Below are 57,671 nucleotides of genomic sequence, written 5' to 3'. Positions count from 1 at the left end.
CTGATTGTCACATATTGCGCGATGATGCCGAACAGTGGCGGCATGAGCAGTGAGCCCACATAGGCGCAGGCCATCTGCACGCCGACGATGGCCTGCGATTTGTCTTCGCCGAAGTAGGCCGGAGTCGAGTGGATGACGCACGGATAAATCGGCGCGCACCCGAAGCCGATGACCACCAGCCCAACGACCACGCCAAGGTGGTGAGGCAATGGCACGAACATGGTGAGTATGCCGGCGAGCACCAGCACTTGGCCGAGGCGAATCATGACCGGGTCCTTGAATCGCATGGTCAGGAAACCGGAAAGCGCACGACCCACAGTGATGCCTACGTAGAATAGACCGGCCCAGCTGGCGGCGGTGATCTTGTCGATGCCACCGTGCATCACCATATAGCTGGAGGCCCACAGGCCCGCCGTGGATTCGATGGCGCAGTAGCAGAAGAACATCACAAGGATTTCCTTGGCACCGCGAATGGCGAGCACGCCGGCCACGCCGAGCGGTTTGCGTTCGGCAACAGACACCCCTTCAGCATTACCAGATCCCTCGGCATTGCCATCAGATGATGCGGCACCATCGGTCGATTCGCCGGCCGCAGTTGCGCCACGCTTCTTCCACAGCGGCAGGCTCAGCACCAGAATGACGGTCAGCATCACCTGCAGAATCGCGATGTACCGATAGCCCCACGGCCAGCCTTGGCCTCGAGAGAGCGCATAGCCCATGATATAGGGGCCGACCGATGCGCCGACGCCCCACATGCAGTGCAGCCAGCTCATATGCCGGCTTTCGTAGTGAATGGCTACGTAGTTATTGAGCGCCGCATCCACACCGCCCGCGCCAAGGCCGTACGGTATGGCGATGGCCAACAGCACCCAGTAATTCGGGGCAATGGAGAAACCGGCCAAGGCCGCCGCAGTCAACGCCACCGAAACGGCGGTGACCTTACCGGCCCCGAATTTCAATGTCATTCGGTCCGAAAGCAGCGCCGAAACAATCGTGAACATGGAAATCACTGCGGAGATGCCGCCAGCCCACGCCACCGGCACGTTCAGATTCTGGCTCATGGTGGGCCATGCGGACCCGAGTAGCGAATCCGGCAACCCCAGACTGATAAACGCCACATAGATGACGGCAAGCAACAGACTGGCCATGTTCCACCTCCCATTCACAGTGCGGCACCGGTTGTGATAACGATGTCATCAGTCTATCGAATAACTCATGGGCAACACGCATAAAACATATGACAACGTGCTCACCTCAAACGCCAATTACGGAAATTCTCGGTAAGCACGATGTCATTATCAGCGACGTCTTCGATCAGGTATCGATCTTGGAGCGATCGAAATCGTCGGCGTTGTCGACGATGAACTGCTTGCGCGGCGGCACATCGTCGCCCATCAGCAGGCTGAAAATCTCGGATGCCTGGGCGGCGTCCTCCATACGGATGCGGCGCAGCATGCGCGTGCGCGGGTCCATGGTGGTGTCCGCCAGCTGGTCGGCGTCCATCTCGCCCAGACCCTTGTATCGCTGGATGTCGTCGTTGTATCCGATGTGCTTCTTGTCGAGGTCGGCCAGTTTGCCGGCCAGCTCGTCATCGGAATACGTGTAGATGTATTCGCCCTTGTGCGAGCCGGTCAACGCGATGCGGTGCAGCGGCGGCACTGCGGCATACACGTAGCCGTGTTCAATGAGCGGACGCATGTATCGGTAGAACAGCGTCAGCAACAGGATACGGATATGAGCACCATCCACATCGGCATCGGTCATCATGATGATCTTGTGGTAGCGCGACTGTTCGATGTCAAAGCTCTGGCCGGAGCCGGCGCCCACCACCTGGATGATGGCTGCGCACTCCTTATTGGAGAGCATCTGCGTGATCGACGCCTTCTGCACGTTCAGGATCTTGCCTCGAATCGGCAGCAGTGCCTGGAAACCGGCGTTGCGTGCGGCCTTGGCGGTACCGAGTGCGGAATCACCCTCGACGATGAACAGTTCGGCCACGTCGTCATTGCCCGGCTGGCAGTCGGAGAGTTTGGCCGGCATCGAGGCGGATTCGAGCGCGTTCTTGCGGCGCGTGACCTCCTTGGCCTTGCGCGACTGGATGCGTGCGTGCATTTCGCCGACGATCTTCTCCAGCACGCGGCCGGATTGTTCCTTGTACCCGCGCTTGGAGCCGGTGATCATCTCACCGAATTGCTTGTCGGTGAGCCGGGTGACGATCGGCTTGACCTGCGCGGTGCCGAGTACATCCTTGGTCTGGCCTTGGAACTGAGGTTCGGCCACGCGTGCGGTGACCACGGCCACGAGTCCGGCTTGGATATCGTCGCGCTCCACCTTCATGGCGGAGTCCTTCATGTTCACCTTGAGCTTGCGGGCGTTGTCTTCCACCGCCTTGCGAATCTGCTTGGTGATGGCGTTCATGAAACCGTCCACGTGAGTACCGCCGCCGGGCGTCTCCACGATGTTCACGAAGCTCATGATTGTGGTGTCATAGCCGTTGACCCATCGCAGGGCGATGTCCACGCCGCAGGTGCGTTCGATTTCCTGGGCGTGCAGTTCACCGCCCTCACCCACGGCCTGGGTCTCCTCCTTATAGGTGCCCTCGCCTTGGATGCGCCAGATGTCGGAGATCGGCTCGCCTTTGGATAGGAAGTCGACGAAATCCTTGACGCCGCCGGTGTGCAGGAATTCCACGACGCGCGGGTGCGCGGGCTGCTCGCCGAACGCGCCATCGACGTCCTGGTCGCCGGCCGTCAGCGAGAAGTCCTCCTCGGACAGGCTCTCGGTACTGTCGGCTTGAGCCTCGGTGGAGTCGTCGAAGAGTTCGGCATCGTTGGACGAGACGTCCAAAGCCGGGGCCTGGTCTTGCGCAGGTTCGACTGCGTCGGCATCAATGGCTTCGGCGGTGTCAGTCGCCGTTTCCGGTACGTTTTCGTCAACAATGGTGATTTTGAGGCCGGGCACCAGGAAGCTGGTCTGGCGCACGCGGTCGATGAGCTGTTCGTATGAGAATTCGGCGGTTTTGTTGAAGATCTCCGGATCATACCAGTAGCGAATACGGGTACCAGTGGTTTTGGGAGATACCTTGCCGATGATTTCCAGCTCGGTGGGTCGGTTCTTGCGAGTGCGCTTGAACGGGGAATCGGGAGACGGATTGGCCGGGTCGGCATCCGTGTATACGCCAGGGTGACCTTGGTGGAAGGTCATGTGGTGCGTCTTGCCGTCACGATCCACTTCGACGTCCAGTCGGGAGCTCAGGGCATTGACCACGGAGGAGCCCACGCCGTGCAGGCCACCGACGGCGTTATAAGACGAATTGCCGAACTTGGCACCGGCGTGCAGTTTGGTCAGTACGACCTCCACGCCGGACAGGCCGGTTTTCGGTTCCTTATCCACCGGAATGCCTCGGCCATTGTCCGCAACTTCCACGGAACCGTCGGTGTGCAAGGTGACTACGATATCGTTGCAGAAGCCGGCCAAGGCCTCATCCACGGAGTTGTCGATGATCTCCCACAAGCAGTGCATAAGCCCCTGCGAGTCGGTGGTGCCGATGTACATGCCCGGACGCTTGCGTACCGCATCCAAGCCCTCAAGAACAGCTAGGTCCTTGGCGCCGTATTCTTCTTTGGGCATACAGTCCTATTTTTCTCTTCAAATGCTTGGCTCCCCTCACAGAGGGGAGCCAGATGATCATTGATCCAGGAAGTCGCGCAGGGTCTGCGAACGGGACGGGTGGCGCAGCTTGGACATGGTCTTGGACTCGATCTGACGGATTCGTTCACGGGTCACGCCATACACACGGCCGATGTCGTCCAGCGTCTTCGGCTGGCCGTCTTCCAGGCCATAGCGCATCTTGATGACGCCGGCCTCACGCGGAGACAGGGTTTCCAGCACCTGCTTGAACTGTTCCTGCAGCAGGGAGAAGGCCACGGCGTCGGACGGAGCGATGGCGTCGGTATCCTCAATGAGGTCACCGAACTCGGAATCGCCATCCTCGCCAAGCGGGGTGTGCAGGGAAATCGGCTCGCGCCCGTACTTCTGCACTTCCTGCACCTTCTCAACCGGCATGTCCAGTTCGCGGGCCAGCTCGTCCGGCGTAGGTTCACGCCCCAGATCCTGCAGCATCTGGCGCTGTACACGGGACAGCTTGTTGATCACTTCAACCATGTGCACAGGCACGCGAATGGTGCGGGCTTGATCGGCCATGGCACGGGTGATGGCCTGACGAATCCACCACGTGGCGTAGGTGGAGAACTTGAAGCCCTTCTTCCAGTCGAACTTCTCGACGGCACGAATCAGACCAAGGTTGCCTTCCTGGATCAAATCAAGGAAGAGCATGCCGCGACCCGTGTAGCGCTTGGCGAGCGAGACCACAAGTCGTAGGTTGGCTTCCAGCAGATGGTCCTTAGCCTTCTTGCCGTCGGCGGCGGCCCACTTGAGTTCACGCTTGCGCTTGAACTCCATGCCTTCGCTTTCGGTGTCGAGCAGGTGCTGGGCGTACAGGCCGGCCTCGATGCGCTCGGACAGGTCGACTTCCTGCTCGGCGTTCAGCAGGCTCACGCGGCCGATCTGCTTCAGGTAGTCCTTGACCGGGTCGGCGGTTGCGCCGGCCGCAATCACACGACGCTTCGGATTGCCCGAAGGGATGATGTTCTCTTCCTCATCATCCGTGTCGGAGACCACGTAGGCACCCTTTTCCTTGGGCTGCTCGGGTGCCGTGGACTTGGCTTCTTCCTCGTCCTCGTCCTCGTCGTCTTCCACATCGTCGTCGTCGGCATCGTCTTCGTCAACGTCGTCAAGATCCTCGTCGAGATCCTCAACGTCCAAATCGTCGTCGTTGACCTCGGCATCGTCATCAAGCCCGTCATCGACCTGAGTGTCCTCGTCTTTGACGAGTTCATCGTCCTTGGCCTTCTTCGCGGTTTTCTTCGCGGCGGACTTGCGCGTGGTCTTTTCCGAGGGCTCTGCGGACTTGGACTTCTTGGCGGAAGTCTTGCGTGCGGTGGTCGTAGAGCTGGCCTTCTTCTCGGTCTCCTCGCTGGACTCGGCTGTCTGCTTGGTTGCCGTCGTTTCCTTCGTGGCCAAAACTGCTCCTTCTGATCTCTCGCCGTGAAGCGCATATACCACATGGGCCCACTTCTGGCAAGGGCAAATCGTCAACTATGTGAGTAAACCACCCTCCACGGACGATTATTCCCACATCGTTGCCCGACGTGTTGCCGATCACCACACGCTTTCCTTCCGCGCATCGCGCGTAAAACCTCGGAGATCCGCCGTTTCTGTTCACTCAGCCCGAGCACCATGCCGGCGCCACGGCTCGATCGGCGGCTGAGAATATCATCGCCGCCAGCGAACAATCCTCATCGAGCAGCAGGCATCGCAAGGCGAACACCATTGCTCGTGGATCGCCCAGCCACCATAAGGTGTAAGCGATCACGGCCAATGGCTGTATGCAGTACGGTACCGGTGAGGCTTCCGCGATATCGAGCAACATACCGATGCCGGCATGGCAACGCTCCTTATCCGGCATCATGCCTTCATCCTCGAATGCGCAGGTCAGCAGCTCGCCCATTCGTGTTCTCGTACGTGCCAGATGCGGTCGCGCCGCGAATTCCATGAGCCATGACTTGGGGCAACGGCTTTCATCAATAACCAACGAGAGAATCAGCGCATCACGAATCGATAAGGTCTCGCGCATGCCCACCGCAAACGCGGCCATCGTCTCTCGGCCTAGGTCGGTGTTCCCGGCATCGAGACAAGACAGCCATTCGTCCAATGGTTCGGCCACCCAGTCGGCATTAGCCTGTTGCGCGCCTCGAAGTCGGCGATCATTGCGAAATTCCTGTGATCTCGTCTCCAACTCGTCAAAGCCAAAGGGCTCCGTCTGCTCGGCGGCGTGCCGTTTGGCGTGTCGGCTCTTACGCGGCTTGTGCGGCGTGTTGTTGTTCATCATGTCCTCCTTGACTAATGGTGTGCAATCTATTGGTGTTGTGGTGCGCGCCGAGCCGGATAGCTCATGCGCCGAGGGGGTGTGTGCCCACTATGGCTGAAAACGCCGTATGGCGCAGGAAAAAACGACCATTGTGGTTCTAGCTTCAAAACCCTTGATTCCCAACGTTCTTGTGTTCTTCAAACCCTGTGGATAAGTTATTAGGCATGTGCACAACTGCTAACAACCGCGAAATCATCGCGCCACGCATCATTCAGTTGGTGCGGGAACTGACTGCCGCCCCCGCCACCGACGAGGTTGCCGACGCCCTGAAACCGGTGATGGAACAGGTTGTGGGCCAAGCCGCCTCCTCCAGCCAAGGAGGCAAACGACTGCGTGCGCTGCTCGCATTGGACGCCTTCGATATTCTTGCCGGCGACGTGACGCCTGATCGGCGTGACGCCATGATCGACCTGGCCTGCGCCATTGAAGTGTTTCAGACGGCCGCATTGGTGCATGACGACATCATTGACGAATCCGATCTGCGCCGGGGCAGGCCTTCCGCACATCGTGCCTTGGAACAGGCCGTACACAGCGGTGCCATAGGCCGTGGCTTGGGCCTGATGCTCGGCGACATTCTGGCCACTGCCTGCATTGAAATCACACGCCGATCCGCCAGCCGTCTTCCCAACACCGATGCCCTGAACGAGGCGTTTCTTACCATGCAGCGTGAGGTGGAAATCGGCCAGGTACTGGACTTGGCCGTCGAGATGACCCCACTGTCCAATCCCGAAGCTCTGGCGAACGCCTCATTGAACGTATTCCGCTGGAAGACAGCCAGTTACACCACCATCGCTCCACTGCTGCTTGCACTGCTGGCCGCAGGAGAGAGCCCGGATCAGGCCAGGCATTGCGCGTTGGCCGTCGGCCGGCCGCTCGGACTGGCGTTCCAACTGGCGGATGACCTGTTGGATGTCGTCGGATCAAGCCGCAATACCGGAAAACCAGTTGGCGGAGACATCCGAGAAGGCAAACGCACAGTGCTGTTGGCTGATGCTCTGTCTGCGGCAGATACGGCGGATAAGGCCGATCTGATTGCCATCTTCGAAGAAGATTGTCGCAATGACAACCAGGTGGCCCGCACCATTGAACTGTTCACGTCGACCGGTGCTCTTGATCGATCCCGCGAGCGCATCGCTGCCCTATGGGGTGAGTCCCGTAAGGCGATTGCCGGTCTTGAGCTGAATTCCGAAGCGCAACGCCGTCTGACCGAGGCTTGTGCGCGATTCGTCCCCGAATCCTTGCGATAGTCCACAATGCGAGCCGCCGGACCATGAGACCATAAACACCGGTGAAAACCCGTGAAAGCTATGCGCTGATGCTCCGGCCGCGTAACCGGGGCCATGTACACTGAACATGTTCAGTCGTGATTAAAGGAACCGTACGATACAACATGAGTGAGAACGAGCCCGCACAGATGATTGAGGGACGCTACCGCATCGTGCGCAATATCGCCGAGGGTGGTATGGCCACCGTGTATGAGGCCATCGATGAGCGTCTGGGGCGCACCGTGGCGATTAAGGTCATGCACACACAACTCGCCAAAGGCCCGCATCGGGAGCAGTTCGTCGAACGGTTCCGCCGCGAAGCCAATTCGGCCGCGTCCATCGCCAACCCGCACATCGTTCAGGTGTATGACACCGGCGAGTTCAATGGACTTGATTTTCTGGTCATGGAATATGTGCATGGCGTCAATCTGCGGCATGAGATGAACGCCCAAGGCACATTCTCCGTGCGTGAGACACTGCGCGTGGTCGCGGAAACGCTGGATGGTCTGGCTTCCGCGCATCGCGCCGGCGTGGTCCACCGTGACATCAAGCCCGAGAACATTTTGATCAATGATCGCGGCCATGTGCAGATCACTGATTTCGGTCTGGCCAAGGCCGCCAGCCAAGCCACATTGAGCTCCACCGGCATGCTATTGGGCACCGCCGCTTATCTGGCTCCCGAAATGATCGAGAACAATCAGGCCACCGCGCAAGGCGACCTGTATTCCGTGGGCATCATGGCATGGGAGATGCTGACCGGCAAAGTGCCGTTCGATTCGGATAATCCGGTGACGCTTGTCTTCAAGCATGTTCATGAGGACGTGCCGTCCGTGGCCACGGTCTGTCAGGGCATTGATCCGTCCGTGGCGGCGTTCATCGCCCATCTGACCGCGCGTCAGGTGGATGTCCGCCCCACCGATGGCGCGGCAGCAGCTGAGGAATTGAGCCAGTTGGCCGCCAAATTGCCGCTGGAGGCGTGGCAATACCGTTTGCATGCCGAACCCATTGGAGGTGATCATACCGATGCCACCGCTGCAGCGCTGGTAGGCAATATCGCCGAGCAGGCCCCGCTGACCGGCGTACCTGCTGGTGCAGCAACGTTCGAGCCGTCCGTACCGGCGTTTTTGGCCGATGATGTCGCAAGCAATACCGCCGATACCGGTGGCGCCGCAGACGTCAATCCTCCGGCTCCTCCGGTCGCCCCCACCACGGCACTTGATTCGTCGACGCCAGCCGATGCTTCGGCTCCCCATAAGACGCAAATCATGGCACAGTCCGGCAGCGAGACACAAGTGCTGCCTCAGGCCGGCGATGCCTTCACCCGAGCGCCTGCCCTTTCCGATGAGCCGGACGTCGCTTCCAATGGCACCGGGCCAAAGAAGCAGCGCAGCAAAAACCGCTTCATCGTACTGGTGATCGTGCTGGTACTGGCTGCAATCGGCGGAACCGCCGGCTGGTGGTGGTTTGCCGGACCGGGCAGCTATTGGAGTGTGCCCAAGCCGGATGACGTGACCTGCGATGCGAATGCAGGCACCGAATGTTCGCTGACCGGCGCGGATTGGGCCACGTATGAAAGCACGTTGAAGGCTTTCGGCATCCCCTACAAGACGCACGAGGAATACAGCGACGACGTGGCGGAAGGCAAGATCATCTCTTCTTCCGTGAACAAGACCAAGGCCGTTGTGAACAGCCACATAAGCAAGCGAGCCAATCAGGAGCTTACGGTGGTGGTGTCCAAGGGCGTACGGATGGCCACCATCCCGAAGGATATTCTCGACGCGAATTCGGCCAATGGCAAGAATCCGTTGAACGCGCTCAAGAAAGCTGGCTTCGATAATGTCAAGCATGACGAGTCGAAGGATGAGTATTCGATGGACACGCCGCAGGGTGTGGCGTTGACGATTTCCCCTGATCCCGGTACCACGGCCAAGCACAACGATGAGGTGACGATTACTTTGAGCAAGGGACCGATGCCGGTGACCATGCCTGACATCGTCGGTAAGACCCAGTATGAGATGCAAGCCGCGCTCGGCGAGTTGAAGCTCACGGCCAATGTCACCGAACAGTACGATGACAAGGTCGAGGCTGGTCAAGTCATTTCCGCGTCTCAGGAAGCCGGAGCCCAGCTGAAGTGGGGAGATAGCGTGGACGTGGTGATTTCCAAGGGTCCGGAGATGGCGACGATACCGTCCGGCCTTGTCGGCAAACAGGAAAGCGCCGTGACCAAGACGCTTGAGGGTCTCGGGTTCAAGGTGAAAGCCGACAAGGTGCTCGGTGGCCTGTTCGGCACGGTACGTACCGTGAAAAGCGGCGATACGGACCTCTCCAACGGCGGCAAGACTCGCTTGCGCGACGCCAACGGCAACCCCACCGTCATCACCCTCACCATCGTGTGAGAGCAATCGACTGGCTCCCCTCGCTGAGGGGAGCCAGCACACATTATTCGGCTTCTTCGGCGGCCTGCTGGGCCTTGAGCTCGGCCTTGACCTTCTGGGCGTATTCGTTCACGAATTCCTGACCGCTCATTTTCTGGATTGCGGCGGAAACACGATCGGTCAGCGAGCGCAAATCATCATGTGTAATCTCATCGACCGGCTTCTTGGCAACCTCAATCGGCTTGCCATACAGCACCTTGGTCTTGCCCTTCTTGGGAATCGACGTGCCAATCGGCTGCAGCTTGTCCGAGCCGATGATGGCGGTCGGCACGATCGGGCAACCGGTCTCGAGCGCAAGTCGTGCGGCACCGGTGTGTCCCTTGTACAGTCGACCGTCCGGGCTGCGCGTGCCTTCAATGTGGATACCGAACAGGTGCCCATCCTCGATAATCTCTCGTGCGTGCTCGAGTGCGCCAAGCGACTTGCTGCCACCGGAACGATCAACCGGGAACACGCCCACGGACGTGAACCACCACTTCTTGAACTTGCCCTTCAATCCCTTGCCCTCGAAGTATTCGGCTTTGCCCATGAAGTGCACCATGCGCGGGCAGGTAATCGGAATCAAAGCATCATCGATCACCGCCAGATGGTTGGCTGCGATAATTGCGCCACCCTCTCGAGGCACGTTATTCAGTCCGCTGACAGCAGGGCTCAAACGATGACGAGCAATAGGGCCGAGACCTTTGACGAAGAACCAGTAGAGCACTTGGCATTCCTCCCGCAGACGAACTAGCCATTGGCCGGTCGCCTGATTAGAGTGACAGTTATGACTGAGAACCAGAATAGCAATGCCGACGGAAAGCGGCCAACCCCCACGCCGGGCAACGGACAGGATTACGGCATTTCGCCCCGGACGCCCGGAGACGGCGACGACGGGTCGCATGGCACGAACGATCTGGATTCGGCGTGGGCCGCATTCGAAGCCGAACATCAGGCCGACCTGCACGACGTGGCTTCCTCGCGCCAGGCCAGAAAGTTCGAGAAGCAGGCCAAAAAACGCGAGAAGGAGGCCCTGCTTTCCGTGAACGATCTGGACATCGGATCGTTCACCGATGACGTCCGTCCCGGCCGCGGTGGCAGACGTTCTGGCCCGCACGATTTCACCGGCTCCAGCTGGCTGGACGTCGACAACGTCATGGACGCGCATGACGATGGCGGCTTCACTCCCCCGAACCCCGACCTCGGGCCGGTCAGGACGTCCACGATGCTGCTGGTGACGCTGCTCGTCGTCGGTCTCGTGGGCGAGATGGTGATGGTGCTCGTTCCCGGTTTGAATTCGATTCCGCTATTGGGCCCGTTGCTCAACATCCTCTTCGGATTGGGCGTCCTTCTCGGCTTGGGTGGTCTGGTGACGGGAATCCTCAACCGCAAAGACCGCCCAGGGGACCGGGGCGGATACTACGACGACGGCGCGCGGGTCTAACGCTTGGACTGGGCGGTTTCGATCCACTTGTTGAACAGCGCCTCGGCTTTGCCTGAGTCGACGGCCTCCTCGGCCAACCGGTATGCGTCGGCGAAGCGCGACGCCAGAGTGCCGGCACCGACCAGATGGCCGTCGGCCACGATCGCGGAGGCGGCGTTCAGAAGCGCGGTGGTGCGGGAAGGAACGTCCTTGGCAGCCAGGAATTCCCTGAATGCGTTGGCGTTCGTATCCGGCGTCCCACCTTTGAGTTGCCCGACGGTGATGGCTTCCAAACCCAGATCCACGGTGGGGTCGAACTCGGATTCGTCGACCCTGCCGTCACGAATCTCCCATACGCTCACCGGGCCGGTGGGAGCGAGCTCATCCATACCCTCATGCGAGGTGTAGACCAGACCTGACTGGCCGCGGCTGGCATACACGGCGGCCATGATCGGACTCATCGACCGGTCGGCGCATCCGACGGCCACATGTGCGGGATTGGCCGGATTGGTCAGCGGCCCCAAAACGTTGAACACGCACGGGATGCCCAACGCGGAGCGGATCGGGCCCACGAAACGCATGGCCGGGTGGAAGGTGCGGGCGAATGCGAAGGTAATGCCCACCTCGTCGCCGACTTCCGCGACCGCCTCGGGCTTCAGATCCAACGGCAGTCCGAGGTCCTCGAGCACGTCGGCGGCACCGCACTTCGAAGACGCCGCGCGGTTGCCGTGCTTGACGATTGTCACGCCGGCGGCTGCAGCGGCCACGGAACCCATGGTGGACAGGTTCACGGTGGCGAATCCGTCTCCGCCGGTGCCCACGATGTCGGTGATCTCACCGGACACGTGCAGCGGCACGGCATGGCGAACCATGGCTTTGGCGGCACCGCGAACCTCCTCGGCGGTCAGACCCAGCTGCTCCTGCATGGCGAGCGCGGCACCGACGGCGGCGTGGTCCGCGTTGCCCTGCATCAGATCGTCCACAAACCACTCCGATTCCCCGGCTGTGAGATGGTCTCCCCCGACCAGCTTGGTGAGAATCGACTTCCATGTGATATCGGCCATGATGCCCTCCTCGACGCTTCCGGGCGCCCGTGTCATTGTCATTGTGCCGCCAATTGTAACGGCTCGGCGCTCCCTCATGTGTTCCCGTCCGTATCACGAACATCCATCGGCCGGCACCTCGCACCGTGTGCGCCCGGGCGGGCTACGGCAAACGTCGGGAACGCTTGGCGCCGATCGATGTATGATGTGTGCGTTGCTGCCCGTCTTCAAGAAGGATTCATCTATGAAGAACGTATTATGTTTCGGCGACTCCAACACCTTCGGCACCGATCCCGCAGATCCCGGAACCAGGCACCCTCTCGACGTGCGATGGCCGGGGCGTCTGGCCTCGCTGTTGGGGGATGGATGGCACGTCATCGAAGAGGGTATGAGCGGTCGCACCTCCGTGTTCGATAATCCTTTGGAACCGCATCGTTCCGGTGTGGAGGCGCTTCCGATCGTATTGCAATCGCACTGTCCGCTCGATTACGCGATTGTGATGCTGGGTACCAATGACCTCAAAGAGATGTTCAATGCATCATCGCGCATCGTCGCGGCAGGCGCCGAAATGGTCGCACGCACGATTCGCGATTACGACTATGCGGGTTGCGGGCCGGCGCCGAGAATCCTTCTCGTCTCCCCCATCCACATCAAACCCGGAGTTCCCTATGCCAGTTTCGCGCAGAGCGCCGTCGAACGCTCGCACGAACTGTCTCGCTGGTACCGCAAGGCCGCCGAACGTAATGGGTGGCTGTTCCTCGACGCCGCGACGGTCGCCGAACCCAGCGATCTCGATAAACTGCACATGAATCCGGAAGGCCACGCGAGACTCGCCGATGCAATCGCCGGGATACTGTTGGCGGACGCCGCCAGATAATGCAGGACCATCATACCGATCGTGAATAACGCCGGGGCCGGCACCCATATCATTGGGCGCCGGCCCCGGCGTATATCCGTTCGGTCGTCGAACCATCGGATGGTCAATGCCGATTCATCGTCACCGTCACGCTTCGTTCTGGCCGTGGCACATCTTGTACTTGCGGCCGGAACCGCACGGGCACGGGGCGTTCTTGCCGGTGCCAGGGAAGGTGCGGCCGTCGGCCCATGGCGTCTTGAGCTCTTCGCTCTTCGGACGCTTGGAAACCGGAACCTTGCCTTCGGCGTGGCTGACCGGAGCCGGGCCGGCAACAGGCAGCGTGGACTCGCCGGCCTCGGAAGCGGCTGCGGATTCGGCAATCGCCTGCTTGGCGTCCGTATCCTCGTCCTCTTCTTCGACTTTGCCCTCGGTGGCCTCGACCACGGATTCGCCGTTCTCGTCGGGGCCGGAGGCCACGGCGATGGTGTCGGCGCTTTCGGCGGTCTCCTCGACCTCGTCAACGGCATCGTCGGTGGTGGCGACCTGCTTGATGTCGATGTGGAACAGCAGCTGGACGGTCTCCTCCTTGATGGCCTCGATCATGGAGTTGTACATCTGGTAGCCTTCGCGCTGGTATTCGACCAGCGGGTCGCGCTGGCCCATGCCACGCAGGCCGATGCCGTCCTTGAGGTAATCCATCTCGTAAAGGTGCTCGCGCCACTTGCGGTCGAGCACGGCGAGCACCACGCGACGTTCGAGATCGCGCAAGCCGGTCTCGCCGATGGTCTCCTCCATTTCGCCGTACTGCTGCCTGGCGTCCTCGACGATCAGGTCGCGCACGGCCTCGACGGCCTTCGAACCCTTGAGGCCGCCGACGATCTTCCTGACCTCGTCTTCGTCGACCTTGGTGGGAATCACGGTGTTGAGCGCCTTGAACAGGCCCTCCCAATCCCAGTCCTTCGGTTTCTCGGATCCCTTGTTGGCACCCTTGATGTAGGACTCGACGGTGTCGGAAATGAAACGCAGGATGTCCTTGTGGATGTCTTCGCCCTTGAGCACGGCCTGGCGCTCGGAGTAGATGACCGTGCGCTGCTTGTTCATCACGTCGTCATACTTCAACACGTTCTTGCGAATCTCATAGTTACGGGATTCGACGGCCTTCTGCGCGGTGCGCACGCCCTTGGTGACGGACTTGGCCTCGATCGGCTGGCCTTCCTCCATGCCCCTGGCCATGACCTGGGCCACCAGCTGGGTGTTGAACAGACGCATCAGGTCATCTTCCAGCGACAGGTAGAAGCGGGATTCACCCGGGTCGCCCTGGCGGCCGGAACGACCGCGCAACTGGTTGTCGATTCGACGGGACTCGTGGCGTTCGGTGCCGAGCACATACAGGCCGCCCAGCTCCTTGACCTCCTCATGCTCGTCCTTGACCTGGGCCTTGATCTCGTTCAGGGTGCCCGGCCAACGCTTCTCATACTCCTCCGGGGTGTCCTCCGGAGAGTACCCCTCGGACTTCAGTTTGGCGTCGGCAAGGAACTCGACGTTGCCGCCGAGCATGATGTCGGTACCACGGCCGGCCATGTTGGTGGCCACGGTGACGGCGCCCTTGCGGCCGGCGACGGCGACCACGGCGGCTTCCTTCTCGTGCTGCTTGGCGTTCAGGACCTGGTGTGGGATCTTCGCCACGTCGAGCAGGGCGGAGACCACTTCGGAGCTTTCCACGGAGGCGGTACCGAGCAGCACCGGCTGGCCCTTGGCGTGACGCTTGGCCACGTCCTTGACGATGGCGGCCAGCTTCTCCTTCTTGGTGCGGTAGATGAGGTCGTCCTGGTCCTTGCGGATCATCGGCTTGTTGGTCTTGATCGGCAGCACGCCCAGCTTGTAGGTGTTCATGAACTCGGCGGCCTCGGTTTCGGCCGTACCGGTCATGCCCGCGAGCTTGTCGTACATACGGAAGTAGTTCTGCAGGGTGATGGTGGCGAAGGTCTGGTTCTCGGCCTTGACCTCCACGCCTTCCTTGGCTTCGATGGCCTGGTGCAGGCCCTCGTTGTAGCGGCGGCCCGGCAGGATACGACCGGTGTGCTCGTCGACGATGAGCACCTCGCCCTGGGTGACGACGTAGTCCTTGTCACGCAGGAACAGTTCCTTGGCCTTGATGGCGTTGTTGAGGTAGCCGATCAGGGCGGTGTTGGCCGGCTCGTACAGGTTGTCGATGCCGAGGAAATCCTCGACCTTGGTGATGCCCGGGTCCAGGATGCCGACGACCTTCTTCTTCTCGTCGACGTCGTAGTCCTCGTCGCGGGTGAGCTTCAGCACCAGCTTGGCGAACTGACGGTACCAGCGGGTCACGTCGCCTTCGGCCGGGCCGGAGATGATAAGCGGGGTACGGGCCTCATCGATGAGGATGGAGTCGACCTCATCGACGATGGCGTAGTGGTGGCCGCGTTGCACGAGGTCGGCCTTCTCCCAGGCCATGTTGTCACGCAGGTAGTCGAAGCCGAACTCGTTGTTGGTGCCATAGGTGATGTCGGCGTTGTACTGCTTGCGGCGCTCCGGCGGCTTCTGCTCGGTGATGATGCAGCCGACGTTCATGCCGAGGAAACGGTAGATACGGCCCATCAGCTCGCTCTGGTAGCTGGCGAGGTAGTCGTTGACGGTGACCACGTGCACGCCCTTGCCTTCGAGAGCGTTCAGATAGGTGGGCAGGGTGGCGACCAGGGTCTTGCCTTCACCGGTCTTCATTTCGGCGATGTTGCCCCAGTGCAGGGCGGCACCGCCCATGAGCTGCACGTCGAAGTGACGCTGGCCGAGGGTGCGCTTGGAGACCTCGCGCACGGTGGCGAACGCCTCGGGCATGATCTCGTCCAGGCTCTTGCCGTTTTCGATTTCCTGCTTGAACTTCGGGGTTTGGGCCTTCAGATCCTCGTCAGAGAGGGCGGAGATCTCATCCTCCAGAGCGTTCACGGCCTTGGCCACGTTCTCCAGCTTCTTGAGCTGGTGGCCTTCACCCATTCGCAGGGCTTTGTCAACAATATCGACCACTGGGTTCTCCCTTGACTGATAAGTGGTGGTGTCCGCGTACCAGAATAGCGCCTCGCACCGTCAGCAGTCGAATTTTTCGACCTTCTTACGAAAAAATGGACCGCCTCCATATTGGAAGCGGTTCATGCGGTATCAGCTGATCGTGTCAGCAGGCCTTACCTTCAGGCCTTCTTGACGTTCTCCGGAGTATCGATTTCGAACACGCCGTAGCTCCAACCGTGACGGTGGTAGACGACGGACGGGCGTCCGGTCTCCTTGTTCACGAACAGGAAGAAGTCGTGTCCGATCAGTTCCATCTCGTACAGCGCCTCGTCGATGCTCATAGGCTCGGCGATGTGCAGCTTGCGACGGATGACAATCGGCGTATCCCCAACCTGGACCTCCACGGATTCGCCAGGGCCAAGATCGGAGGCGACCGCAGCCTGCGGGCTGTTGTTCGGCTCTTCCTCCGACACCTCCGGCTCGGGCTCCGGGGCGATAACACCCAGATCCACCGGGACCGGGCTCGCGTAACCACGACGGTGATCCTTGCGACGGTCACGAGTACGACGCAGACGCAGCGTCAACTTATCCAGCGCCATGTCCAGCGCACTGAATTCATCGGTGCTGGAAGCCTCCGCACGCACCACGGTACGTCCGGCGATAACGGTGATTTCCACGCGCTTGGCGGTATCGGCCTGACGCGGGTTGCCCTCATGGGTCAGCACAATCTGCGCGCGCTGAGCATCCGGGGCGATAGCGGTCACACGATTCATCTTGGTCTCGACCACATCACGGAACCTTTGCTTGACCTGCGTGTGGCGTCCGGTAACGACGATTTCCATGTTGACCTCCTCTAACTCAAGCGGTGTAACCCGCTATATGTGTTCCGAACGGCATCATCACCGACCGGGTATGTTTCATTGTAGACGAACAATGGGTGAACGGCCGGAAACTCGCCCAGAGAATATATGTTTATCTCCGGGCTTTTCTCTGCAATGAAACGATGTATATACTGGGGTTTTGGCAGCAGTCTCCTATAAGAAGATTTGATACCGGTTTATCAGGCTGGCTTGTTTGTTCGTCATGGTAAATACTGCAATGGATAGGCAGCGTTTTCTTGCTCTTTCTCGCACATACCAAGCTCTTACAGATTTGATTCGTCTCCATACGACACGCCCGACACGCCCCATCCGATATTCGGCGCGTCGTTCACGAATCGCCCAACTATGGAGAAAACAGGATAACCGGGCAACGTCATGGCCTCATCGCAGGGCGGGATGCCGCCTTTTCCGCACCTTATGTATAATTGCAAGCTTGAGACCTCTTGATGGCCGCGGCCGTGATCTTCATTGGGATCGGCTGAGGAACTTCCGGGCTCCATAGAGCACGATGGCGGATAACGTCCGCCCAGGGTGACCTGAGAGATAGCGCAACAGAGAACAGACCGCCCGTCCTCGACGGGTAAGGGTGAAACGGCGGTGTAAGAGACCACCGGGCCTCTGGTAACAGTAGGTCGCATGGCAAGCCTCATCGGGAGCAAGGCCAAGCAGATGGCGGTAAGGGCTGCTCGCCCGTGTCATCGGGTAGGCTGCTAGAGCCTGGCGGTAACGTCAGGTCGAGATGGATGGCCATCCGTGCTGCGCGTTCGCGCACGGCACGACAGAACCCGGGGTATGAGAGGTCTCATTTTTTTTCTTGGCTACGCCAACAATTCGGCGGCGACTCGGCGGAGGGTTTCGGGGCTGTGTCCTTTGCGGCCGCCTGCGGACCAAAACCGACGCTGACGGACCTGATGATCGAGGCCATGGGTTTTGCGGGCTATCTGGCGGCCCAATTCCCATGCGGCATCTTCAAAGATGCCATTTTGCTCAGCTTCGCCACACACCTGTTCAGCCAGTTTGCGGTCCACGCCTTTGCGAGCAAGTTCCAGGACCGCACCACGACGGCCCATCATGCGACCGGCACAATAGCGTACGGCCGATTCGGCATAAGCGCGGTCGTCAATCAGTTGCACGCGAATCAGCCGTTCGATGACCTCGTCCACGATCGCCTCGCCGTACCCTTTGGCAAGCAATCGTTCGCGTAACGCACCGGATGCACGCGGGGCCGCGTCCAGCAAACGCAATGCAGCCTCGCGGCAAGCGTCCAAATCATTGGGATCTTCGACAACGGCAGCGCCTCTCCCCCGTCGAGAAAAACGTCCCGACGGTTTCGACTGAACACGCTTCTCGGCAATGGGCATGTTTTGCGACGCAACAGGATTGCGCCGCAAGAATGCTTCGGCACTAATCATGTTCAGGCCTTAGCTGTGCCGGCCTTGGCACGGGTCGTTTTGGCAGCAGGCGCCGCTGCGGCCTTGCTGTCCTTGGCCACGTCGGCCGCAGCGGCCTCGCTGACGGCGGCCGCCGCTGCGGCTTCGCCATCTTCCGCGAACTGATCGGCGGAACCGATCAGACCGAACTCGGCCTTGACCTTGTTCTCAATCTCCTCGGTGATGGCCGGGTTGTCCTTAAGGAACTGACGGACCTTCTCTCGTCCCTGACCGAGCTGATCACCCTCATAGGTGAACCACGAACCGGACTTCTTGACCACGCCAACCTGCTGGGCCATGTCGATCACCGAGCCCTCACGGGAAATGCCTTCACCGTAGAGCATGTCGAATTCGGCGGACTTGAAAGGCGGGGCCATCTTGTTCTTGACCACCTTGACGCGCGTGCGGTTGCCCACCGCTTCGTCGCCGTTCTTCAAGGTCTGGATGCGGCGGATGTCGAGACGCACGGAGGCGTAGAACTTCAGAGCTTTACCACCGGTGGTGGTTTCAGGGTTGCCGAAGAACACGCCGATCTTCTCACGCAGCTGGTTGATGAAGATGGCGGTGGTGCCGGCCTGAGCCAACGCGCCGGTCATCTTGCGCAGCGCCTGACTCATGAGCCGGGCCTGCAAACCAACATGGCTGTCTCCCATTTCGCCTTCGATTTCGGCCTTCGGCACTAGGGCGGCGACCGAGTCGATGACGATGACGTCAAGTGCACCGGAGCGAATCAGCATGTCGGCGATTTCGAGGGCCTGCTCGCCGTTATCCGGCTGGGAGACGATGAGTGAGTCGGTGTCCACGCCGAGCTTGCGGGCGTAGGCCGGGTCGAGCGCGTGTTCGGCATCGATGTAGGCCGCCACGCCGCCCTTCTTCTGGGCATTGGCCACCACATGCAATGCGAGCGTGGTCTTACCGGATGATTCGGGGCCGTAGATCTCCACGATGCGACCCTTGGGCAGGCCGCCGATGCCGAGCGCCATATCGAGGGCCAACGAACCGGTGGGAATCACCTCGACGTTCTGCTCGGGCTGGTCGCCCAGTCGCATTGCGGAACCTTTGCCAAAGCTCTTCTCGACCTGCGCCAGCGCGGTGTCCAGCGCCGCCTTGCGCTTGGGATCGAGCTCGTGCTTGTCCTCGGCTGCCGGGTCCTTGGCCGGCTTGGTCTCAAGTGCCATGATCTTCTCCTTGTCGAAGTCGTGCGCGAATCGGATGCCTCCACCGTATGACGGACATGCCATGTGAGGCAATCCAAACCAACCATTGTGGTTCCAGCTTGCCCAAGCTCGGCCGCCTGGCCTCCTTAAGCCCTACTGCGGTAAGGCTTATGGCGGATGGCAAGCACCCTGTGCACACGTATGCGGCTTCTTGTCACTGTGGATAACTATAACCACACACACGAACATCTGTTCGAATTTGGCGTGCAACACGCCGAAATCGCCAATTTCACGATTCAGCGACTCCGTAATCCCGCAGTGTCAGACGGCGGGCATGGGCGGCGCGTTATGATCGCGGCCCCAACGCTTGGAGTCCGGAACCTCCATCTGGTCGCAGAACACATTCCAGACCACGCGTGGCTCCTCCCCCGCGTCCAACGCCTCGACCACAGTCATATTCGCCAGTTTGGGCATCCGTTGATCACGCGACAGCGAACGACCGTAGGTCCGACCGAACACCTCTTCAAGTAATTCCCAGAATTCCCGTTCACGCATACACGCCAGTGTGCCACCACCCGCAGGACAGCAAAAACCCGCATCGCCACAAGCGATACGGGTTCACAGCTAGACATAGATTACGGGACACGGTTTCACACCGCCAACCGATCAGCCCTCGACCGAGTCGAGATAATCAGCCACCATGCGCAGCATGCGCGAAGTGGAGACTCCGAGCGCATCGGCGATGGAGCTCAGCAGTTCGGAGCTGGCTTCCTTCTGCCCACGTTCGACTTCGGAAAGGTAGCCCAGCGAAACGCCTGCCTTCTCGGAGACCTCACGCAACGTACGGCGATCGCGTGTGCGCAGTTCGCGCAGCACATGACCGATAGCACCACGCAGCGAAACCTCGCGAGGCTCCTCCTCAACCACCACGGGCTCGGCAGCGGCAGTCGGCTTGTACGACGGCGAATCCTCATCCCACATACGTTCACGAACGGCTTGACGCTGATCCTTGGCCTTCTTGGCGGCCTGCGCCTTGAGCACCTGCTGCTGGGCGAACATCACCGCACGGCGCTGGGCCGGAGTCAGTTCACGCATACGGGCGACACCCGGCTGCACAGCCATCGGCTTCTTGGCGGCCACATCCATCTGTTCGTTCACTCGGGTCATCGTTTCCATCGCCATCGCCCCTTCCAAGGTCGGTTCAGTGTTTCCACTATGTACAACACGACGGTCCCGCGGTTTTATTCCTTAAAACTTGCTGTGAATAGACTCAAGTTTTGCAGAACGCGGAATACGGCGAGGCGACGAACCTCTTCGCGCATGCCATCAAGATGGAGTTCGACGGCTTTGAGCACTTCGGCATGGTCCGTGGTGAGGCTTGCGGGGATGCGCAGGCCCACATACACCAGTCCGGCCGGCTTGTCACCGTCCGGACCGGGGCCGGCCACGCCGGTGGTGGAAAGGCCGATGATTCGGTCGCCGTATTCCGGCTGGCTGTATAGGCGAGCGGCACCGATGGCCATCTGCCGGGCGACTTCGGGGTGTACGGCGCCTTCTCGATCCAATAGGGCCTTGTCCACGTGTAGGATCGAGGCCTTGGCATTGATGTCGTAGGTGACAGCGGAGCCCAGCAACACGTTGGAGGCACCGGGAATACGCACGAACGCATCGGCAAGCAGGCCACCGGTCAGGGATTCAGCGCAGGCGATTTTCGTATTGTTCGCCTCGCAGATCTTGAGGATGCCGGCCGCGAGACTGTCGCACAATTCCTGCATTGGAATATCCGTCACTTCCGCTTCGGGGCGACGAACGTGTTGTACAGGTACACGGCACCCGAGTAGAGGCACAGGACCAATGCCACGTAGATGATGGCGTAGGTCAGGAAGTAGTAAGCGGTCATCCAGAACGGCGTGGCTTGTCCGTTACCCAGAGACCAGAACGGCAGCAGCAGCATGGACAGACCCACGCACTGGAATACGGTCTTGAGCTTGCCGGGCCATGCGGCGGCGATGACCTTGCCGCCCGGACGCTCCATGACGAAGAAACGCATAACGGTGATACCAATTTCGCGAATCAGGAACAGGATGGTCACCCACCAGCCGAGCTCGCCGAACGCGGAGCATACAATCATTGCGCCGCAAGTGAGCAGCTTGTCCGCGATCGGATCCATGAGCTTGCCCATTTCGGTGACCTGATTGTATTTGCGGGCCATCCAACCGTCGATTTTATCGGTGGACGCGGCGACGATGAACAGCACCGCGGCGATCCAACGCAGGGTGAGGTCGTCGGCGCCCCAGGCCCCGGCGAGAATGTCGAGCACCAGGAAGATCACCACCAGCACTATGCGCGAGTAGGTGACCAGGTTCGGCGGCGCGTTCCATCCGTCGAACAGCGATGATTTGGGCGATGACTGCTTGTCCATTGTGTTCTCATCCATAGTGTTCACGTTACCCCCACACTTCTACCTTGAGTGAGTATTGGCTGGATATTGACTGCTATTATTCGGGAATCAGGTTGCGTGCTGATGGCCGCGTGGCCGCGCTTCTCTCCCTCCGCCCCTTCGGGGCCACCTCCCTCATCAGAGGAAGGTCGATGGGTGAATTATTCGCCGAGTTCGGGCTGTTGCGGGGCGGTGGCTTCGAGCGAGCTGGTTTCGCCTCGGATGAAGGCGAGCACCTGCGGCAGGTCCTGCGGCTGGACGAGCACTTCGCGGGCCTTCGAGCCTTCGGACGGCCCGACCACGCCACGCGATTCGAGCAGGTCCATGAGTCGGCCGGCCTTGGCGAAGCCGACCCTGAGCTTGCGCTGCAGCATCGAGGTGGAGCCGAATTGGCTGGTGACCACGAGTTCGGCGGCCTGCAGCAGCACGTCCATGTCGTCGCCGATCTCCTCGTCGGGCTCCATGCTGTCTTTCTTTTCGGCTTCCTTGGCCATCTGTTCGATGTCTTCGCGGTACTTCGGCTTGCGCTGGGTGCGCACGAACTCCACGGCCTTGCGAATCTCGGATTCGGACACCCACGAGCCCTGCACACGAATCGGCTTGGCGGAACCCATCGGCAGGAACAACGCATCGCCCTGGCCAATCAGGGTCTCGGCACCGACCGTGTCGAGAATGACTCGCGAATCGGTGGCGGACGAGGTGGCGAACGCCAGTCGGGATGGAATGTTGGCCTTGATCAGACCGGTGACCACGTCCACGGACGGACGCTGGGTGGCGAGCACCAGATGCACACCGGCGGCTCGTGCCAGCTGGGTGATGCGCTGGATAGAGCTTTCCACATCGTTCTTGGCCACCATCATAAGGTCGGCCATCTCGTCGACCACCACGAGGATGTACGGATAGGGGGCCACCTTGCGCTGGGAGCCGGCGGGCGCATGTACCTTGCCGGCGCGCACGGCCTCGTTGAAGTCCTTGACGTGGCGGAATCCGAAGAATTCGAGGTCGGAGTAGCGTGCATCCATCTCCTTGACCACCCATTCGAGGGCCTGTGCGGCTTTCTTCGGATCGGTGATGATCGGGGTCAGCAGGTGCGGGATGCCTGCGTAGGCGGACAGTTCCACGCGCTTGGGATCCACCATGATCAGACGCACCTGTTCGGGCGTGGCACGCATGATGATCGAAGTGAGCATCGAGTTGATAAAACTCGACTTACCGGAACCGGTGGCACCTGCCACCAGCAGGTGCGGCATCTTGGTCAGGTCGGCGGTCACGAAGTGGCCTTCGACGTCCTTGCCGATGCCGGAGAGCATCGGGTTCGGGTCGCCCACGGCCTTGTCGGAGCGCAATACGTCGCCCAAGTGCACGATTTCGCGATCCTCGTTCGGGATTTCGATGCCGATAGCGGACTTGCCGGGAATCGGTGAAAGGATGCGCACATCCGAACTGGCCACCGCGTAGGCGATGTTGCGCTGCAGGTTGGTGACTTTCTCCACCTTGACGCCGGGGCCAAGCTCGACCTCATATTGGGTGACCGAAGGGCCACGCAGGAAGCCGACGACTTTGGCGTCCACGTTGAACTGTTCGAAGGTGGAAGTCAGTGCCCGGATCACGCGATCGTTGGCCGGGGTGCGCATCGCATGGGGCTGACCTTTGGTCAGCAGGTTCAGGTCGGGCAACTGATACGGCCTATTGGCGTCGTCGTCTGTACCGTTGCCGGCGGCGGCATTCGGCTGTCCGTCCGTATTGGGCACGCCCTGGCCGACTCCGCTGCCATCCGCATCGGCGCCTGCGTAGGCTCCGGTCGCGGCTGCCGCGGCCGCGGCACCGGCGGCCCCGGCCGCTCCCATCGCCCCGGCTGCCCCCGCGAGCGCGACAGTACCGGCCTGGGCAGCACTGGGTGCCCACGGATCGTCTACCGCTCCCCCACCGGGCACGGCGACGGGCTGGCCACTGGTGATGACGCGGGTTCGGGAAGCGTCGCCATCATCCGCATCGGCAGCAGGCGCAGGGCTGGATAGGTGCGGACGGCCGTCGTACGAAGACGATGCAATGGTTCGCGCACCGGTAATCTCGCCGGTCATCGGATCGACCACCGGGGTTTCGGCGGTGGCACCATGCTGGCTGGCGGCACGGTCGAACGGATCGTCGGCAGCATACTTGTCAAGGGTTTTGTCGTCTTCGGTCTTGGACTTGCGGCCGAACAGTCGTGCGAACAGGCTGGGCCGTGCATCGCCGGCCTGATCGTTGTCGTTGCCGTCATCGTCGCCGTCATGCGAGGGAACACCGTCGGCAAAGGCGAGTGTGGTATCTCCCACACGGACCTCGTTGGGGAACTGGCTGGCGCTCCCATCCGTCTCCTGGCCCATCGGCACATACGGTTTGCGCTGGATCTTAGCGGCGATTTTGCGCGCATCCTCCGGCAAATCGGTGACGTGGGTGCCGGTAATCATCAGCAAGGAGAACAGGCCGACGACCACGAAAATGATGATGGCGAACACGTTGGAAAGGCCCCAGGCGAGCGGTGAACCGAGGAAGAAGCCGAACAGGCCGCCGGCGGATTGCAGAATCGTGACGTCGAATCCGGTGTGGTCGGCGGCGATCGCCACGTCGATAATCGAACAGATCGACCACATGAGCAGCACCCAACCGGTGACCACACGCGGGTTATTGGACCCTTTGCCGGAATTGCGCATGAGTCGGAAGGCCACGGCGGCGAGCAACACCGGCAGCACGACGCTCATCAGACCAAGCACACCGGCCGCGATGGCGTGAAGCAGCTGGCCGAATGGACCGCTGACACGGAACCATTCGGACGCGCAGAACAGTACGGCGAGCACGAGCAGCAGGAAGCACAAACCGTCACGACGGTAGGCTGGGTCGTATTCGCCGACGCCGGTGACGGCGCGTACGCCGGAGCCGAACGCGCGCGGAATCGCGAGCAGGATCTTCTTCCACAACGGCTCAGGTTCGAGGTCAAGCTCGGGCTGGACCTTGGTTTCGCCATCATGGGTAGACCCATTGTCTTTGGATTTACGGGGTTTGGTGCTGTTGGAGGATGCTGTTCGTGCCATATCGGGACTGATTCTACTAGTACGGGGGTGCATGGTTGGTGACGACACCGTGACGATATGGTCGATTGACGAATCCCGACAGCCGATTCGCCGCGGTTCGTCCGAGTCGATTCCCCGCTGGGGCGCGAATATGCCTTATCATGGGTTGCATGACACCCGCAGAGCGTGCGAGCGCAGTCGCATTTGCACTCAAGAACTGCGCACTGGAAGCGATGATGCCGGGCGAGGCAACGATGCGCGCCGCGGTTGCCTACGAACGCGGCTTGAAGCCCGTGACCCATCTCATCGACGTGGCGGACGAACAGACCGCCATGCGTCTGCGCGCCGCCGCCGACCCTGCCGGAAAGGATCGTCTGGCTGTCGGCAGTCTGGATGATCATGCCACGGATCGGGCGGATGCGGTGTTCGCACGTACCGTGTTGTTGGCGGAACGTCGATGGAATCCGTCTGGCGACTTGGATGAGTTGACCGCCATTCATAAGGGGCTGTTCGAAGGCGTGTTCGAGGATGCGGGCAAGTTGCGTACCTCAAACACCACACGCGAGGTGACGAACGACCGGGCTCGGGCCGCGAATCCGGAGGCGTTCTTCCCGGCTGGGCTCATTGAGACCGGCGCGCACAACATCGCGATGGAGTTGGCGGACAAGCGCAACTTGCATGCGTTGGATCGCGACGTGTTCGTTCACGCGTTTGCTTCTATTTATGATGAGCTCGGTTATCTGCATCCGTTCCGTGGCGGCAATGCGATGGTGCTGCGTATATTCGGTTCACGCTTGGCACATGACGCCGGCTGGGATCTCGACTGGGGCTCAGTGACGCGCGAAGAGTATCGCTCCGCCAAGCACTCGGCATATCGGGGCGACACGTCTGCACTGGAGACGATGTTCGACGCGATACTACGCCCGGCGAATCCGACGCGCGTGTTCTTGATCGCCGGCTGGAATCAGGGGCCTGCACACTGATTGCGGGTGATTGCATCGGCCTTTGGCTGATTCCTACGCCGTGATATCCCCCAGATGATGCTGGGTGTATTCGTCGGCTCGGGCGTCGATCGAGTCGTAGTCGCCGGCGTCGGCGTGCGCGATAATGGCCATCGCGTTGTCGACCAGTTTCGGGTTCAGGGCCTGCAGCCAGTGGATGCGCGGGTCACGGCCGAACCATCCCATCTGTTTGCGGGCGAGTCGCTTGGTTTTCTGTGCGATGTCCGCGAAGGCGTCGTTCACATCCCAGATGCCGTCCAGCAGGTCGATGATCTGCTGATAGCCGAGCGCGCGTACGGCGGTGGCACCCAGATGCGGGCGCAGCCGTTCGACTTCTTCGATGAACCCATCGTCATACATCTGCTTGGTGCGCAAATCGATGCGATGGTCCAAATCCGGGCGATCCAGGTCGAGTCCGATCTGCACGGACGGAATCACGTACCGGTAGCGCGGCAGACTGGCCGAATACGGTTTACCGGTAAGCTCGATGACTTCCAGCGCACGGATGGTGCGGCGTGGATTGCGCGGGTCCATGCGCGCGGCGGCCTCGGGGTCTTTGGCCCGCAGCTCGTCGAACAAAGCACCGGCACCCTCGGTTTTCTCGCGTTCCTCAAGACGTGTGCGCACGTCGGGATCGGTGCCGGGGAAGGTGATGTCATCGATGGCCGCTCTGGCGTACAAGCCGGAGCCGCCGACGAGAATCGGCCGGATGCCACGTGATTGCAGGTCGGCGATGGTCTCGCGCGCAAGCTGCTGGAATCGGGCCACGCTCATCGTGTCTTCGGGGTCGATGATGTCGATGAGATGGTGCGACACGACCGCCTGTTCTTCGGCGGTGGGTTTGGCGGTGCCGATATCCATGCCACGGTACATCTGGTAGGCGTCCGCGTTCACGATTTCGGCCCGCTCCCCCGCTTCGGCCAGACGCCGGGCGATGGCGATGCCCAACCCCGTCTTGCCTGACGCGGTGGGACCGACAATGGAGACGACTCGTTGCGTCATATACGCCCCCTCAGTGCCGCACGGAATAGGTCTGTCCAGCGGCCACATCGGGGTCGGCAAGCAGATTATGGCGGCCAGCGTGTGTGACGGTGACCGTGACGAAATCGCCGATTTCAGGTACCGGTTCGCCTTCAGGCACGCCGATGTGCACCAGCACGCCAGTTTTCTCGCGGCCGGTGACACGGTGGGTGTCGGTGTCCTTCTTGCCGAGTTTGCCGGTGATCATCACTTCGACGTCGCGGCCCTCGAATGTGGCGAGGTTCTCTTCGGTGATCTGCTCCTGCAACGCCACCAGTCGGTCGAACCGGTCCTGCACCACGTCGCGCGGAATCTGTTCCATTGCGGCGGCCGGCGTGCCGGGGCGTGGCGAGTAGATGAACGTGAACGCCGAGGAGAAGCGCGCCTGGCGCACCACGTCCATGGTCTGCTGGAAGTCCTCCTCGGTTTCGCCGGGGAATCCGACGATGATATCGGTGGAAATCTGTGCGTCGGGCATGGCCTCGCGGATACGACCGAGGATATCGAGGAACTTGGCGGACCTGTAGGAGCGGCGCATCGCGCGCAGGATGCGGTCGGAACCGGACTGCAGCGGGAAGTGCAGTTGATGCATGATATTCGGCGTTTCGGCCATGGCTGCAATCACATCATCGGTGAAGGCGGCCGGGTGCGGCGAAGTGAAGCGCACACGTTCGAGACCGTCGATGGTTCCGCAGGCGCGCAACAGCTTGCTGAAAGCGTATCGATCGCCGATGCCGTAGCCGAACGAGTTCACGTTCTGGCCGAGGAGCGTGACTTCCTTGGCACCGCCGGCCACGCATTGGCGGATCTCATCAAGAATGTCACCGGGGCGGCGGTCCTTTTCCTTGCCTCGCGTGGTGGGCACGATGCAGAACGTGCAGGTGTTATTGCAGCCCACGGAAATCGCCACCCACGAGCTGATGCGGGAGGCGCGGGCGGCGGGAAGCTGGCTCGGGAACTGCCGCAATTGTTCAGTGACCTGGACCTGCGCCTTGCCGGTCGCACGATTCTGATCCAACAGCTTGGGCAGATCTTCGATGTTCTTGGTACCGAACACCGCGGAAACCCATGGCGCAGTATCCGCGATCTTCTTGCGGTCAAGCTGGGCCATGCAGCCGCCAACGGCGATCTGCAGGTTCGGCCGAACCAGTTTGACGCGATTGAATCGGCCAATGGTGCCATACATGCGTTCGGCTGCGTTCTCGCGTACCGCACAGGTATTGAGCACCAGCAGATCGAGGTCATTGTCATCGATCTGGTCCTCGGTTGCAGGGACGTAGCCATTGGCCTCCAGCACGCCGGCGATGCGCTCGGAATCGTGCACGTTCATCTGGCAGCCGAGCGTGTGGATATGGAATACGCCCTTTCCACGCTCCCCCAGCAAGCTATCGGTTCCATCGGCTGCAATCGAGGCGCGCTCCGCCTCGGTCATCATGTCTTCATTCATAACGACCGATTCTATCGGCGGGGTTCGTCATGCTCCGGTCACGTATGCCATTGGTTGTCACGATGTCAAATTATGGGTTCTTGGAAAGATTCCCCGCTAACATCCAGATTGGCTGGAATCCACCGAGTATATTGGTGGACGTGATACTTGACCGACATAGCCGACTCAAAACCTCCGATCTGCAAGCCCGTCTCAAAGCGTTGGATCTTCCGGGAGGCACCTTTACTCCCGAACAGGTCGTTAAATTCGTTGACCTCATGCAGGTGTATGAAGGCGCGATGTACGAGATCAGCACCAAGCTGGAGATTCTCGACGACGAGTTCCAGGTGCGGTTCAGCCATGACCCTATACATCATATGGAACGCCGTTTGAAGTCGGTGAGTTCGATCATTGGCAAGCTGGAGCGCAAGAATCTGCCAATCAGTGTCAATTCCATTAAGGACAATCTGTTCGATGTGGCCGGCATCCGCGTGATCTGTAATTACCGCGACGACGTGTATTCCGTGTCCAACTATCTGTCGTCGCAGTCCGATATTCAGGTGCTGCGCGTCAAGGATTACATCAAGAACCCGAAACAGAACGGGTATCGTTCATTGCACGTAATCTACGCGGTGCCCGTGTTTCTCTCCTCGGGCGCGCATTACACGCCGGTGGAGGTGCAGTTCCGTACCATCGCCATGGATTATTGGGCGTCGCTGGAGCATGCGCTGCGCTACAAGACCGATTTGCCGGACAACAAGCTCGCCGAGCATTCACAGACGCTGCTCGACTGCGCCCGTTCGCTGCAGAACATTGAAGTGCAAATGCAGAACATCCACCGCGACATCAACGGCGCGCCGCAAGTGGGCGAAGCGCCTAAGACCTCGGACTGAGGTGCTATGGAATCGGCCTGCGGCCGATTCATTTAGCGTTTCAGCCACTTCGGCAGTCTGGCCGGCGCTTGGGCCAGCAGGGTGCCGAGGAAGATGAGGGCGCAGCCGAGGTAGCCGCGCGGGGTCATCACTTCACCGAGGAGTAGGGCACCGCCGACCGCCGAGAAGAACGATTCGAGGCTCATCAGCAGGCTGGCGCGCGTCGGCGGCACCCATTGCTGGCCGACCACCTGCAAGGTGTACGCGATACCCACCGAGCCGATGCCGGCGTACAGAATCGGAATCCAGGAATGAGCAGCGCCGGCCCAGTCGACCGAGCCTTCGATCAGCGAACCCGCCCAGCTCAGCACGGCGGTGGTGCAGAACTGGCCGAATGAAAGCTTGATGGCGTCCACGGTGCCGCCCAAAGTATCGATCACCAGAATATGCACGGCGAACAGCACGGCCGTGAACACGAGCAGGGTATCCGCCAGGCCGATCGAACCGAAACCATCGGTGATGCACAGCAGATAGAAGCCTGCGATGGACAGCACCACGGCCACGAACACCAGCATGCCGATGCGCCGGCGCAGGAACACGCAGGCCAGCAACGGCACCATCACGATGTACATGGCGGTCAGGAATCCCGCGCGGCCGGCCGATTTGCCGTACAGAATGCCATACTGCTGCAGGGTGCTGGCGGTGAACAGCACGATGCCGCAGATCACGGAAATGACCACCGGGTTGGCGAGCAATCGCGCCACGGCCGAATCGGGCTTGTTCGCATTCAGCTTGGCACCGGTGATGGTAACGACGTCGGATGCACCGTTCGATGCGGCATCTGTGGAGACGGCCCTGGATGCCTCGGTCCCAACGACATCGACCCCGGCTGTATCGCCCTTATCTGCGCTCCCCCGGCCACGCTGCCACAGCAGAATCGGCACCAAAGACAGCGCGCCCAGCGTGAAGCGGGTGGCGTTGAAGAACATCGGCGACATCAAATCCATGCCCTGGACCTGCGCCACGAACGCAAAACCCCAGATCAGCGCGGTCAACAACAGGCTCAGCATGCCTACGAGTTCTTGTCTTTTCACGGGGAGACAGCCTAACGTGCGAATGTGACAGACATGAAAAAGCCCGGCCACAATGTGGTCGGGCTGTGACGTTTGACGAGCAGGCTACATGCCGCCCACCAATCGGCTGGCGAGGCTAGTCCCTGTTGCCGAGCAGCTGCAGGATGTACAGGAACATGTTCACGAAGTCGAGGTACAGGTTCAGGGCACACAGGATGGAGATCTTCTTGACCATTTCCGGGCCCTGGGCCTCGTACTCGGTCAGCAGCGCGCGCGTGGACTGCGCGTCGTAGATGGCCATGCCGGCGAACAGGATCAGGCCGATGGCGCAGACGATCTTGGTCATGCCGTCGACCTGCACGAAGGCGAGCACGATCTGCGAGATGATGAGCACGATCAGGCCGATCATCAGGATCGGGCCGGCCTTGAGCATGTCGAACTTAGTAGTCATGCCGAACATGGTCAGCGCGAAGAAGAACGCGGCGGTGACACCGAGTGCCACGCCGATCGAGCCGAGGTCGTAGACCATGAAGATCGAGCTCAAGGTGAAGCCCATCAATGCGGCGTACACATAGAACATGACGCGCGCAGTGGCCGACTTCATCTTGGTGACGCGCATGCCGAGCACCACGGCCAGGGCAATCTGCACCACGCACAGGCCGATGAGGCCCACCATGCCGGTGGCCATGAGGAAGCTGTAGTAGGCTCCGGTGATCTGGCCGAGCACGGCGACCACGGCGGTGACGAGGATGCCGATGGTCATCTCGCCGTACACCTTGGTTACGGAGACGCGGCGGGCCTCCTCGTAGTTGTAGGTCATCGTCGTGTTGATGGTGGCGGCACCCGCGCCGGCACCGGCCGCATCCTGCGGCGCGTACTGGTAGGTGGGGGCGCCCTGCGGCTGGGCATAGTAGTTCTGGCCGTAACCGGACTGTGCGTATTGCTGTCCATATCCAGACTGTTGGGCGGCGTTGTAATCAGGCGTGTTGTATTGCGGGTTGTATTGCCCGTTGTTCTGGGGCTGCTGACCGAATGTCATAATCGCTCCTTTAGCGTTTGTTCCAGTACCAATCTTAGAGGAACAAAGCTGAACATTCCATGAATAGGATCGATCGGCTCGTTCTGCTCATCTCAAAGCGTAACGGGCGTTTCCACCATGCGCGTGGCATGCACCGTAATCGGCGAATCGTCTTGCAGCACATAGCCCAACGCCGAAATCGCCTCCCGTATGTTTATCTCGGAGCATACGGCCAAGGCGCATCTCTCCTCCGCGGCGGACAAGCTCAATATGGGCCGCGTACAGATGGCGAGGCTGGTGGAGCGGGCCGATTTGCCGGCGCGACTGTAACACGTCCGGTTATCGAGCCATATCAGTCATAATGGAGAACATGAGTGAAGCGATTATTCGAACGTTACGTAAAGACGATTATCCGGCGCTGATCGACCTGGTGCGTCGCACTTGGTACGCCGAATATGATGAGCGGACCGGCTTGCTGGCAGCCGAGGCCGATTGGGAAAACTGTCTGGCACGTGTGACCACGGCCTTTGTCGCGGAGCTGGAAGATAAACCCGTCGCATTGATTGTGGGGCGTATCGACGAGCTCGACCATCGCAGCCCGCTGAACATGCACCGGCGTCATTCGTTGCGCAAGCTATTGCAACTGGCGTTTGCCCACGACGGTATGGCAGCTGCGAGCGAGATTCTCGGGACTCTTCATGTCGATAGGCAACTGCGTAAGCAGGCGGCGAACATTGGCCATGAGTATTCGGCTGAAGTGGTGCTGTTCGTACTTGATCCGGCGGCGCGCGGTCACGGTCTGGGCCGGCGCATGTTCGAGACGATGATGAGCGCATTCCGCGCAGCCGGCATACGTCAGTACTTCCTATTCACGGATACCACGTGCGATGTCGGATTCTATGTACATCGCGGCCTGACGCAGGTGTGCGAGCAGTCACTGCCCGCATCCGTGCCGGGAGAAAACCCGTCTTCGTTCTACTTGTATGAGGGGTCGGTGCCCGAGCCGGCGTGATGTGCCCGCCGTCGGGCGAACACTGGTAGGCTTGAGCACAGTCGGCACGTCGGCATACCGTCCAGAGGCCGGCGACGAAGGGATTGACATGGCAATCAGCGCGAAGGAACTACCACTCGGGAAAGTGTTCACCCCGGATTTCCGGTTCACAATCCCCTCATTCCAGCGGGCCTACATATGGAAGGCCGAGAACATCCTGCAACTGGTAAGCGACTTGGACGACGCCTGCAAGTCACCCGGTACCCCGTATTTCCTCGGCTCGCTGATTCTGGTACGCGAGGGCGACAACCGTTATGACGTGATCGACGGGCAGCAGCGGCTGGTATCCCTGTCGATCATCATCGCCGTGCTGCGCGATCTGGAGCGAGACCCGGATCTCATGCGCCAACTCGACGCGCTGCTGGTGGAGCCCGGCGACAAGCTGCGCGGCATCGTCACCGAGCCTCGCCTCACGTTGCGCGAGCGCGACGCGGCGTTCTTCCGCGAACACGTGCAGGAGGACAACCTCGAATCCGTGTTCGACATGAACGACGACGATCTGGCGACCGCTGCGCAACGCAACATCGTCGCCAACATCCGCAAGACGTACGACGAGATCTCCAATTGGTCGGCATCCGAACGCCAGCAATTCGCGCAGTATCTGGTCAACGAGGTGACGCTCGTCATCGTGACCACCGACGATCTCGACGGCGCGCATCGCATCTTCGACGTGATGAACATGCGCGGCCTGCCGCTCACCCCGTCCGACGTGTTCAAGGCGCGCGCCACGGCCAGCCTGTCGACCGCCGAACTTGACGTGTACGCCGCCCGCTGGGATGACATCATTGACCCGCTTGGCGACGATCCGCATGACTGTGAGGAATTCTTCGCCTATCTGCATCTCGTGCTCACGCACAAGCCGGCCACCGACAAGCTCATCGAGGATTTCCTGGCCGACGTGCTGCAACCGTACATCGACAAAGGCACGGTGCCCACGTTCATCAACCAGGTGCTGGCACCCTACGCGATGGCGTGGCGGATCATCGCGCGCCCCAGCGATACCGTACTGCCCGCCGAGGTGCGTAGCCGGCTTGAGGGATTGGACGATTACCGCAGCCACGAGTGGAAGCCCGTGGCCATGTGGGCGTTGGTCAATTCGTATCGCGGGCTGGGCGACGCCGATCTGTCGCCGTTTGTGGTTCGTGCCTCGCGTATCGCCAGAACCACGGCCACGTTGGAATCGTTGGGTGCCCATGACGAGCGTCGGCTGCTGGAAATTCTGACCGCATTGGAACAGGTGACCGGCATCCGCACGCTGAATCGCGCTGGAGCGTTGGAGCGGCGCGGTTATGCGAACGCCGCCATCCGTGATCTCGACAAGGGCTATTTGGTCCAGCGCGTGAACGGGTTGCATGTCTCGGACGGCGACCGTGAAGGCGCATTGGTCCGTTTGCATGGCGAGATGCAGGGTGACGGCGATTTGGTCCGTCTGCTGCTGATTCGCGCCAACGAGCAGAAGGCCGGCATGCAGTTGGATCGACCACGCCGGTTCAGTGCGCTGCCGATTATGCCGTTGGATATCGAACGGTCGAAATCGTTTGCGGACTGGCCGCAGGATCAGCATGATTTCTGGATGTACCGACTCGGCAATATGGCGCTGGTGCAGGGCCCTGAGGATCAGTTGGACAGGTTGAGTGAATATCCGGCACGTCGCGACCGCATGCTGTTGCGCGCGGATTCACGTCGTTTCCCGCTGACCAATCAGTTGAAGGATTTCGCTGACTGCACACCTGCCCTGCTGGAGGCGCGGCAGGAAGAGTCGGTCCGACTCATCGTGGAATACTGGGGCATCCGGTATGACAAGGACGCCCGTGATCTGACCAAGCAGAATGTCGATGAGTTGTCGAAGACCTCTCCACGGCCGTCTCATAGTTCGCGGCGCGTCACGATCCGGCAGGTGATTGACGCTGGTCTGCTAGTGCCGGGCGAGCGTCTGGTGTGGGAGCGGCCGCGCAAGGGCGAGCGCTGGTTTGCCACGGTCACCGAAAACGGTCGTCTCCGTCTGGATGACGGCTCCGAATATCCGACTCCGACCGCCGCGGCCCGTGCCGCCGCCGGAGGACGTCGCGGCGGCGGTCTGGACGTGTGGAAGCGCACGCGCAACGGTCAGAAGCTCAGCGACATCTGGAAGCAGTTCCGTCTACAGGCGCAGTAGGCTACGGTAGCCGGCACATCATTGGTGGCTCCCCTCCGTGAGGGGAGCCACACGCTCATTTATTCCAGCGCCGCCACGATTTCAGCCGGTGTTTTGCAATATTCGGGAAAATGACTGATTAATTCGGCATCCGATGTGACCACACAGTTGGCACCGGATTGTTGCGCGGCAACGATGATCAGATCATCTTCAAAATCCCGATGCCGTTTTTGCAGGGAAAAAGCCTTATCACATGTCGACTCATCGACAGCGACAATGTCACACATCTCCTTCACCTGCTCGATACAACGCCATGGCACCCGTGACGACAGAAAGCTGCGAGTGAAATTCTCCACTTCTGATTCATTCGGTTTGAATTCCCTACGAATCGCCGATGATGATAGGTATGCGATATCCTTCAGCGACAATGACGCGCACAACAACGTAACGTTGTTCTTCGCGCCAAGTTCCATAACCGCTTCCGCCATCTTGGCGTGATCATCGCGATGGAGCAAATAGTCCAACAGTACATTGGTATCAAGCAAAATACGCTGCATGGAAACGTCGGTCATCAATCGGCCCTCTTCATGTTGTAATACGTATCAAGTTGCTCGTCGTACATTTTGTCGCGGAACTGCTTGTAGGTAAGACCTTCCATGAGGTCGGTGTCTTCTGAGATCAGTCCGGCCTTGACCAGTTCCTTGTGCACGTATCCGGCACCTTCTCGAATCAGTTTCAGCTTGCGCTGCTTTTCCTCCTCGCGGGCTTGCTCTTCGGCGGTCGTTTCCAATGCCGGCACTTCCTTGCGATCGGCGATGTACAACCACAGCGACCGGATTACGTCACTCACCGATACGCCTTTGCCCTTGAGGACTTCTTCGACCTCGTTCTTCAGTTTCGCATCAATGCGAACGTTCATTTGGACCATGGTCATGGCAACCTCCATTTCGAAGATGCTATACAGTATAGCATTTTGGCATGCATGGAAAAGGCCGGTATCCGTTGGCGGATACCGGCCTTGCTCCCCTCAGTCAGCTTCGCTGACAGCTCCCCTCAAGAGAGGGGAGCCAAGAAGGTGGTTACTTCATGAGGTTGCGCAGCACGTACTGGAGGATGCCGCCGTTACGGTAGTAGTCGGCCTCACCGGGCGTGTCGATGCGGACCACCGCGTCGAACTCGGTCTTGGAGCCGTCCTCGTGGGTGGCGGTGACATGGACCGTCTTGGGGGTCACGCCCTCGTTGAGCTTCTCGACGCCGGCGATATCGTAGGTCTCGGTGCCGTTGAGGCCCAGGGACTCATAGGATTCGCCTGCCGGGAACTGCAGCGGCAGCACGCCCATGCCGATCAGGTTGGAGCGGTGGATGCGCTCGAAGCTTTCGGTGATCACGGCCTTGACGCCGAGCATCACCGTGCCCTTGGCGGCCCAGTCGCGCGAGGAGCCGGTGCCGTATTCCTTGCCGGCGAGCACCACGAGCGGCACCTTGTTGTCGATGTAGTCGCGGGAGGCTTCGAAGATCGTGGTCGGCTTCTTGGCGAGGAAGTCGTAGGTGAAGCCGCCAGGCGTCACCTCCCCGCCCACGGAGGCGAGCAGCCGGTTGCGCAGACGGATGTTGCCGAACGTGCCGCGCACCATGATCTCGTGGTTGCCTCGGCGAGAACCGTAAGAGTTGAAGTTCTTCGGCTCCACGCCGCGCTCGGTCAGGTACTTGCCGGCCGGGCTGGAGGCCTTGAACGCGCCTGCCGGGGAGATGTGGTCGGTGGTGACCGAGTCGCCCAGGAGGGCCAGCACACGGGCGCCGTGGATATCGGCGACCGGGTCCGGCGTGGCCTTCATGCCGTCGAAGAAGGTCTGCTTGCGCACATAGGTGGACTTGTCGTTCCACGCGAACAGCTCGCCTTCCGGCACGTCGAGGCCCTTCCAGCGGTGGTCGCCGTCGAACACGGAGGCGTAGTCCTTGAGGAACATCTCGCGGCTCACGCTGCCGTCGACCACGGCGGCGACCTCGGCATTGGTGGGCCAGATGTCCTTCAAGTACACGTCGTTGCCGTCCGCGTCGGTGCCGAGCGGCTGGGTCTCGAAGTCGAAGTCCATCGTGCCGGCGAGCGCGTAGGCGATGACCAGCGGCGGGGAGGCCAGGTAGTTCATCTTGACGTCCGGGCTGATGCGGCCTTCGAAGTTGCGGTTGCCGGAAAGCACGGCGGTGACGGTCAGGTCGTTGGCGTTGATCGCCTCGGAAATCTCGGGCAGCAGCGGGCCGGAGTTGCCGATGCAGGTGGCGCAGCCGAAGCCGACGAGCTGGTAGCCGAGTGCATCGAGGTCGTCCTGCAGCCCCGCGGCCTTGAGGTAGTCGGCCACGACCTGCGAGCCGGGAGCCAGCGAGGTCTTGACCCAGGGCTTGGGCTTAAGGCCCTTGGCATGTGCGTTGCGGGCGATCAGGCCGGCGGCGATCATCACGGACGGGTTGGAGGTGTTGGTGCATGAGGTGATCGAGGCGATGGCCACGTCGCCGTTTTCGATGTCGAAATCGCCACGGAAGTCGGTGGACACGGCCACCGGATCCTTGACGGTCTTCTCGGTCTCGTAGGCGGGGGCGGTCTTCTCGAACATGCTCTTGGCTTCGGACAGCAGAATGCGGTCCTGCGGGCGCTTCGGGCCAGCGATGGACGGCACCACGGTACCGAGGTCGAGTTCCTCGTATTCGGAGTACTGCGGTTCCACGTAATCCGGGTCGGAAGCGTCGCCCCACAGCTTGTTGGCCTTGGCGTAAGCTTCGACCAACGCGACCTGCTCTTCGGAGCGGCCGGTCAGGCGCAGGTAGTCGAGCGTGACATTGTCAATCGGGAAGATGCCGCAGGTGGAGCCGAACTCGGGGCCCATGTTGCCGATGGTGGCGCGGTTGGCCAGCGGCACGGAGGCGATGCCTTCGCCGTAGAATTCCACGAACTTGCCGACCACGCCGTGCTTGCGGAGCATGTCGGTGATGGTCAGGACCACATCGGTGGCGGTAACGCCCTCCGGGATGGAGCCGGTGAGCTTGAAGCCGACCACGCGCGGCACGAGCATGGAGATCGGCTGGCCGAGCATGGCGGCCTCGGCTTCAATGCCGCCGACGCCCCAGCCGAGCACGCCCAGACCGTTTTCGGTGGTGGTGTGCGAGTCGGTGCCCACGCAGGAGTCGAGGTAGGCGAGCGTGTTGCCGTTGGCCTCGGCCTTGCTCATGACCACCTTGGCCAAGTATTCGATGTTGACCTGGTGGATAATGCCGGTTCCCGGCGGCACCACGCGGAAGTTCTTGAATGCCTGCTGACCCCAGCGCAGGAACTGGTAGCGTTCACCGTTGCGCTGGTATTCGATGTCCATGTTTTGCTGGACCGCGTCGGCGATGCCGTACTTGTCGATCTGCACGGAATGGTCAATGACCATGTCGGACTGGACCTGCGGGTTGATGACCTCCGGGTCGCCGCCGAGGTCCTTGACCGCGTCGCGCATGGTGGCGAGGTCCACGATGCAGGGCACGCCGGTGAAGTCCTGCATGATCACGCGGGACGGCGTGAACTGGATTTCGTGGCTGGGTTCGGCGTTCGGATCCCAGTCGAGCAGGGTCTTGACGTGCTCGTCGGTGATGTTGGCACCGTCGATGTTGCGCACCAGATTCTCGACCAGTACCTTCAGCGAGTACGGCAGATGATCGATGCCGTCGAGATTGGCGATGTTGTAGTAATCGAAGTCCTTGCCGGCTGCCTTGAGGGTAGCCAGCTGGTCGTCGCGTAAGGACATGCTTCCTCCGAAATCATGAATCGGCTTATGATGCCGCTGATTATCCGCTACACATGGTACGGGCACGTTACCGAGGCTCTGGCGTGTCGGCTTGAAGTATGAGACAATCGCGCCGCCGTCTCAATGCCGACGCGAGAGCTTGCCCGTCAGTCCGCGCACGAGCGGCGCCAGCCACAGGCACAGCGCGAAGATCAGCGCGGAACCGGCCAACGCGATCAGCGTGGCCACCATCGTGGCGCCGGTCGGCAGAATCAGAGCGAAGAAGTTCGCCACGAACGGGACGAACGAGCCGATCACGCCCGCCGCCGCGAACACCGCCACCAGCACGCCACGCCAACCGTTGAGTGGTCTGGCCACGCGGGCCAGCACGAACACGCCCATCGCGAACAGGATGATGGCGCTGGTGGCGCGCAGGGCGGACAGGTCCGCGGCATCGCCGGTCACATTCCAGCCCATGACCGGCGGCAGCACCCAAGCGGCCAGCAGCACCGACAGCGCGGTGGCGATGCCTCCCGGCAACGCGAACGCGACCACACGCTTGAGGAACCCCGGCATGTAGCGGCGCGTGTTCGGCGCGAGCGCCAGGATGAACGCGGGCATGCCGATGGTAAGGGCGCCGATATACGTGATATGGCGCGGCAGGTATGGGTATGGGATTTGCGTCAGCACTACGCCGAGCGAGATCAGCGCGGAGTACACGGTTTTGACGAGGAACAGGCTGGCCACGCGCTCCATATTGGCCATGACCTGACGGCCCCGCGCCACGACGTCCGGCAGGTGCGAGAACTTCGAATCCACCAGCACCACCTGGGCCACGGCCTTGGTGGCGGGCGCCGCATTGCCCATGGCGATGCCGAGATCGGCCTCCTTGATGGCGAGCGCGTCGTTGACGCCGTCGCCGGTCATGGCCACCACGTGGTTCTGCGTGTGCAACGCCTGCACGATGGCCCGCTTCTGGGCGGGCAGCACACGTCCCAGCACATCGACGTTTTCGAGCACGCGGGCCAGTTCGTTCACGTCCTCGGGCAGTTCGCGCGCGTCCATCGCCACAGGCTCATGGTCGCCGGTGAGTCTGACCTTGCGGGCGATGGCGCCGACCGTCACCGGATTGTCGCCGGAGATCACACGGCAACGCACTCCCTGTTCGCGGAACCAGGCCAGCGTCCGCGCGGCATCCGGGCGGATCCTTTCCGAGCACAGCACAAGCGCCACCGGCCTGGCCTGCGCCTCCAGCCGAGGCCCGTCGGATTCACCGGGCTTGGCGGACGCGGCCGTCTGCGGGGAACGGCCGGTGTGAAGCGGGTCGTCGGGACCGTCGTATCGGGCGATCAGCAATACGCGGTTCCCGTCGTCGGCGTAGTCGTTGACCCGCCGCAGCACATCGGAGTAATCGCCGTCGAGCGCGGCGACGATGACTTCGGGTGCCCCCATGTACCATGTCTCGTTCCCCTCACGGCCCGTGGCCGCCGACGATCCGGCGTCCGGGCGGCGCACCGCGCTCCATTTGCGCGATGAGGAGAACGGCACACGGGATGCGACCTGTCCGGGGCCATGGCCTTGGGCCTTGAGCCCGGCGAGCACGGCCTGCCCGGTGCCGTTGGGTTGTTCCTCGTCGCAGCAATCGTACAGGGCCTGCACGGCCTGCCGTTCGCAGGCCGCATCGGCGGCGGCGTCGAGCATCACCAGTCGGTTGAAGGCGATACCGCCATCGGTGATCGTGCCCGTCTTGTCGAGGTTCAGCGCGTCCACGCGCGCCAGGGTCTCCACGGATTCAAGCTCCTGCACCAGAGTGTCGTGGCGGGCAAGGCGCATGGCGGCCACCGCGAAGTTCAGCGAGGTCAGCAGCACCAGACCTTCCGGGATCATGCCCACCACACCGGCGACGGCGGACACCACGGCCTGCCGCCATTCACCGGTGGAGAGCGCCGCGTGCCATCCTCCGACCGTATGGATCTGCGAGAGGATGAGCAGCACGCACAACGGCACCACCAGGAACGTCATGAATTTCAGAATCGTGTTGATGCCCTTGTTCAGGTCGGACACGGTTTTCTTGTATACCTTGGCCTGCGCAGTGAGCGTGGCGGCGTAGGAATGGCTGCCGACCGCATTGACCTTGACCAATGCCATGCCGGAGACCGCGGTGGCGCCGGAATACACCTGCTCCCCCACCTTGTGGCGCACGGTGCGGGATTCGCCGGTCAGCATGGATTCGTCGAGTTCCAGTCCCCAGGTCTGGATGATCTGCCCGTCGGCCGGCACCTGTTCGCCGGCACGAATCCATAACAAGTCGTCAAGCACGATTTCGTTATGAGATACCTCGACATCCTTGCCGTCACGATGCACGAGGAAGTCGGAGGCCACGAGGATGGATAGCCTGTCCAGCGTGCGCTTGGCCCTCAGCTCGGTGACGATGCCGATGCCCGTGTTGATGATGATGACGAATCCGAACACCGCGTCCTTCCAGGAACCGGTGACGAGCACCAGCGCCATGGCGGCGCAGATGATGCCGTTGAACAACGTGAACACGTTGGCCCGTACGATGTCCCGCACCGAGCGGGACGTGGAGGTTTTCACCGCGTTCGACTGGCCGCTTTCGATTCGTTGCACCACTTCTTTGGGGGTAAGACCGGTCGCTCCGATCTCAGGCATTTCCACGGCTGTTGTTGCACTCATATTCCCCAGCTTACCGCGTCTTGTTTCGCAATCCACTAAGGCTCAGGGATGATTCAGGGTGCTTTCTCAGCTTCAAGGGGCTGATTCGGCTCAGGAGACGGTGACTTTGATCTCGCGTTCGTGGGGTTCGTCGCGCGTGATGGTGAGCACGGCGTCAGTAATAGCCATTGGCTTGGTATCGGCAGTGTCGCCAGAATCGGCACTGTTGGTGTTGAGGTGAAGGATGACGGCGTACAGCAGTTCATCTTCGGGCGCATGCTTTGGATCAATGAGAGCGACTGGAATACCGGCTTCACGCGCATTGGTCAACGTCTGGTTCCAGCTCTCCCGGTTGGCGTCGGTAACGTCGATGCCGCTGATAACCACGATTTTGACCGCGCGAGCCACGAAATCGGCAACACCCTGCTGTGCGGTGGCCGCATTCTTGTCGACGCCAGTATGAGCATCCATACTATCGGCACCGTTTTCGCTGGTAGTGCCGGCGTCAGAAGATTCGGTTTCACCGGATACGCCATCAGTTGCGTTTGCCGAGCTTGCGGATGTTTCGAGCGAGGCATAGTAGACATTGAGTTTGTCATCAGACAGCGCATTGATGGCGGACTTGTCTGCGGCGGTATCAGTCGAGCCCACAAAGCCGACTGTGACATCCGTGGGATGTGTGGAATCGTGGGCGACTTCCGGCATGCTGTCTTGGGTATCGCCGACCGCCCTACCGGCCGGCGTGCAGGCGGCCAGGGACAACACAGCCGCCATGCAGGCCAGCAATCCGAGAATTCGTCGTGTCATATGCTCACCTGTCAGCGGGTAAACAGGGCCACCGTCTCAACATGGTGGGTCATCGGGTAGATATCGAAGGCACGGATGTCTTTGAGCTCGTAGCCTTCGCCGATGAGTGTCGCGGTGTCGCGTGCGAGGCTGGTGGGATCACAGGCGATGTAGACCACGCTGGATGCGCCGGCCGCGGCAATCTGGCGGCAGACCTTGGCACGAGCACCGGCACGCGGCGGATCAAGCACTACGACATTCGGCTTGGCCAGATGCGCCGGCACATGGTCCAGCGTGCGCGAGACGTCACCCGCGCGGGCATCCACATCGTTCAGGTTCATGGCGCGCAGGTTGCGCTGAGCGTTCTTGACGGCCACACGCGCGCCTTCAACGCTGAGCATGCGGGTGCGTTCACCGGTCATTGTGGCCAGCGGCAGGGTGAACAGGCCGGAACCGGAATACAGATCCCAGATTACGGCGTCCGCCGCTGACTGCAGCTGCCCGTTGACCAGGTTGATCACGTGCGTACCGAGGGCGATCGGCGCTTGGCGATGCACTTGCCAGAAACCGTTGGCGTCAACCTGATAGTCGAAGGTCGTGCCGTTGATGGTCACCTGTTCGGTGAGCAGCTGGGAGCCGGCGCGCAGTTCGCCGTCCACAAGTACGGCGTAATTGTCGTCTGCTGCCGCGGTATCGACGATCTCGCCGCGCGGTTCGGGCACGGAAAGACGAATCTGGGAGCCGGGTTCAAAGCCGCCCTCCCACACGTGTTCGCGCTTGGCGACGTCCAGCAGCGTGCGCGTGGCAAGCGGCATGGTGTCGATGGCCACGCGGTTGTGTGTGCCGCGCCGGCGCATGGATGGCATGCCGTTGTCGTCGGCAATCATTTCGATGCGGGTACGCCAATTGAGGCCGCCGGCTTCCTTGTCGCCGGGCATGCGCTCGATGGGAACGGCCACGTCGATATGGCCGAGTCGGCTCATCTGTTCGGAGACGGTGATGGCCTTCCACTTGAGCTGGCCGGGCAAAGAGACGTGCACGAGATCCGCGCCGCCCACTCCCCCGCCCATCGCCAAGGGACCGGCAAGTGGCCATGCCGGGGTGACTCGGTCTTCAGACGGCTCGAGAACCTCGACGACTTCGCCGGTCCAGAACCGGTCGTCCCGGTCGTGGGGCTCGTCAAGCTCGACTCGCACGAGTTCGTCGGGCAAGGCGAAGCGGACGAACACCACACGACCGTCGATATGGGCCACGCAGCGGCCTTGGTCAGCGTATCGTTCGATACGAACTTCAGCTTGCATCATCGTCCTTTCCGATTGCGCTCGGTTCGAGTTCGGCATCAACAGCGACTTCAGTCTGTGTCTTCCTAGCCGCGACCTTATGCCGGTGCATCGGCGTGGCAATAATGAGGTAACTCACCCAGATCGCCAACGCCCAGAACGGGATGCCCATGAGCAGGCGGGTCACGCCGAGTGCAGCCACATGGTTGGTCAGATACAGCGGCACCTGCACCACCAGCCGCAGCAGGAACAGACCGACCCAAAGGCCGGTGACAATCATATAGGCGCGTTTCAGGGCCTTGTCGTCCATCCAGTCATGGAACCATGCCTTGAAATGCTCGGTGGGCAGGCTACGAATGAATTCGACGACCAAACCCAGTCCGGGCACGCGCGCAATCAGCGACACGGCAAGCAACGCGGCATAGCCGGCATTGGTAATGAATCCGAAGATGTAGTAATTGCGGGCCTCATGAGTCTGCCATGCCCAAATCAGGCAGATGCCTACCGCCACCAGACCAGAGACCGCGCCCATTACCGACTGACGCTGAATCAGTCGCACAATAACCTGCGATACCGCCAACACGGCCGAAACCGCAATGGTGAGATTCAGATTGCTCGTGGCCACGAACAGTACGACGAACACCACGCCAGGCAGCATGGATTCGATGACGCCACGCGGGCCACCGATGGCGTCGATGACGGAGAAATCCTCGCCTTCATTGCCGGCGTCGGCTAGAGCGGACAGGCCGGTGCGTTTGTTGTCTGCCAAGTCTCTTCCTATAAATCAGCGAACTTCGGAGAACATCGGGCCGCGAGACAGCGTGGTCTTCACTTCGGTCTGCTGGTCCTGGCTCAGCGGACCCTTCGGCTTGTTGTCCGGAATGTCCTTGAAGTGTTCCTTGCCGTTCTCCTCGCCGGCTTCGGCCGCGGCCTTGCGCTCGGCGGGGGCGACCGGCGGATGCATCGGGATCAGATCGCGCGGCGCCAAAGGCTCCTCGCCACGCTCGACGACGATGCCGGCGAAGAACTTGTTCAGCGCCTCAGTCTCCGAGCTGTCCGGATCGATAGCAGCCTTGCCGGAGAAGATGCCACGCAGCATCCAGCGCGGGCCGTCCACACCAACGATGCGCGTGTTCACGGTTTTGCCGCCCTTGACATTGACCGGCAGCTTCAGTTCGGTGCCGAACACACCGTCCACTTCAGAAGCGACCTTGTTGGCTTCAAGCAGGTCACCGCGAACGTCGTCCCACAGTCCCAGGGTCTTGGGTGCGGCAAAGGCTTCGATCTCCAGACTGGAGGAGCCGAAGGTGATGGTGGAGCCAAGCACTTGCTGGGTGGCGCGGTTGGCCTTGATACGCAGCTGGATGCCCTGGAGGAAGGGCAGGTAGTAGGCACCGAGATCCAGATAATCGTCATAATCGGGCACGTCCTCATCGTTGACGTCCCACGGACCTCGCTCTTCTCCGCGGCCCTGGTATTCGCTGGATGGCTCCGCCAATACGGTTTCAGCGCTTTCCGCCTTTGCTGCGGCGTTTGCGGCTTCGGCGGCCACCTTGTCTTCATCGACAGGCTCAACGGCCGGCTCGGCTTCCTTCTTGCTCTTCTTCTTGCCGAATCCGAACAGTCCCATGATTCCTCGTTTCGTATAACAGTTGCAACCTTGCTAACACTAGCACTCAGGCTTAGAGAAAGCTGAGCATCGCGGCCGCCGGTGTCCGGTTCGATTCGTAGGGAGGCCAAAATAGTATGGCCGCATGACCATCACCATTACCACGTCTAACGTCAACGGCATTCGTGCGGCCAAACGCAAGGGCATCGAGGATTGGGCCGGCAAGCATGCGCCGGATGTCTGGTGCATACAGGAAGTTCGCGCGCCTCAAGACGATGTCGATTCTATTTTCGATGAATTTGGTTTCGAATACGCCACCGCCGGCAAAATCGAGGCACCGGCCAACCTCCATGCCATGAACGAGGTCTGCCGGGTGAAAGGCCGCGCGGGAGTCGGACTGCTCACCGACTTGGAAGTGCTTGACAAGCGATATGGTCTGCCAGGTCTGAGCGAGGATGTGGATTCAGGGCGTTGGATCGAAACCGATGTCAAAACGCCTGAGGGCTATACGATCACCGTGGCATCCGTGTATGTGCATGCTGGCAACACTGACGATCCGACCAAAATGGAACAGAAGTATCGTTTTCTGGACACGATGCTGAAGCGCATGGGAGCGTTGCGGGACGAGGCTGCGCATGGCGGCAAACAGGCCGTGCTCTGCGGCGATTTCAACATCGCGCACACGCCGCTTGATATCAAGAACGCCAAGGCCAATGAGAAGCACGCCGGATTTCTGCCCGAAGAACGTGCCTACGTGGACAAATGGCTGGACGAATACGAGTTCGTGGATGTGATGCGTTCGTTGGCCGGCGACATTCAGGGGCCATACACCTGGTGGAGCCAACGAGGGCGCGCTTTCGACAACAATGTCGGCTGGAGAATCGACTACCAGTTCGCCACGCCCGAGTTGGCGGAGACCGCACGCGGATTCGTCATCGACAAGGCTCCCACGTATGACAAACGCTGGTCCGATCACGCCCCACTCACGATCACATACGAGGTATGACGTATTCCGTGGGACAACATCCGAAAATCGACGATTTTCGCGGGCCGTCCCACACCCCACAGCATGAGTAATTATCGACCACACTAAGAATGGCGTAATTCCGGGCTTCGTGAGAAATCTGCTGTGGGACAACACTCATGTCCATCGATTGATGTTGATGTTGTCCCACAAATTGTGGGACAACATCGGGAAAACACCAATTTTTGCGTTTTCGTCCCACGCGAACCATCATGCAAACCTGCACATACGAATATTGGGTTCTTTCCACGGATGGAAAGAACCCAATACAATGCGCTCAAACGCAGATTATCAGTCCAGACCGAGTTGGAGCTTGCCGCCGGGGATGGCGTCGAGCAGGTCTCGGGTGTACTGCTTCTGCGGGTGGTCGAAGACCTCGTCGGTGGTGGCGTGCTCCACGAGCTTGCCGTGCTGCATCACCACAACCTCGTCGGCGATCTGGCGGACTACGGCCAGATCGTGGGTGATGAACAGGTAGCTCAGGCCCTTTTCGGCCTGCAGATCGTTGAGTAGGTGCAGCACCTGATCCTGCACCAGCACGTCCAGAGCGGAGACGGCCTCATCGCACACGATCACGTCCGGGTCCAGGGCCATGGCTCGTGCGATGGCGATACGCTGACGCTGGCCGCCGGAAAGCTCGTTCGGGTAACGGCCCATCACGGAAGCCGGCATCTCGACCATGTCCAGCAGTTCCTTGACACGGTTGGCTCGCCACTTGGAATCGCCGATCTTGTGGATGCGCAGCGGCTCCTCGATGGAACGGAAGATGGAGTACATCGGGTCGAGCGAACCGTAGGGGTTCTGGAACACCGGCTGCACGTGGCGGCGGAAACCGAGCAGATCCTTGGCCTTGAACGTGGAGGTGTCGCGGCCTTCGTAGAACACCTTGCCGGAAGTGGGCTTCAGGAGGTGAAGCACCATGTTCGCCACGGTGGACTTGCCGGAACCGGATTCGCCCACGATGGCCAGGGTGGTGCCGCGCTTGACGGAGAAGGACACGTCGTCGACGGCCTTGAACATCTCCTTCTTGCGGGGCAGCTTGAATTCCTTGGTCAAGTGGTCGACGGTGATGATGTGCTCGCTCTTCTCAAGCGTGCTTTCGCCGGCGATGTGGTGATCGAGCAGGGCGTCCGCGTTCTCACCGCGCTCCTTGGCGGAGATGATGCGCTGGGAGGCCAGCGACGGGGCGGCGGCCACGAGTCGCTTGGTGTACGGGTGCTGCGGGTGCTGGAGCACTTCCAGGGACGGTCCGGATTCGACAACCTGACCCTTGTACATCACGACAATGTGCTGGGCGCGCTCAGCAGCAAGGCCCAGATCGTGGGTGATGAACAGCACGGCGGTGCCCAACGAGTCGGTGAGCATGTGCAGGTGGTCGAGGATGCGCTTCTGCACGGTCACGTCCAGGGCGGAGGTCGGCTCGTCGGCGATCAGTAGGTCGGGTCTGCAGGCCAGGCCTATGGCGATGAGCGCACGCTGGCGCATACCACCGGAGAACTCGTGCGGGAACTGACGGGCACGGGTAGCGGCGTCGGGCAGACCGGCCTCGGACAGCAGACCCGCGATACGGTCATCCATTGTGGAGCCGGTGACGTACTTCTTGGCGAGGTACCAGGCCTGATCATCGGCCACACCGGCCTTGATGAGGTCGTCGGCCACGCGCCAACGGGTTTCGGAGCCCGGAACCCATTCGTTGGTGAAGCGGGCGACGACCTTGTCGAAGTCCTCGCCGGACACGCCGGCTTCGGTCAAAGCTTTCTTGGCCTCGGTCATGAGCTCGGGCAGTTCCTTGGCGCCGAGGAAGGTCTCGTCGTCGTTGCCCTTGACTTCGACCTCGTCGCCGGCCAGGGCCTTGGCGAGGGCGGAGCGCTTCTCGTGGGCCACGTCCATGTTGTTGGCCTTCAGCGCCTCCTTGACCTGGGATCCGATACGCCACACCGGGTTGAGGTTGCTCATCGGGTCCTGAGGCACGAGACCCATCTTGGTACCGCGCAGCTTGTCGAACTCGCTCTGCTTGGCGCCGGCGATTTCCTCGCCGTCAAGCTTTATGGAACCGTTGACCACGTGACCGGTGCCGGGCAGCAGGCCCAGCACAGCCATGGCGGAGGTGGACTTGCCGGAGCCGGATTCGCCCACGATGGCCACCCACTGGCCGGGGTAGACGGTGAAGTTGGCATCGCGCACCGCATGCACCGGCTTGCCGGTGTCAGTGGTGAAGTCGATGGCCAGATCCTTGACCTCGAGCAGCGGACCATGCTCTTTCTGCATAGCCAGCATCTTGGCGTTGGTGTTGTCAGTCATAATGATTCTCCACTCCCCTCGCTCAGGCCGTACGGCTCTTCGGATCGAGGGCGTCCTTGACGGCGTCGCCCATCATGATGAACGCAAGCACGGTGATGGCCAGTGCGGCGGACGGGTAGAACAGCACCATCGGATCGGTCTGCAGGTTGGTCTGCGCGCTGGAGATGTCGCCGCCCCAGCTCACCGTGGTGGTGGGCAGGCCGACGCCGAGGAAGCTCAGCGTGGCTTCGGCCACGATGTAGGAGGCCAGCGAGGTGGTGGCGATGACGATGATCGGGGCCAGGGAGTTCGGCAAGATGTGACGGAACAGGTTTCTGGCAGGCGTGGAGCCGAGGGCCGTGGAAGCGGTGTTGAATTCGAGGTTCTTCGATTCCAGCACGGCGCTGCGGGCGATGCGGCATACGCCGACCCAGCCGAAGAGCGTAAGCACCAGCACGATCTTCCATATGGACTTGGAGGTCTTGAACATCTGGAGCACCACGATGGCGCCAAGCAGCATAGGCAGCGCGAAGAAGATGTCGGTGATACGGCTCAGCACTGCATCAATCCAGCCGCCGAAGAAGCCGGCGACGGCGCCGATCAGGGTGCCGACGATCACGACCAGCAGCGTGGAGAGCACGCCGACGGACAGCGAGGTGCGCGTGCCGTAGATCACGCGGGTGTACACGTCGCAGCCTTGCAGGTCGAAGCCGAAGGGGTGGCCGGCGGTGGAGGGGCTCAGGGAGTTGCCCAGATCGCAAGCGTTCGGGTCCTGCTTGGTGAACAGCCCGGGGGCGATGGCCACCACGATGATGAAAAGAATCAGCAGCCCGGAGATGATGAACAGCGGGTTGCGGCGCAGGGTGCGCCATGCGTCGGCCCACATGCTGGTGGCCGGAGCAGATTCGTCGACGGAATCGATGTCCTGCAGCGGGGTCTCCTCGATTGGAGCTACGTAGCGGTCTTGACCAGGCAGGGTTTCCATGAAGTATTCGGTTCCCGGTTCGCCGGTCTCGTTGAGTTCGTTCTCAGTGGTTTCGTTTGCCATTATCGCTCACTCCTCCCGGCTCACGCGTAACGGATACGCGGATCGAGGGCCGCGTACAGCAGGTCGACGACGAGGTTGCACACCACGAAGATCAGCATGAGCAACGTGACGATGGACACCACCAGGTTAGCCTCGCCCTTCAGAATGGACTGGTAGGTGAGGAAGCCGATGCCGTGGATGTTGAAGATCTGCTCGGTGATCATGGCACCACCCATCAGGGCGCCGATGTCCTGACCAAGGTAGGTGACGACCGGAATCAGGGAGTTGCGCAGTACGTGGCGCAGCATGACCTGACCGTTCGACATGCCTTTGGCGCGGGCGGTGCGCACGTAATCCTCGGCGATGTTGGAGGAGATCTCGGAACGGGTCAGTCGGATGATATAGGCCATCGACACCGATCCGAGCACCATGGCCGGCATGAGCAGATCAAGGAAGCCCGGGTCGGAACCGGCGGTCACCGGCAGGATCGTCCACTTGATGCCGAGGATGTACTGCATGACGAAGCCGGTGACGAAGGTCGGCACGGAGATGAGCAGCAGGGACACGATGAGGATGACGGTGTCGTACCACTTGCCTTTCTTGAGGCCCGAGATGATGCCGAAGACCACGCCGAAAATCGCCTCGAACACGAACGCCATCAGGCCGAGCTTGATGGTGGTCGGGAAGGCGCGGGTGATTTCGTCAAGGACGGACTGTCCGGCGAAGGTCTCGCCGAAGTTCAGGGTCAGTGCATTCTTCAGGTAGATGAGGTACTGCACGATGAACGGCTGGTCGAGATGGTATTCTGCGCGGATCTGGGCTGCGACGGCCTCATTGACGGGCTTGTCTCCGAACATGGCCTTGACGGGGTCGCCCGGCAGGGCGAAGACAAGGGCATAGACCAGAAGTGTCGTACCGAGAACCACGGGGATCATCTGCAGAATGCGTCGCAGAAGATACTTACCCATACGGTTGCTCCTTATTTCCTAGACCGGCCAGAAAGGGTATAGTACGCCCCCGCCGGTCGATAAATACTCCGACAGTTTACCGCATGCCCGGACTGTGATATGTAAATTTGCGTTAACGCAAGGTTTGAGATTGGGCAATGTTGGTGGATATGTCCATGGTTGCGGTCGGATAGTGGATACTTTAACTTGGTTCCCGATGGCGTGAGCAAGCACCCCTCACACAACAAAAAGGGCGGGGATCTTGCGATCCTCGCCCTTTATTTCCGAACTACCTAACGGTATCCGTTCAGTGAGTCAGACTCACTTCTTGGACATCTCGGTGTAGGTCGGGAGGTTCTGCCAATCGAAGGCGTAGCCGGACTTCACGTTGAGGGAAGCCACACCGGAGGCGTTGGAGTAGTACAGCGGGATGGCCGGAAGGTCGTTGAGGAGGATTTCCTCAGCCTGCTGGTACAGCTTGTTGGCGTCATCAGTGCTGGAAGCGGCAGCAGCCTGCTTGCACAGGTCATCGAAGGCCGGGTTCTTGTAGTCACCATCGTTGGAGCCGTTGCCATCAGCAGCAGCGGTGGAGTACAGCTGCCACAGGTAGTTCTCGGCGGACGGGTAGTCAGGCTGCCAGCCGGTACGGAAGGCGCCCTTCATCTGACGGTTGGTGACCGCGTCACGGAATTCCTGGAAGGTCGGGATCGGGTTGGTGGCCGCGTCGATGCCCAAGTTGTTCTTGAGCTGGTTCACGACGGCGTCGTAAAGCGGCTTGGCACCACCATCGGCGTTGTAGGAGAAGGTGAGCTGGCCGTCGTACTTGGAGATGGCGTCAGCCTTGGCCCACAGTTCCTTGGCCTTGGAGGCGTTGAACTTCAGGTTGTCGGCACCCTTGAGGGAGTCGGAGTAGCCCGGGGTCTTCGGGGAGGTGAACTCGGTGGCGGCGGTGGCGTTGCCGTTCAGCACCTTGTCGATGAGCTGCTTGCGGTTGAGGGCCATGGAGATGGCCTGGCGACGCAGCTGGCCTTCCTCGTCGTTCTTGAAGTGGTCAAGGGAGGACGGGATGGTGAAGGTCTGGATGACGGAGCCGGCCTCGGAGTATGCCTGGACCTTCTTGTCGGTCTTGAAGGTCTTGGTGAAGGCGGCCGGGACGGACTCCATCACGTCGAGGTTGCCGGCCTGAATGTCGCGGTAGGCGGCGGAGTCGTCGGTGTAGACCTTGAAGGTCACGCCATCGTTCTTGACGTCCTCGTTGCCCTTGTAGTCAGGGTTCTTGACGAGGGCGATTTCCTTGTTGTGGTCCCACTTGGAGAACTTGTACGGGCCGTTGCCCACAGGAGCCTCGCCGAAGGCCTTCGGGTCCTTGTAGAAGGACTCAGGCAGCGGGGCGAAGGCCGAGTAGCCGACCTTAATCGGGAACACGGAGTCGGACTGGTTCAGGTCGACGGTGAAGGTGGTGTCGTCCACGACCTTGAGGCCGGAGAGCTGCTCGTCACCCTTGAGGCCATCCTTCTGCAGATCGTCATAGCCGGCGATGGCGGAGAAGAAGGAGGAGCACTTCTGGGCGTTCTTGGCGTTGGCCACGTAGGACCAGGCCTTGGTGAAGGACTCAGCGGTCACCGGAGTGCCGTCGGTGAACTTCCAGCCAGACTTGATCTTGATGGTGTACTGGGTGGCGTCATCGTTCGGGGTGATGGACTCGGCCACTTCGTTGGAAGCCTTGCCGTCCTTGTCGAAGGAGACCAGACGGGAGAACAGCAGGTCGACCGGCTTGCCGCCGCCGGTTTCGTTGGTGTTGCCCGGGATCAGCGGGTTCTGCGGTTCGGAGTTGTACGCAGTGATGATGTTGGAGCCAGCGGTGTTACCGGAGGCAGCGTTGCTGTTGGAGCCGCCGCAGGCGCTCAGCAGCATGGCCACGGAGCAAGCCATGGCAGCGAAAGCAAGAGCTTTCTTCTTCATATGATTTCTCCTATTCATTAGGTTGCAGGACGTCTCAGCCCCGCCTCATGCGAACGGGGCTGGATTCCCCGTCACCGTGAGACTTGCATCTCACGATGTCTCGAACAATCCAACCCCGTTGCTGATTACCTGTCATTTTTGCGCACTTGGGAGACAAGCAGTGTATTTTTTGTTACACCCATGTAAAATTCAGGTGTTCTTGCCGGCTAGGTTCAGTCTTTGCTGAGTTTGTTAACCAATGTCCACATAGTGGTCATGCCCGCGGAAAGGCCTGTCCGTAACGGCTCTTGAGCTGCTCGATGGAGACGTGCGTATAGCGTTGTGTAGTTTTCAAGGAGGAATGCCCGAGCATCTCCTGCACCTCCCTCAAATCGGCACCGCCGTCCAGTATGTGCGTGGCGGCGGAATGACGCAACGCATGGGGGCTGATGTCCGGCACGCCGGCCTCTCGGGCCGCTCTGTGCACGATGTCACGGGCTATGCGTTGGTCGATACGGCCGCCTCGTGCGCCGAGGAACAGGGCGTTGGCAGCACGGGACTTGACTGCATCCGTTGCCGTACGGGCCAGTACCGGCCGCCCCTGTTCCAGCCAAGTCTCCAGCGCACGCTGGGCGGGTAGTCCGAACGGCACCACGCGTTGCTTGTTGCCTTTGCCGGTGACTTTGATGGTGCGAGTGGAGAAGTCGATGTCGGCGATATCCATCGACACCAGTTCGGCGACACGGATGCCGGTGGCATACAGCAGTTCGAGAATCGCGGCGTTGCGCTGCGATTCGGCGGTGACTCGGGCGTTGTTGCGCTTGTCTGCACGGACGGGTGCCTCACTGCGGTTTACGGTATCGGCCGACTTATCAGCTGTCTTGCCAGCTGCCTTGCCGCTGCCGGACACGGCTGCCGCTCCCCCATCGTCCTTGTACTGGTTTGTTGCAACGGCATGTTCAGCGACATCCAATAATTGCTCGGCCTGGGATTCGGTGAGCACCGCGGGCAGCGTGCTGGGAATCGAGGGAGTCATCAGTGTGGCGGCCGGGTCGGTGGTGGTCACCCCATGCTCATAGGCCCACGCGAAGAACCCGCGCACGGCCACGGTTTTGCGGGCCATGCTGCTGCGGGCGTGATCGCGCGATTCCACCGCCATCCAGCTGCGCAGATCATCCAGCGTGATCTCGTTCAGATCGGTCACGCCGCGCAGCTCGAACAGGTGCAGGCATGCCGTGAGATCCGCGCGATACGCTTTGAGCGTATTCGCTGACAGGCCGCGGTTGGACTTCAGATAGGAGACGAAGGAGTCGATATCGCCGTCGAACTGCGTAGATGACACTCTCGTTCTCCTCCGAATTCTTTATGGCCTTGGGTTACGGCCGGGGTGGCGTGTTACGCCGCTCCGGCACGGGTTTCAATGTGGCAATCTGTTCCTGATGGATGGTCACGTTCTGGGCCGGGCGCGAACCATTGGCGGCGGCGTCACGCACCATCTCCAACGTGTATCCATCCCAGGAAACCACATGCCCCACATAGTCGCGGAACTTCATACGGTGGTCGACCGGGTCAATGCCGTCGGTGATGCGCACCACCACGCGGGCACCGGCCGGAATCTGCCTTGGTAACGTCATACGTCATCATCCCCTTAACCATCCACCGCATCAACTTCGATGCGTTTCCCGAAAAACGGTACAGACTACCTTACTCCTTTGGGTCTTTCGAATAGCGGAGCCACACGGTCTTCTCACGAAAACAAGCGGGAACTTCATCCCCCTCGCGCAGCCTTCTTCGTGACGGGCGGCGAGGGGAACCTGCACACGGGCTACATGGCGGGGCGCAGTTGGACGATGGCCTGACGCGGATGGATGAAACCGGTGATGGCTTCTCCCCGGCGTGCGGAGAACAGCAAGGTCTGCTGCCAGCCGGCTTCGGGGACGGCGAGCTCGCGTTCCGGGAATCCGGCGGCAGTTGTGCCGGCTTGCTGCGCGGTGGCCGTACCAGCTTGTGCAGCGGTGATGCCGGCTCGCGTCACGGCGGCCTTGTACCGGCGGAAGGGGTCGCCTTCGGCGAAGAATCCCATCACATCCTGCTCGCCGTCGGCACCAGCGTGCAGTTGGTCGGCCATATCGGTCAGACGTGCCGCCATGCGACGCAGCAGCACTTCGACGTTCAGCGAGTCTTCCTCGACCATCGCGCGCGTGCGGTCCGGGTCGGTCAGGGACACGCGGGTCATGTCCCTCCAGCAGCCGGCAGCCAGCGCGGCGGCGATGTTGCGGTCCGGGTTGGCGACCAGTTCGTTGATCAGCGCGGTGGACACCACATGCGGCATGTGGGAGATCATCGCCGCGGCCTTGTCATGCGTTTCGTCGTCCACGACGATGACGCGGTTGCCGACGTCCTTGGTGATCATCGCGGCGACGTCGAGGAAGCGGCGGTAGTCCGTGGACTCGTCCACGGTGATGGCCCATAGGGCCCCGTCGTACAGATGCGGGTCGGCGGCCTGCCAGCCGGACAGTTCGTTGCCGGCCATCGGATGGGCGCCGACGTAGCACTTCCCCAGCGCGGCAGCCTTGACCTGATCGCGGACCATGCCCTTGACTGAGCCCACGTCGGTGAGCGTGGTGTTCGGATGGTCGCCCATAAGCGGGGCTAGGGCGGCGAGGATTGAGGGCATCGCCTTGAGCGGATTGCACAGCACGACCACATCCGGCTCGGCATCCATGAGTTCGGAGAGCGTGCTCTTGCAGAAAATGCCATCGGCTTCGGCCTGAGCGTAGGGGTGCGAGCGATGGTTCCACGCGATGACGCGTACGCCACGCTCGGTCAGGCGGCGTGCGAGCGAGCCGCCAATCAATCCGAGTCCGACGATTCCGACTGTGTCTACCACAGCAGTTCCTTCCTTGCTCCCTCGGCGTACTGCCAGCCTTCCGACGCGCGATTGGTGATGTGGACGCCGCCCTCGGGCAGCATCCAGGCGTCGACCGGCGGGTTCGGGCGTTCGCGGCGTGGGTAGACGGCCAAGGTTTTTGCCCAGTCGCCGTGTCCGGCGATCTCTTCCAGTGCGGTGCGGAATCTTGGCTCCCAGGGGGCGGCGTCAAGGGTGGCGATGAAGCTGTAGGTTCCGTCGTGGCCTTTGATCGGGCGCGAGATGAAGCTGGTCATGTTCAGCCCCGCATCACGCAGGACGTCCAGCAGGTCGGCGAGCACGCCGGGGCCGGTGACCAGCGGGATGAAGGTGATGATGGTTTCGAAGTCGCCGGCGTCATTGCGGTGGGCGCGGGCGTTGAATTCCTGGACCACATCACGCGGGGCGATGACAAGGAATTCGGTGTGCGCGCCATCGAAATCCTGCACATGTTCGGCGAGGGTGTCGAGATCGTAGAGTTCGCCGCAGATGCTGGGGCCGAGCGCCACGCGGCCGGGCTTCAGGTCGCGGCAGGCGGCGGCGTTGGAGGATGCGGGTTCGGGCTGCAAATGGTGTTCGGTGATGAACCGGGTGCATTGGGCCAGGCCGTGCGGGTGGGCGCTGACGGGGTTGCCGGTGCAGTCGCAGATGCTGTGGCCGCGCACGGTGAAGGCGTTGAAGGCCACGTCCACACTGATCCGGGCGAAGCCGGCCGCGTCGAGGGCGTCGATCAGCGCGTCGAGATTCGGGACCACATAGCCTTCGACGTTGTTTTCCCATGCGATGACGCCCCAGCCTTGGCGCGACTGTACGGCCTGCATGATCGCGGGCACGTCGGGCAGGGCGGTGAGGTCGAAGTCGCCGAGTGTGGCGAACTGGTCGGCGGCCGTCATTGCCGCCTGATGGGTGAAGGTGCCTTCCGGGCCCAAGTAAAACAGTTTCATGCGTGCCATAAGGTTCTATGGTAGCGGCCGTAATCCCCTACGCCCGCCGATACGCGACGCATTCCCGGAAATGTGCCGCCATATATAGTTACGCGCGCGATTCAGAATGAGTGGGAATAACGAACCAGCGGGCGGGAAGAATGAGCAGGACGACTTGGACCAGTATCAGGCCGTACAGCCAGATGTAGCCGGCATGCTGGGAGAAGAACGGCATGTCGCCTTGGAATCCGGCGACGATGAGCGCCTTGCCGTAGGTGGTGGTCAAGGCCATGCCCCACGCGGTCAGCGAGGAGGCGATGAGGTGCATGGCCAGGCCGACCGCGCCCATGCGCGAGCGGGCGCACCATGTCGATAGGCCGATCAGCAGAAATGCCAGCACCAGACCATACGGAATACTCAGTTCTGCACCCATACGGTGGGCGAACGTGCCCACAAAGGCGGAAGCCACGCCCGCCGCAATCGTGATCAACGATTTGACCAGCGCGTTCTGGCGATACGACCACGGACGCAATTCAGCAGTGCTCTTCACAGTCATGCGTTTCAGTATAGGTGGGGATATGACTTGGCGAGGAATAAAACATTGATCGTCTCCCTCATCACCGCATTCTCCAACCGCAGGGCCTCCACCTGCCGGCGCAGCCCCTCCACGCCGCCTCCGCCGGACCCGGGCATCGGTTCAGCGGGCATCGGCGCGTTTCTTGCGTTCATCAGGCCCAGTATCCCCCCGCTGTGGTAGCGGTGCATCCACTGGTACACGCTCGTCGGCGTGCAGCCCGCGTCGCGCGGATCCTCGCGAACCCATTTCACCAGCGCCCCCTCGGACGGGTACCCGAGCTCCGCAATGACCTTCCTGATGGTCATGCCCTCAGTGTCGTTGAGGTAGGGTACGCACTGCCGAATGTTGTTGCGCAGGACAAGTTTGACCATGAAGTTGTTGGGTTCGCTGTATTCGGGGTCAGGCAGGCCGATCTCGGCCATTATCGGGTTTGTTCTCCGGTGTTGTTCCCGCTCGTCAGGAGTGCTGGCTTTGCGTGACTATGTAGTTTGTGATGACTTAACCTTCACAATGCGAGATGCAAATAACGTAATTTTCTTATCTATGCAAGCATGAAAGGTGTACTTAATTCTTTAAAGTCAAGTACGACGTATGCAGTTTGTTCAAGTGATTTCGGAGCACTGTATTCCACTAATGTTTGGGGTCCGTGATGAATGCAATATGTTTACGACATCGTTAAATCAAACATCAAATATGCCTCATCCGATTTCTTGAGTCTTGGAATTTTTTTATGGTATATCTAAATAATCTTTTACATAAGATCGCCATCGTTCGTATTACGGAGTTGGATTCAGCATTACGTATTATGTGTTTCAATACACTGCTCAATAACATAGGTTCCGTTGCAATGGTATCGACGTGGTCGGTATATGTTACTGGCATTTTGAAATTTAGTACGTTATGGCTAACCGTGAGCGGATGTGCAATGGCTGCAGGAATGATGATCGGCTCTGCATGTTGCGGTACGATTACCGATCGTTTAGAACCACGATCTGTTATTTGTGCATCTAATATTTGCTTCGGCATGTGCATGGCTTTGTTATGCTTTATTACTGATCCTGCAGCGATCACAATTTTACTTGCGATGTCCGGATTATCATCTTCATTCTATCATCCGGCTAGAAGCATTTTGATAGTACGGTATACACCGTCCGACGATATTGCTACAACACGATCGGTTACCGCGTCATACGGTTATCTTGGCACGATTCTTGGTACGATTGGTTCTTTGCTTGCATTGTCGGGGAATACGCGTTCTTGGTACATCGTTGCCATTGCTGTAAATGCTATAAGCAGTTTTTTAGTGTCGGTAAGTGCTTTACGACTGCCTAGGATCCGTGATCATTCAGAGAATAAATCTGTTCGCAATGT

General features: G+C 60.7%; 46 protein-coding genes, 1 other RNA gene and 2 pseudogenes (2 of these 49 running past the window's edge). 12 read left to right on the top strand and 37 right to left on the bottom strand.

What is annotated here, in order from left to right:
* The 4 genes from FYJ31_RS02515 to FYJ31_RS02500 form a co-directional block, all read right to left on the bottom strand.
* Window positions 1-1,148, bottom strand: partial view of an MFS transporter gene (locus FYJ31_RS02515; protein ID WP_195839415.1) — the 5' portion only. Its footprint begins 79 nt before the window's first position; the window shows 1,148 of its 1,227 coding nt (coding positions 1-1,148); it begins with the start codon at window positions 1,146-1,148; its stop codon lies off the left edge, out of view.
* Window positions 1,149-1,314: 166 nt separating this feature from the next.
* On the bottom strand, window positions 1,315-3,630 hold the full coding sequence (locus FYJ31_RS02510) for a DNA gyrase/topoisomerase IV subunit B (RefSeq protein WP_154535889.1): 2,316 nt from the start codon (window positions 3,628-3,630) through the stop codon (window positions 1,315-1,317).
* Between the two features lie 57 nt (window positions 3,631-3,687).
* On the bottom strand, window positions 3,688-5,082 hold the full coding sequence (locus FYJ31_RS02505; RefSeq protein WP_154535888.1) for an RNA polymerase sigma factor: 1,395 nt from the start codon (window positions 5,080-5,082) through the stop codon (window positions 3,688-3,690).
* 202 nt (window positions 5,083-5,284) lie between these two features.
* Window positions 5,285-5,947, bottom strand: a complete 663-nt coding sequence (locus FYJ31_RS02500; protein WP_154535950.1) for a DUF4192 domain-containing protein — start codon at window positions 5,945-5,947, stop codon at window positions 5,285-5,287.
* A 206-nt stretch (window positions 5,948-6,153) separates the two neighbouring features.
* On the opposite strand from FYJ31_RS02500, the gene FYJ31_RS02495 reads away from it, so the two are divergent.
* Both FYJ31_RS02495 and FYJ31_RS02490 read left to right on the top strand, forming a co-directional pair.
* Complete coding sequence (locus tag FYJ31_RS02495; RefSeq protein ID WP_195839414.1) at window positions 6,154-7,236, top strand: polyprenyl synthetase family protein; 1,083 nt, start codon at window positions 6,154-6,156, stop codon at window positions 7,234-7,236.
* Between the two features lie 143 nt (window positions 7,237-7,379).
* Complete coding sequence (locus tag FYJ31_RS02490) at window positions 7,380-9,650, top strand: protein kinase domain-containing protein (protein WP_154535886.1); 2,271 nt, start codon at window positions 7,380-7,382, stop codon at window positions 9,648-9,650.
* A 43-nt stretch (window positions 9,651-9,693) separates the two neighbouring features.
* Here the strand turns inward: FYJ31_RS02490 and FYJ31_RS02485 are convergent, their stop codons facing one another.
* A complete protein-coding gene (locus tag FYJ31_RS02485; RefSeq protein WP_012577321.1) occupies window positions 9,694-10,395 on the bottom strand; it encodes a lysophospholipid acyltransferase family protein in 702 nt (233 codons plus the stop codon).
* Between the two features lie 60 nt (window positions 10,396-10,455).
* On the opposite strand from FYJ31_RS02485, the gene FYJ31_RS02480 reads away from it, so the two are divergent.
* Window positions 10,456-11,112 (top strand): hypothetical protein, encoded by a 657-nt coding sequence (locus tag FYJ31_RS02480; RefSeq protein WP_195839413.1) that lies wholly within the window; start codon window positions 10,456-10,458, stop codon window positions 11,110-11,112.
* On the opposite strand, the gene trpD is transcribed toward FYJ31_RS02480, so the two are convergent.
* On the bottom strand, window positions 11,109-12,155 hold the full coding sequence (gene trpD, locus FYJ31_RS02475; RefSeq protein WP_154535884.1) for an anthranilate phosphoribosyltransferase: 1,047 nt from the start codon (window positions 12,153-12,155) through the stop codon (window positions 11,109-11,111). The two genes, FYJ31_RS02480 and trpD, sit on opposite strands and share 4 nt — an antisense overlap.
* A 223-nt stretch (window positions 12,156-12,378) precedes the next feature.
* Here trpD and FYJ31_RS02470 point away from each other — a divergent pair, with 223 nt between their 5' ends.
* Entirely contained in the window at window positions 12,379-13,011 is a 633-nt protein-coding gene (locus FYJ31_RS02470; protein WP_154535883.1) for a GDSL-type esterase/lipase family protein, read from the top strand.
* Window positions 13,012-13,137: 126 nt separating this feature from the next.
* On the opposite strand, the gene secA is transcribed toward FYJ31_RS02470, so the two are convergent.
* Both secA and hpf read right to left on the bottom strand, forming a co-directional pair.
* Window positions 13,138-16,032 (bottom strand): preprotein translocase subunit SecA, encoded by a 2,895-nt coding sequence (secA, locus tag FYJ31_RS02465; RefSeq protein WP_326831162.1) that lies wholly within the window; start codon window positions 16,030-16,032, stop codon window positions 13,138-13,140.
* A gap of 161 nt (window positions 16,033-16,193) precedes the next feature.
* Window positions 16,194-16,856 (bottom strand): ribosome hibernation-promoting factor, HPF/YfiA family, encoded by a 663-nt coding sequence (gene hpf, locus FYJ31_RS02460; RefSeq protein WP_154535882.1) that lies wholly within the window; start codon window positions 16,854-16,856, stop codon window positions 16,194-16,196.
* Window positions 16,857-17,329: 473 nt separating this feature from the next.
* Here hpf and rnpB point away from each other — a divergent pair.
* An RNA gene (rnpB, locus tag FYJ31_RS02455) (RNase P RNA component class A) lies at window positions 17,330-17,704 on the top strand.
* Between the two features lie 9 nt (window positions 17,705-17,713).
* On the opposite strand, the gene FYJ31_RS02450 is transcribed toward rnpB, so the two are convergent.
* The 7 genes from FYJ31_RS02450 to FYJ31_RS02420 all read right to left on the bottom strand — a co-directional run bounded on the left by FYJ31_RS02450 (window position 17,714) and on the right by FYJ31_RS02420 (window position 24,993).
* Window positions 17,714-18,307, bottom strand: coding sequence for a regulatory protein RecX (locus tag FYJ31_RS02450; RefSeq protein ID WP_071477740.1), 594 nt, complete (start codon window positions 18,305-18,307; stop codon window positions 17,714-17,716).
* 2 nt (window positions 18,308-18,309) lie between these two features.
* On the bottom strand, window positions 18,310-19,503 hold the full coding sequence (gene recA / locus FYJ31_RS02445; RefSeq protein ID WP_007052644.1) for a recombinase RecA: 1,194 nt from the start codon (window positions 19,501-19,503) through the stop codon (window positions 18,310-18,312).
* A 300-nt stretch (window positions 19,504-19,803) separates the two neighbouring features.
* Entirely contained in the window at window positions 19,804-20,037 is a 234-nt protein-coding gene (locus FYJ31_RS02440; RefSeq protein WP_154535881.1) for a DUF3046 domain-containing protein, read from the bottom strand.
* A gap of 111 nt (window positions 20,038-20,148) precedes the next feature.
* Window positions 20,149-20,664 (bottom strand): helix-turn-helix domain-containing protein, encoded by a 516-nt coding sequence (locus FYJ31_RS02435; protein ID WP_077323764.1) that lies wholly within the window; start codon window positions 20,662-20,664, stop codon window positions 20,149-20,151.
* A gap of 59 nt (window positions 20,665-20,723) precedes the next feature.
* Window positions 20,724-21,257 (bottom strand): CinA family protein, encoded by a 534-nt coding sequence (locus FYJ31_RS02430; RefSeq protein ID WP_154535880.1) that lies wholly within the window; start codon window positions 21,255-21,257, stop codon window positions 20,724-20,726.
* Window positions 21,258-21,268: 11 nt separating this feature from the next.
* Window positions 21,269-21,919 carry a CDP-diacylglycerol--glycerol-3-phosphate 3-phosphatidyltransferase gene (gene pgsA, locus FYJ31_RS02425; protein ID WP_154535879.1) on the bottom strand — a complete coding sequence of 217 codons (651 nt, stop codon included), beginning with the start codon at window positions 21,917-21,919 and terminating at the stop codon, window positions 21,269-21,271.
* Between the two features lie 164 nt (window positions 21,920-22,083).
* A complete protein-coding gene (locus FYJ31_RS02420) occupies window positions 22,084-24,993 on the bottom strand; it encodes an FtsK/SpoIIIE family DNA translocase (RefSeq protein WP_154535878.1) in 2,910 nt (969 codons plus the stop codon).
* Window positions 24,994-25,205: 212 nt separating this feature from the next.
* Between FYJ31_RS02420 and FYJ31_RS02415 the strand changes: the two genes are divergently transcribed.
* On the top strand, window positions 25,206-25,955 hold the full coding sequence (locus tag FYJ31_RS02415; protein WP_186277887.1) for a Fic/DOC family protein: 750 nt from the start codon (window positions 25,206-25,208) through the stop codon (window positions 25,953-25,955).
* Between the two features lie 33 nt (window positions 25,956-25,988).
* On the opposite strand, the gene miaA is transcribed toward FYJ31_RS02415, so the two are convergent.
* Together miaA and miaB are read right to left on the bottom strand one after the other, a co-directional pair.
* Entirely contained in the window at window positions 25,989-26,975 is a 987-nt protein-coding gene (gene miaA, locus FYJ31_RS02410) for a tRNA (adenosine(37)-N6)-dimethylallyltransferase MiaA (protein ID WP_012577307.1), read from the bottom strand.
* 10 nt (window positions 26,976-26,985) lie between these two features.
* Window positions 26,986-28,440, bottom strand: a complete 1,455-nt coding sequence (miaB, locus tag FYJ31_RS02405) for a tRNA (N6-isopentenyl adenosine(37)-C2)-methylthiotransferase MiaB (protein ID WP_195839412.1) — start codon at window positions 28,438-28,440, stop codon at window positions 26,986-26,988.
* Between the two features lie 131 nt (window positions 28,441-28,571).
* Here miaB and FYJ31_RS02400 point away from each other — a divergent pair, with 131 nt between their 5' ends.
* Window positions 28,572-29,312: a GTP pyrophosphokinase gene (locus FYJ31_RS02400; RefSeq protein WP_080771594.1), complete on the top strand. Its 741-nt coding sequence runs from the start codon at window positions 28,572-28,574 to the stop codon at window positions 29,310-29,312.
* Between the two features lie 32 nt (window positions 29,313-29,344).
* On the opposite strand, the gene FYJ31_RS02395 is transcribed toward FYJ31_RS02400, so the two are convergent.
* Together FYJ31_RS02395 and FYJ31_RS02390 are read right to left on the bottom strand one after the other, a co-directional pair.
* A complete protein-coding gene (locus tag FYJ31_RS02395) occupies window positions 29,345-30,361 on the bottom strand; it encodes a DMT family transporter (protein ID WP_060620908.1) in 1,017 nt (338 codons plus the stop codon).
* Window positions 30,362-30,500: 139 nt separating this feature from the next.
* Window positions 30,501-31,403: a Bax inhibitor-1/YccA family protein gene (locus FYJ31_RS02390; protein ID WP_032745207.1), complete on the bottom strand. Its 903-nt coding sequence runs from the start codon at window positions 31,401-31,403 to the stop codon at window positions 30,501-30,503.
* Between the two features lie 168 nt (window positions 31,404-31,571).
* Between FYJ31_RS02390 and FYJ31_RS02385 the strand changes: the two are divergent.
* The 3 genes and pseudogenes from FYJ31_RS02385 to FYJ31_RS02375 form a co-directional block, all read left to right on the top strand.
* Window positions 31,572-31,712, top strand: a pseudogene (locus FYJ31_RS02385) (LuxR C-terminal-related transcriptional regulator); the annotation flags it as partial.
* Between the two features lie 40 nt (window positions 31,713-31,752).
* Window positions 31,753-32,394: a GNAT family N-acetyltransferase gene (locus tag FYJ31_RS02380; RefSeq protein WP_013140893.1), complete on the top strand. Its 642-nt coding sequence runs from the start codon at window positions 31,753-31,755 to the stop codon at window positions 32,392-32,394.
* A gap of 88 nt (window positions 32,395-32,482) precedes the next feature.
* Window positions 32,483-34,588 carry a GmrSD restriction endonuclease domain-containing protein gene (locus FYJ31_RS02375; protein ID WP_065435928.1) on the top strand — a complete coding sequence of 702 codons (2,106 nt, stop codon included), beginning with the start codon at window positions 32,483-32,485 and terminating at the stop codon, window positions 34,586-34,588.
* Window positions 34,589-34,647: 59 nt separating this feature from the next.
* Here FYJ31_RS02375 and FYJ31_RS02370 read toward each other — a convergent pair whose 3' ends face one another.
* From FYJ31_RS02370 to FYJ31_RS02335, 8 genes are all read right to left on the bottom strand, one after another.
* Window positions 34,648-35,139: a PIN domain-containing protein gene (locus tag FYJ31_RS02370; RefSeq protein WP_071477730.1), complete on the bottom strand. Its 492-nt coding sequence runs from the start codon at window positions 35,137-35,139 to the stop codon at window positions 34,648-34,650.
* A complete protein-coding gene (locus tag FYJ31_RS02365; RefSeq protein ID WP_011068030.1) occupies window positions 35,139-35,501 on the bottom strand; it encodes a type II toxin-antitoxin system RelB/DinJ family antitoxin in 363 nt (120 codons plus the stop codon). The genes FYJ31_RS02370 and FYJ31_RS02365 overlap by 1 nt, the downstream gene beginning before the upstream one ends.
* A gap of 145 nt (window positions 35,502-35,646) precedes the next feature.
* On the bottom strand, window positions 35,647-38,346 hold the full coding sequence (gene acnA, locus FYJ31_RS02360) for an aconitate hydratase AcnA (RefSeq protein WP_154535876.1): 2,700 nt from the start codon (window positions 38,344-38,346) through the stop codon (window positions 35,647-35,649).
* Window positions 38,347-38,466: 120 nt separating this feature from the next.
* The gene (locus tag FYJ31_RS02355) at window positions 38,467-41,019 is read right to left on the bottom strand and encodes a cation-translocating P-type ATPase (protein WP_154535875.1); all 2,553 of its coding nucleotides are present in this window, start codon (window positions 41,017-41,019) and stop codon (window positions 38,467-38,469) included.
* 90 nt (window positions 41,020-41,109) lie between these two features.
* Window positions 41,110-41,805, bottom strand: coding sequence for a hypothetical protein (locus tag FYJ31_RS02350; protein WP_154535874.1), 696 nt, complete (start codon window positions 41,803-41,805; stop codon window positions 41,110-41,112).
* An 11-nt stretch (window positions 41,806-41,816) separates the two neighbouring features.
* Window positions 41,817-43,085, bottom strand: coding sequence for a class I SAM-dependent RNA methyltransferase (locus FYJ31_RS02345; RefSeq protein ID WP_007052620.1), 1,269 nt, complete (start codon window positions 43,083-43,085; stop codon window positions 41,817-41,819).
* A complete protein-coding gene (locus FYJ31_RS02340) occupies window positions 43,075-43,833 on the bottom strand; it encodes a DUF3159 domain-containing protein (protein ID WP_154535872.1) in 759 nt (252 codons plus the stop codon). Before FYJ31_RS02340 ends, FYJ31_RS02345 begins: the two co-directional genes overlap by 11 nt.
* A gap of 15 nt (window positions 43,834-43,848) precedes the next feature.
* Window positions 43,849-44,694, bottom strand: a complete 846-nt coding sequence (locus FYJ31_RS02335) for a DUF3710 domain-containing protein (protein WP_154535871.1) — start codon at window positions 44,692-44,694, stop codon at window positions 43,849-43,851.
* Between the two features lie 124 nt (window positions 44,695-44,818).
* Here FYJ31_RS02335 and FYJ31_RS02330 point away from each other — a divergent pair, with 124 nt between their 5' ends.
* On the top strand, window positions 44,819-45,679 hold the full coding sequence (locus FYJ31_RS02330) for an exodeoxyribonuclease III (RefSeq protein ID WP_060620898.1): 861 nt from the start codon (window positions 44,819-44,821) through the stop codon (window positions 45,677-45,679).
* Between the two features lie 309 nt (window positions 45,680-45,988).
* Here FYJ31_RS02330 and FYJ31_RS02325 read toward each other — a convergent pair whose 3' ends face one another.
* The 10 genes and pseudogenes from FYJ31_RS02325 to FYJ31_RS02280 form a co-directional block, all read right to left on the bottom strand.
* Window positions 45,989-47,998 (bottom strand): dipeptide ABC transporter ATP-binding protein, encoded by a 2,010-nt coding sequence (locus tag FYJ31_RS02325; protein WP_154535870.1) that lies wholly within the window; start codon window positions 47,996-47,998, stop codon window positions 45,989-45,991.
* Window positions 47,999-48,020: 22 nt separating this feature from the next.
* Complete coding sequence (locus FYJ31_RS02320; RefSeq protein ID WP_012577290.1) at window positions 48,021-49,025, bottom strand: ABC transporter permease; 1,005 nt, start codon at window positions 49,023-49,025, stop codon at window positions 48,021-48,023.
* Between the two features lie 20 nt (window positions 49,026-49,045).
* Window positions 49,046-49,972: an ABC transporter permease gene (locus tag FYJ31_RS02315; protein WP_154535869.1), complete on the bottom strand. Its 927-nt coding sequence runs from the start codon at window positions 49,970-49,972 to the stop codon at window positions 49,046-49,048.
* Window positions 49,973-50,272: 300 nt separating this feature from the next.
* On the bottom strand, window positions 50,273-51,913 hold the full coding sequence (locus FYJ31_RS02310) for a peptide ABC transporter substrate-binding protein (RefSeq protein WP_154535868.1): 1,641 nt from the start codon (window positions 51,911-51,913) through the stop codon (window positions 50,273-50,275).
* A gap of 253 nt (window positions 51,914-52,166) precedes the next feature.
* Window positions 52,167-53,234 carry a tyrosine recombinase XerC gene (locus tag FYJ31_RS02305; RefSeq protein ID WP_326831161.1) on the bottom strand — a complete coding sequence of 356 codons (1,068 nt, stop codon included), beginning with the start codon at window positions 53,232-53,234 and terminating at the stop codon, window positions 52,167-52,169.
* Window positions 53,235-53,268: 34 nt separating this feature from the next.
* Window positions 53,269-53,526: a DUF6725 family protein gene (locus FYJ31_RS02300; protein WP_007052610.1), complete on the bottom strand. Its 258-nt coding sequence runs from the start codon at window positions 53,524-53,526 to the stop codon at window positions 53,269-53,271.
* Window positions 53,527-53,717: 191 nt separating this feature from the next.
* On the bottom strand, window positions 53,718-54,782 hold the full coding sequence (locus FYJ31_RS02295) for a prephenate dehydrogenase (protein WP_012577286.1): 1,065 nt from the start codon (window positions 54,780-54,782) through the stop codon (window positions 53,718-53,720).
* Window positions 54,776-55,753, bottom strand: coding sequence for a prephenate dehydratase (locus FYJ31_RS02290; protein ID WP_154535866.1), 978 nt, complete (start codon window positions 55,751-55,753; stop codon window positions 54,776-54,778). Before FYJ31_RS02290 ends, FYJ31_RS02295 begins: the two co-directional genes overlap by 7 nt.
* 79 nt (window positions 55,754-55,832) lie before the next feature.
* The gene (locus FYJ31_RS02285; protein ID WP_174773964.1) at window positions 55,833-56,279 is read right to left on the bottom strand and encodes an alcohol dehydrogenase; all 447 of its coding nucleotides are present in this window, start codon (window positions 56,277-56,279) and stop codon (window positions 55,833-55,835) included.
* Window positions 56,280-56,317: 38 nt separating this feature from the next.
* A pseudogene (locus FYJ31_RS02280) lies at window positions 56,318-56,671 on the bottom strand (helix-turn-helix domain-containing protein); the annotation flags it as partial.
* A 359-nt stretch (window positions 56,672-57,030) separates the two neighbouring features.
* Here FYJ31_RS02280 and FYJ31_RS02275 point away from each other — a divergent pair.
* On the top strand, window positions 57,031-57,671 hold the 5' end (the start) of the coding sequence (locus FYJ31_RS02275) for an MFS transporter (protein ID WP_229773820.1). It continues 688 nt past the right edge of the window; the window shows 641 of its 1,329 coding nt (coding positions 1-641); its start codon is at window positions 57,031-57,033; its stop codon lies off the right edge, out of view.

The sequence above is a fragment of the Bifidobacterium sp. WCA-178-WT-4B genome (genome assembly GCF_009696495.1).
GTDB classification, from domain to species: domain Bacteria; phylum Actinomycetota; class Actinomycetes; order Actinomycetales; family Bifidobacteriaceae; genus Bifidobacterium; species Bifidobacterium infantis.
Note: the sequence above shows the minus strand (reverse complement) of the source record. Positions and strands in the feature narration are given on the sequence as shown.

Bases quoted from the DNA above. Each gene is read 5' to 3' on its own strand.
- FYJ31_RS02510 (WP_154535889.1), bottom strand. From the start codon at position 3,630: ATGCCCAAAGAAGAATACGGCGCCAAGGACCTAGCTGTTCTTGAGGGC.
- FYJ31_RS02500 (WP_154535950.1), bottom strand. From the start codon at position 5,947: ATGAACAACAACACGCCGCACAAGCCGCGTAAGAGCCGACACGCCAAA.
- FYJ31_RS02495 (WP_195839414.1), top strand. From the start codon at position 6,154: ATGTGCACAACTGCTAACAACCGCGAAATCATCGCGCCACGCATCATT.
- FYJ31_RS02490 (WP_154535886.1), top strand. From the start codon at position 7,380: ATGAGTGAGAACGAGCCCGCACAGATGATTGAGGGACGCTACCGCATC.
- FYJ31_RS02480 (WP_195839413.1), top strand. From the start codon at position 10,456: ATGACTGAGAACCAGAATAGCAATGCCGACGGAAAGCGGCCAACCCCC.
- trpD (WP_154535884.1), bottom strand. From the start codon at position 12,155: ATGGCCGATATCACATGGAAGTCGATTCTCACCAAGCTGGTCGGGGGA.
- FYJ31_RS02470 (WP_154535883.1), top strand. From the start codon at position 12,379: ATGAAGAACGTATTATGTTTCGGCGACTCCAACACCTTCGGCACCGAT.
- hpf (WP_154535882.1), bottom strand. From the start codon at position 16,856: ATGGAAATCGTCGTTACCGGACGCCACACGCAGGTCAAGCAAAGGTTC.
- FYJ31_RS02450 (WP_071477740.1), bottom strand. From the start codon at position 18,307: ATGATTAGTGCCGAAGCATTCTTGCGGCGCAATCCTGTTGCGTCGCAA.
- recA (WP_007052644.1), bottom strand. From the start codon at position 19,503: ATGGCACTTGAGACCAAGCCGGCCAAGGACCCGGCAGCCGAGGACAAG.
- FYJ31_RS02440 (WP_154535881.1), bottom strand. From the start codon at position 20,037: ATGCGTGAACGGGAATTCTGGGAATTACTTGAAGAGGTGTTCGGTCGG.
- FYJ31_RS02435 (WP_077323764.1), bottom strand. From the start codon at position 20,664: ATGGCGATGGAAACGATGACCCGAGTGAACGAACAGATGGATGTGGCC.
- FYJ31_RS02430 (WP_154535880.1), bottom strand. From the start codon at position 21,257: ATGCAGGAATTGTGCGACAGTCTCGCGGCCGGCATCCTCAAGATCTGC.
- pgsA (WP_154535879.1), bottom strand. From the start codon at position 21,919: ATGGATGAGAACACAATGGACAAGCAGTCATCGCCCAAATCATCGCTG.
- FYJ31_RS02420 (WP_154535878.1), bottom strand. From the start codon at position 24,993: ATGGCACGAACAGCATCCTCCAACAGCACCAAACCCCGTAAATCCAAA.
- FYJ31_RS02415 (WP_186277887.1), top strand. From the start codon at position 25,206: ATGATGCCGGGCGAGGCAACGATGCGCGCCGCGGTTGCCTACGAACGC.
- miaA (WP_012577307.1), bottom strand. From the start codon at position 26,975: ATGACGCAACGAGTCGTCTCCATTGTCGGTCCCACCGCGTCAGGCAAG.
- miaB (WP_195839412.1), bottom strand. From the start codon at position 28,440: ATGAATGAAGACATGATGACCGAGGCGGAGCGCGCCTCGATTGCAGCC.
- FYJ31_RS02395 (WP_060620908.1), bottom strand. From the start codon at position 30,361: ATGCTGAGCCTGTTGTTGACCGCGCTGATCTGGGGTTTTGCGTTCGTG.
- FYJ31_RS02390 (WP_032745207.1), bottom strand. From the start codon at position 31,403: ATGACATTCGGTCAGCAGCCCCAGAACAACGGGCAATACAACCCGCAA.
- FYJ31_RS02380 (WP_013140893.1), top strand. From the start codon at position 31,753: ATGAGTGAAGCGATTATTCGAACGTTACGTAAAGACGATTATCCGGCG.
- FYJ31_RS02375 (WP_065435928.1), top strand. From the start codon at position 32,483: ATGGCAATCAGCGCGAAGGAACTACCACTCGGGAAAGTGTTCACCCCG.
- FYJ31_RS02370 (WP_071477730.1), bottom strand. From the start codon at position 35,139: ATGACCGACGTTTCCATGCAGCGTATTTTGCTTGATACCAATGTACTG.
- FYJ31_RS02365 (WP_011068030.1), bottom strand. From the start codon at position 35,501: ATGACCATGGTCCAAATGAACGTTCGCATTGATGCGAAACTGAAGAAC.
- acnA (WP_154535876.1), bottom strand. From the start codon at position 38,346: ATGTCCTTACGCGACGACCAGCTGGCTACCCTCAAGGCAGCCGGCAAG.
- FYJ31_RS02355 (WP_154535875.1), bottom strand. From the start codon at position 41,019: ATGAGTGCAACAACAGCCGTGGAAATGCCTGAGATCGGAGCGACCGGT.
- FYJ31_RS02350 (WP_154535874.1), bottom strand. From the start codon at position 41,805: ATGACACGACGAATTCTCGGATTGCTGGCCTGCATGGCGGCTGTGTTG.
- FYJ31_RS02345 (WP_007052620.1), bottom strand. From the start codon at position 43,085: ATGCAAGCTGAAGTTCGTATCGAACGATACGCTGACCAAGGCCGCTGC.
- FYJ31_RS02335 (WP_154535871.1), bottom strand. From the start codon at position 44,694: ATGGGACTGTTCGGATTCGGCAAGAAGAAGAGCAAGAAGGAAGCCGAG.
- FYJ31_RS02330 (WP_060620898.1), top strand. From the start codon at position 44,819: ATGACCATCACCATTACCACGTCTAACGTCAACGGCATTCGTGCGGCC.
- FYJ31_RS02325 (WP_154535870.1), bottom strand. From the start codon at position 47,998: ATGACTGACAACACCAACGCCAAGATGCTGGCTATGCAGAAAGAGCAT.
- FYJ31_RS02320 (WP_012577290.1), bottom strand. From the start codon at position 49,025: ATGGCAAACGAAACCACTGAGAACGAACTCAACGAGACCGGCGAACCG.
- FYJ31_RS02315 (WP_154535869.1), bottom strand. From the start codon at position 49,972: ATGGGTAAGTATCTTCTGCGACGCATTCTGCAGATGATCCCCGTGGTT.
- FYJ31_RS02310 (WP_154535868.1), bottom strand. From the start codon at position 51,913: ATGAAGAAGAAAGCTCTTGCTTTCGCTGCCATGGCTTGCTCCGTGGCC.
- FYJ31_RS02300 (WP_007052610.1), bottom strand. From the start codon at position 53,526: ATGACGTTACCAAGGCAGATTCCGGCCGGTGCCCGCGTGGTGGTGCGC.
- FYJ31_RS02290 (WP_154535866.1), bottom strand. From the start codon at position 55,753: ATGGCACGCATGAAACTGTTTTACTTGGGCCCGGAAGGCACCTTCACC.
- FYJ31_RS02285 (WP_174773964.1), bottom strand. From the start codon at position 56,279: ATGACTGTGAAGAGCACTGCTGAATTGCGTCCGTGGTCGTATCGCCAG.